58 protein-coding genes and 2 tRNA genes (2 of these 60 running past the window's edge) are annotated in these 55,336 nt (G+C 73.5%); 27 read left to right on the plus strand and 33 right to left on the minus strand.

Annotated features, from left to right (window positions below):
• From NMK34_RS25715 to NMK34_RS25730, 4 genes are all read left to right on the plus strand, one after another.
• Window positions 1-266, plus strand: the end of a protein-coding gene (locus NMK34_RS25715; RefSeq protein WP_318335548.1) for a multifunctional oxoglutarate decarboxylase/oxoglutarate dehydrogenase thiamine pyrophosphate-binding subunit/dihydrolipoyllysine-residue succinyltransferase subunit. Its footprint begins 3,478 nt before the window's first position; the window shows 266 of its 3,744 coding nt (coding positions 3,479-3,744); the start codon falls outside the window, past its left edge; the stop codon is at window positions 264-266.
• A gap of 64 nt (window positions 267-330) precedes the next feature.
• Complete coding sequence (locus NMK34_RS25720) at window positions 331-510, plus strand: DUF6104 family protein (protein ID WP_194800518.1); 180 nt, start codon at window positions 331-333, stop codon at window positions 508-510.
• A 162-nt stretch (window positions 511-672) separates the two neighbouring features.
• Window positions 673-2,739 carry a phosphate acetyltransferase gene (gene pta, locus NMK34_RS25725; RefSeq protein ID WP_318335549.1) on the plus strand — a complete coding sequence of 689 codons (2,067 nt, stop codon included), beginning with the start codon at window positions 673-675 and terminating at the stop codon, window positions 2,737-2,739.
• A complete protein-coding gene (locus NMK34_RS25730; RefSeq protein ID WP_318335550.1) occupies window positions 2,736-3,848 on the plus strand; it encodes an acetate kinase in 1,113 nt (370 codons plus the stop codon). Before pta ends, NMK34_RS25730 begins: the two co-directional genes overlap by 4 nt.
• A gap of 75 nt (window positions 3,849-3,923) precedes the next feature.
• Here NMK34_RS25730 and NMK34_RS25735 read toward each other — a convergent pair whose 3' ends face one another.
• Window positions 3,924-4,097, minus strand: a complete 174-nt coding sequence (locus tag NMK34_RS25735; protein ID WP_318335551.1) for a hypothetical protein — start codon at window positions 4,095-4,097, stop codon at window positions 3,924-3,926.
• A 181-nt stretch (window positions 4,098-4,278) separates the two neighbouring features.
• Here NMK34_RS25735 and NMK34_RS25740 point away from each other — a divergent pair, with 181 nt between their 5' ends.
• The 3 genes from NMK34_RS25740 to NMK34_RS25750 are packed head-to-tail and all read left to right on the plus strand — an operon-like array spanning window position 4,279 to window position 6,979.
• Window positions 4,279-5,268 (plus strand): chlorophyllase/cutinase-like alpha/beta fold protein, encoded by a 990-nt coding sequence (locus NMK34_RS25740; protein WP_318335552.1) that lies wholly within the window; start codon window positions 4,279-4,281, stop codon window positions 5,266-5,268.
• 39 nt (window positions 5,269-5,307) lie between these two features.
• Complete coding sequence (locus NMK34_RS25745) at window positions 5,308-5,973, plus strand: nucleotidyltransferase domain-containing protein (RefSeq protein ID WP_318335553.1); 666 nt, start codon at window positions 5,308-5,310, stop codon at window positions 5,971-5,973.
• 40 nt (window positions 5,974-6,013) lie between these two features.
• A complete protein-coding gene (locus NMK34_RS25750; protein ID WP_318335554.1) occupies window positions 6,014-6,979 on the plus strand; it encodes a chlorophyllase/cutinase-like alpha/beta fold protein in 966 nt (321 codons plus the stop codon).
• An 80-nt stretch (window positions 6,980-7,059) separates the two neighbouring features.
• Here NMK34_RS25750 and NMK34_RS25755 read toward each other — a convergent pair whose 3' ends face one another.
• From NMK34_RS25755 to NMK34_RS25765, 3 genes are all read right to left on the minus strand, one after another.
• Complete coding sequence (locus tag NMK34_RS25755; protein WP_318335555.1) at window positions 7,060-8,022, minus strand: zinc-binding dehydrogenase; 963 nt, start codon at window positions 8,020-8,022, stop codon at window positions 7,060-7,062.
• A gap of 76 nt (window positions 8,023-8,098) precedes the next feature.
• Complete coding sequence (locus NMK34_RS25760; protein ID WP_318335556.1) at window positions 8,099-9,274, minus strand: NADP-dependent malic enzyme; 1,176 nt, start codon at window positions 9,272-9,274, stop codon at window positions 8,099-8,101.
• A 157-nt stretch (window positions 9,275-9,431) separates the two neighbouring features.
• A complete protein-coding gene (locus NMK34_RS25765; RefSeq protein WP_318335557.1) occupies window positions 9,432-9,770 on the minus strand; it encodes a S26 family signal peptidase in 339 nt (112 codons plus the stop codon).
• A gap of 78 nt (window positions 9,771-9,848) precedes the next feature.
• Here NMK34_RS25765 and sodN point away from each other — a divergent pair, with 78 nt between their 5' ends.
• Genes sodN through NMK34_RS25780 form a run of 3 tightly spaced genes read left to right on the plus strand, consistent with a single transcriptional unit; the run spans window position 9,849 to window position 11,214 of the window.
• Window positions 9,849-10,253, plus strand: a complete 405-nt coding sequence (sodN, locus tag NMK34_RS25770; RefSeq protein WP_013288353.1) for a superoxide dismutase, Ni — start codon at window positions 9,849-9,851, stop codon at window positions 10,251-10,253.
• Window positions 10,250-10,774: a GNAT family N-acetyltransferase gene (locus NMK34_RS25775; RefSeq protein WP_318335558.1), complete on the plus strand. Its 525-nt coding sequence runs from the start codon at window positions 10,250-10,252 to the stop codon at window positions 10,772-10,774. Before sodN ends, NMK34_RS25775 begins: the two co-directional genes overlap by 4 nt.
• 32 nt (window positions 10,775-10,806) lie before the next feature.
• Window positions 10,807-11,214 (plus strand): ATP-binding protein, encoded by a 408-nt coding sequence (locus NMK34_RS25780; protein ID WP_013475278.1) that lies wholly within the window; start codon window positions 10,807-10,809, stop codon window positions 11,212-11,214.
• 29 nt (window positions 11,215-11,243) lie between these two features.
• Here NMK34_RS25780 and NMK34_RS25785 read toward each other — a convergent pair whose 3' ends face one another.
• Window positions 11,244-11,645 carry a hypothetical protein gene (locus NMK34_RS25785; protein WP_318335559.1) on the minus strand — a complete coding sequence of 134 codons (402 nt, stop codon included), beginning with the start codon at window positions 11,643-11,645 and terminating at the stop codon, window positions 11,244-11,246.
• Between the two features lie 43 nt (window positions 11,646-11,688).
• Between NMK34_RS25785 and NMK34_RS25790 the strand changes: the two genes are divergently transcribed.
• Together NMK34_RS25790 and NMK34_RS25795 are read left to right on the plus strand one after the other, a co-directional pair.
• Complete coding sequence (locus tag NMK34_RS25790) at window positions 11,689-12,639, plus strand: diacylglycerol/lipid kinase family protein (RefSeq protein WP_135241886.1); 951 nt, start codon at window positions 11,689-11,691, stop codon at window positions 12,637-12,639.
• A gap of 448 nt (window positions 12,640-13,087) precedes the next feature.
• Window positions 13,088-13,345, plus strand: coding sequence for a WhiB family transcriptional regulator (locus NMK34_RS25795; RefSeq protein WP_013288358.1), 258 nt, complete (start codon window positions 13,088-13,090; stop codon window positions 13,343-13,345).
• 63 nt (window positions 13,346-13,408) lie between these two features.
• Here the strand turns inward: NMK34_RS25795 and NMK34_RS25800 are convergent, their stop codons facing one another.
• The 4 genes from NMK34_RS25800 to NMK34_RS25815 form a co-directional block, all read right to left on the minus strand.
• Window positions 13,409-14,158 carry a sirohydrochlorin chelatase gene (locus tag NMK34_RS25800; protein ID WP_318335560.1) on the minus strand — a complete coding sequence of 250 codons (750 nt, stop codon included), beginning with the start codon at window positions 14,156-14,158 and terminating at the stop codon, window positions 13,409-13,411.
• Entirely contained in the window at window positions 14,140-14,889 is a 750-nt protein-coding gene (locus NMK34_RS25805) for a phosphoadenylyl-sulfate reductase (RefSeq protein WP_318335561.1), read from the minus strand. The genes NMK34_RS25800 and NMK34_RS25805 overlap by 19 nt, the downstream gene beginning before the upstream one ends.
• The gene (locus tag NMK34_RS25810; RefSeq protein ID WP_013288361.1) at window positions 14,886-15,044 is read right to left on the minus strand and encodes a hypothetical protein; all 159 of its coding nucleotides are present in this window, start codon (window positions 15,042-15,044) and stop codon (window positions 14,886-14,888) included. Before NMK34_RS25810 ends, NMK34_RS25805 begins: the two co-directional genes overlap by 4 nt.
• Before the next feature lie 76 nt (window positions 15,045-15,120).
• Entirely contained in the window at window positions 15,121-16,830 is a 1,710-nt protein-coding gene (locus NMK34_RS25815) for a nitrite/sulfite reductase (protein WP_318335562.1), read from the minus strand.
• Between the two features lie 563 nt (window positions 16,831-17,393).
• On the opposite strand from NMK34_RS25815, the gene NMK34_RS25820 reads away from it, so the two are divergent.
• Window positions 17,394-19,265: a glycosyltransferase family 39 protein gene (locus NMK34_RS25820; protein WP_318335563.1), complete on the plus strand. Its 1,872-nt coding sequence runs from the start codon at window positions 17,394-17,396 to the stop codon at window positions 19,263-19,265.
• Here NMK34_RS25820 and NMK34_RS25825 read toward each other — a convergent pair.
• A complete protein-coding gene (locus tag NMK34_RS25825; protein WP_318335564.1) occupies window positions 19,240-20,832 on the minus strand; it encodes a histidine kinase N-terminal domain-containing protein in 1,593 nt (530 codons plus the stop codon). The two genes, NMK34_RS25820 and NMK34_RS25825, sit on opposite strands and share 26 nt — an antisense overlap.
• A gap of 25 nt (window positions 20,833-20,857) precedes the next feature.
• Entirely contained in the window at window positions 20,858-21,886 is a 1,029-nt protein-coding gene (locus NMK34_RS25830; protein ID WP_318336425.1) for an SIS domain-containing protein, read from the minus strand.
• 186 nt (window positions 21,887-22,072) lie between these two features.
• Between NMK34_RS25830 and NMK34_RS25835 the strand changes: the two genes are divergently transcribed.
• Window positions 22,073-23,674, plus strand: a complete 1,602-nt coding sequence (locus tag NMK34_RS25835; protein ID WP_318335565.1) for a tetratricopeptide repeat protein — start codon at window positions 22,073-22,075, stop codon at window positions 23,672-23,674.
• A 62-nt stretch (window positions 23,675-23,736) separates the two neighbouring features.
• Here the strand turns inward: NMK34_RS25835 and NMK34_RS25840 are convergent, their stop codons facing one another.
• On the minus strand, window positions 23,737-25,326 hold the full coding sequence (locus tag NMK34_RS25840; RefSeq protein WP_318335566.1) for an MDR family MFS transporter: 1,590 nt from the start codon (window positions 25,324-25,326) through the stop codon (window positions 23,737-23,739).
• 119 nt (window positions 25,327-25,445) lie between these two features.
• On the opposite strand from NMK34_RS25840, the gene NMK34_RS25845 reads away from it, so the two are divergent.
• Window positions 25,446-26,030, plus strand: a complete 585-nt coding sequence (locus tag NMK34_RS25845) for a helix-turn-helix domain-containing protein (protein ID WP_318335567.1) — start codon at window positions 25,446-25,448, stop codon at window positions 26,028-26,030.
• Window positions 26,031-26,036: 6 nt separating this feature from the next.
• Here NMK34_RS25845 and NMK34_RS25850 read toward each other — a convergent pair whose 3' ends face one another.
• Both NMK34_RS25850 and NMK34_RS25855 read right to left on the minus strand, forming a co-directional pair.
• Window positions 26,037-26,549, minus strand: a complete 513-nt coding sequence (locus NMK34_RS25850; protein WP_318335568.1) for a GNAT family N-acetyltransferase — start codon at window positions 26,547-26,549, stop codon at window positions 26,037-26,039.
• Window positions 26,546-26,761, minus strand: a complete 216-nt coding sequence (locus NMK34_RS25855; protein ID WP_135241895.1) for a biotin/lipoyl-binding carrier protein — start codon at window positions 26,759-26,761, stop codon at window positions 26,546-26,548. Before NMK34_RS25855 ends, NMK34_RS25850 begins: the two co-directional genes overlap by 4 nt.
• A 238-nt stretch (window positions 26,762-26,999) precedes the next feature.
• Between NMK34_RS25855 and NMK34_RS30955 the strand changes: the two genes are divergently transcribed.
• Complete coding sequence (locus NMK34_RS30955; RefSeq protein WP_369752275.1) at window positions 27,000-27,074, plus strand: 50S ribosomal protein bL37; 75 nt, start codon at window positions 27,000-27,002, stop codon at window positions 27,072-27,074.
• 81 nt (window positions 27,075-27,155) lie between these two features.
• Here NMK34_RS30955 and rsrA read toward each other — a convergent pair whose 3' ends face one another.
• The 5 genes from rsrA to NMK34_RS25880 form a co-directional block, all read right to left on the minus strand.
• Window positions 27,156-27,443: a mycothiol system anti-sigma-R factor gene (gene rsrA / locus NMK34_RS25860; RefSeq protein ID WP_135241896.1), complete on the minus strand. Its 288-nt coding sequence runs from the start codon at window positions 27,441-27,443 to the stop codon at window positions 27,156-27,158.
• Window positions 27,444-27,445: 2 nt separating this feature from the next.
• Window positions 27,446-28,255: a sigma-70 family RNA polymerase sigma factor gene (locus tag NMK34_RS25865; protein WP_013288373.1), complete on the minus strand. Its 810-nt coding sequence runs from the start codon at window positions 28,253-28,255 to the stop codon at window positions 27,446-27,448.
• 229 nt (window positions 28,256-28,484) lie between these two features.
• A complete protein-coding gene (locus tag NMK34_RS25870) occupies window positions 28,485-29,096 on the minus strand; it encodes an alpha/beta family hydrolase (RefSeq protein WP_318335569.1) in 612 nt (203 codons plus the stop codon).
• A 100-nt stretch (window positions 29,097-29,196) separates the two neighbouring features.
• Window positions 29,197-29,589 (minus strand): WhiB family transcriptional regulator, encoded by a 393-nt coding sequence (locus tag NMK34_RS25875; RefSeq protein WP_318335570.1) that lies wholly within the window; start codon window positions 29,587-29,589, stop codon window positions 29,197-29,199.
• Window positions 29,590-29,802: 213 nt separating this feature from the next.
• Window positions 29,803-30,510 (minus strand): SOS response-associated peptidase, encoded by a 708-nt coding sequence (locus NMK34_RS25880; RefSeq protein WP_318335571.1) that lies wholly within the window; start codon window positions 30,508-30,510, stop codon window positions 29,803-29,805.
• 102 nt (window positions 30,511-30,612) lie between these two features.
• Here NMK34_RS25880 and aroA point away from each other — a divergent pair, with 102 nt between their 5' ends.
• The 4 genes from aroA (at window position 30,613) to NMK34_RS25900 (ending at window position 34,914) form a co-directional block, all read left to right on the plus strand.
• Window positions 30,613-31,914 (plus strand): 3-phosphoshikimate 1-carboxyvinyltransferase, encoded by a 1,302-nt coding sequence (gene aroA, locus NMK34_RS25885; RefSeq protein WP_318335572.1) that lies wholly within the window; start codon window positions 30,613-30,615, stop codon window positions 31,912-31,914.
• A gap of 162 nt (window positions 31,915-32,076) precedes the next feature.
• Window positions 32,077-33,012 carry a ribosome small subunit-dependent GTPase A gene (gene rsgA / locus NMK34_RS25890; RefSeq protein WP_318335573.1) on the plus strand — a complete coding sequence of 312 codons (936 nt, stop codon included), beginning with the start codon at window positions 32,077-32,079 and terminating at the stop codon, window positions 33,010-33,012.
• Window positions 33,013-33,072: 60 nt separating this feature from the next.
• A complete protein-coding gene (gene hisN / locus NMK34_RS25895) occupies window positions 33,073-33,891 on the plus strand; it encodes a histidinol-phosphatase (protein WP_318335574.1) in 819 nt (272 codons plus the stop codon).
• A 60-nt stretch (window positions 33,892-33,951) separates the two neighbouring features.
• On the plus strand, window positions 33,952-34,914 hold the full coding sequence (locus tag NMK34_RS25900) for a hypothetical protein (protein WP_318336426.1): 963 nt from the start codon (window positions 33,952-33,954) through the stop codon (window positions 34,912-34,914).
• Here the strand turns inward: NMK34_RS25900 and NMK34_RS25905 are convergent.
• Complete coding sequence (locus tag NMK34_RS25905; RefSeq protein WP_318335575.1) at window positions 34,800-36,065, minus strand: glycosyltransferase; 1,266 nt, start codon at window positions 36,063-36,065, stop codon at window positions 34,800-34,802. The genes NMK34_RS25900 and NMK34_RS25905 overlap by 115 nt on opposite strands.
• Window positions 36,066-36,257: 192 nt before the next feature.
• Between NMK34_RS25905 and NMK34_RS25910 the strand changes: the two genes are divergently transcribed.
• The 3 genes from NMK34_RS25910 (at window position 36,258) to NMK34_RS25920 (ending at window position 38,637) form a co-directional block, all read left to right on the plus strand.
• The gene (locus NMK34_RS25910) at window positions 36,258-37,256 is read left to right on the plus strand and encodes an SDR family oxidoreductase (protein ID WP_318335576.1); all 999 of its coding nucleotides are present in this window, start codon (window positions 36,258-36,260) and stop codon (window positions 37,254-37,256) included.
• A 56-nt stretch (window positions 37,257-37,312) separates the two neighbouring features.
• Window positions 37,313-37,984, plus strand: coding sequence for an ATP-binding protein (locus tag NMK34_RS25915; protein WP_318335577.1), 672 nt, complete (start codon window positions 37,313-37,315; stop codon window positions 37,982-37,984).
• A gap of 80 nt (window positions 37,985-38,064) precedes the next feature.
• A complete protein-coding gene (locus NMK34_RS25920) occupies window positions 38,065-38,637 on the plus strand; it encodes a DUF5709 domain-containing protein (RefSeq protein WP_174533914.1) in 573 nt (190 codons plus the stop codon).
• A gap of 4 nt (window positions 38,638-38,641) precedes the next feature.
• Here the strand turns inward: NMK34_RS25920 and NMK34_RS25925 are convergent, their stop codons facing one another.
• Together NMK34_RS25925 and macS are read right to left on the minus strand one after the other, a co-directional pair.
• Entirely contained in the window at window positions 38,642-39,274 is a 633-nt protein-coding gene (locus NMK34_RS25925) for a response regulator transcription factor (protein ID WP_318336427.1), read from the minus strand.
• Window positions 39,275-39,285: 11 nt separating this feature from the next.
• Window positions 39,286-40,407, minus strand: a complete 1,122-nt coding sequence (gene macS / locus NMK34_RS25930) for a MacS family sensor histidine kinase (protein ID WP_318335578.1) — start codon at window positions 40,405-40,407, stop codon at window positions 39,286-39,288.
• A gap of 115 nt (window positions 40,408-40,522) precedes the next feature.
• Between macS and NMK34_RS25935 the strand changes: the two genes are divergently transcribed.
• The gene (locus NMK34_RS25935) at window positions 40,523-40,990 is read left to right on the plus strand and encodes an ATP-binding protein (protein WP_318335579.1); all 468 of its coding nucleotides are present in this window, start codon (window positions 40,523-40,525) and stop codon (window positions 40,988-40,990) included.
• A gap of 10 nt (window positions 40,991-41,000) precedes the next feature.
• Here the strand turns inward: NMK34_RS25935 and NMK34_RS25940 are convergent, their stop codons facing one another.
• Window positions 41,001-41,939, minus strand: coding sequence for a ribose-phosphate diphosphokinase (locus NMK34_RS25940; RefSeq protein WP_194800484.1), 939 nt, complete (start codon window positions 41,937-41,939; stop codon window positions 41,001-41,003).
• Between the two features lie 64 nt (window positions 41,940-42,003).
• On the opposite strand from NMK34_RS25940, the gene glpK reads away from it, so the two are divergent.
• Window positions 42,004-43,488, plus strand: coding sequence for a glycerol kinase GlpK (glpK, locus tag NMK34_RS25945; RefSeq protein ID WP_318335580.1), 1,485 nt, complete (start codon window positions 42,004-42,006; stop codon window positions 43,486-43,488).
• Window positions 43,489-43,491: 3 nt separating this feature from the next.
• Here glpK and NMK34_RS25950 read toward each other — a convergent pair whose 3' ends face one another.
• The gene (locus NMK34_RS25950; RefSeq protein WP_318335581.1) at window positions 43,492-44,325 is read right to left on the minus strand and encodes a phosphoribosylaminoimidazolesuccinocarboxamide synthase; all 834 of its coding nucleotides are present in this window, start codon (window positions 44,323-44,325) and stop codon (window positions 43,492-43,494) included.
• A gap of 120 nt (window positions 44,326-44,445) precedes the next feature.
• Here NMK34_RS25950 and NMK34_RS25955 point away from each other — a divergent pair, with 120 nt between their 5' ends.
• A complete protein-coding gene (locus NMK34_RS25955) occupies window positions 44,446-45,771 on the plus strand; it encodes an ABC transporter substrate-binding protein (RefSeq protein WP_318335582.1) in 1,326 nt (441 codons plus the stop codon).
• Between the two features lie 44 nt (window positions 45,772-45,815).
• Here the strand turns inward: NMK34_RS25955 and NMK34_RS25960 are convergent, their stop codons facing one another.
• From NMK34_RS25960 to NMK34_RS25990, 7 genes are all read right to left on the minus strand, one after another.
• The gene (locus NMK34_RS25960) at window positions 45,816-46,064 is read right to left on the minus strand and encodes a hypothetical protein (protein ID WP_091422247.1); all 249 of its coding nucleotides are present in this window, start codon (window positions 46,062-46,064) and stop codon (window positions 45,816-45,818) included.
• Window positions 46,065-46,170: 106 nt separating this feature from the next.
• Window positions 46,171-46,244 (minus strand) — tRNA-Met (locus NMK34_RS25965).
• 302 nt (window positions 46,245-46,546) lie between these two features.
• Window positions 46,547-46,620, minus strand: a tRNA-Met gene (locus NMK34_RS25970).
• A gap of 50 nt (window positions 46,621-46,670) precedes the next feature.
• A complete protein-coding gene (locus NMK34_RS25975) occupies window positions 46,671-47,597 on the minus strand; it encodes a hypothetical protein (protein WP_318335583.1) in 927 nt (308 codons plus the stop codon).
• On the minus strand, window positions 47,587-48,096 hold the full coding sequence (locus NMK34_RS25980) for an RNA polymerase sigma factor (RefSeq protein ID WP_318335584.1): 510 nt from the start codon (window positions 48,094-48,096) through the stop codon (window positions 47,587-47,589). The genes NMK34_RS25975 and NMK34_RS25980 overlap by 11 nt, the downstream gene beginning before the upstream one ends.
• Window positions 48,097-48,244: 148 nt before the next feature.
• Window positions 48,245-51,235, minus strand: coding sequence for a UPF0182 family protein (locus NMK34_RS25985; protein WP_318335585.1), 2,991 nt, complete (start codon window positions 51,233-51,235; stop codon window positions 48,245-48,247).
• Window positions 51,236-51,362: 127 nt separating this feature from the next.
• Window positions 51,363-52,376: a PDZ domain-containing protein gene (locus NMK34_RS25990; RefSeq protein WP_318335586.1), complete on the minus strand. Its 1,014-nt coding sequence runs from the start codon at window positions 52,374-52,376 to the stop codon at window positions 51,363-51,365.
• A gap of 115 nt (window positions 52,377-52,491) precedes the next feature.
• On the opposite strand from NMK34_RS25990, the gene NMK34_RS25995 reads away from it, so the two are divergent.
• Window positions 52,492-53,763: a zinc-dependent metalloprotease gene (locus NMK34_RS25995; protein ID WP_082171395.1), complete on the plus strand. Its 1,272-nt coding sequence runs from the start codon at window positions 52,492-52,494 to the stop codon at window positions 53,761-53,763.
• Between the two features lie 311 nt (window positions 53,764-54,074).
• Here the strand turns inward: NMK34_RS25995 and NMK34_RS26000 are convergent, their stop codons facing one another.
• Complete coding sequence (locus tag NMK34_RS26000; protein ID WP_318335587.1) at window positions 54,075-54,710, minus strand: hypothetical protein; 636 nt, start codon at window positions 54,708-54,710, stop codon at window positions 54,075-54,077.
• A gap of 112 nt (window positions 54,711-54,822) precedes the next feature.
• On the minus strand, window positions 54,823-55,336 hold the 3' portion of the coding sequence (locus tag NMK34_RS26005; RefSeq protein ID WP_318335588.1) for a M48 family metallopeptidase. It continues 8 nt past the right edge of the window; only the last 514 of its 522 coding nucleotides appear in the window; its start codon lies off the right edge, out of view; the stop codon is at window positions 54,823-54,825.

Below are 55,336 nucleotides of genomic sequence, written 5' to 3' on the forward strand. Positions count from 1 at the left end.
TGGAGCAGCTCTACCCGCTGCCCGTCGAGGAGGTCCGGGCCGCGCTCGCCCAGTACCCGAACGCCGAGGACTTCGCCTGGGTCCAGGAGGAGCCGGCCAACCAGGGCGCCTGGTCGTTCGTCGCGCTCAACCTGCTGGAGCACCTGCCCGAGGTCCGGCTGCGCCGCATCTCCCGGCCGGCCGCCGCCGCGCCGGCGGTGGGCTCGGCGAAGATGCACGAGGTCGAGCAGAACGCGCTGATCGAGGCGGCTCTCCCCCGCCCGTGACACCACCGGCAGCGGCCCGTCCCCACCCCGGGGCGGGCCGCTGCCGTACGACGAGAGGAACACCGTGTACTTCACCGACCGTGGCATCGAGGAGCTGGTCGAGCGCCGGGGTGACGAGCAGGTCAGCCTGGAGTGGCTGGGCGAGCGGCTGCGTGACTTCGTCGACCTGAACCCGGAGTTCGAGACCCCGATCGAGCGGTTCGCCACCTGGCTGGCCCGCCTCGACGACCCGGACGAGGACTGACGCCCTCCTCCCCCTCCCCCGCGATCTTGCAGTTGCGGCCCGCCTCGTGTCCGGTTAGTGGCATATGCCAGGGCGGCAACTGCAAGATCGGCGGTGCCCGAGGGGGTGGGGACGGGTCGAAGGACCTGGGCGGCGGTTACAGCGATCTTGTAGCGTGAGGTCGTGGCGCGCAGCGTGTACCTGACCGGTGTCGGTTCGGGCGGCGGAAAATCAACTGTGGCGCTCGGGCTGGCCGAGCTGTTGTCCCGACAGGTGGAACGGATAGGCGCGTTCCGGCCGCTCGTCGCCGGTGACGGAGTCGACCCGATCCTGGCCCTCCTCACCGAGCGCTACCGGATGGATCTACCTGTCGACGAGCTGTACGGCGCCACGTACGCCGAGGCGAGCGCGCTCGTCGCGGACGGCCGCCGGGAGGAGCTGATCTCCCGGATCGTCACCCGCTACCGCGAGGTCGAACGGCGCTGCCCGGCGATAGTGGTGGTCGGCAGCGACTTCGCCTACGGCGACGGCACCGGCCCGCGTGAGCTGGCCTTCAACGCCCGGCTGGCGACCGAGTTCAGCAGCGTCGTGGTGCCCGTCGTGGACGGGTTCGGCCAGACGCCCGACACGATCGCCGCGGCGCTGCGTGGCGCGTACCACGATCTGGTCGACCTCGGCGCGACGGTGATCGCGGCGCTGGCCAACCGCGTGCCCGAGCCGATGGCGCTGCCCGAGCTGCCGGTGCCCGCGTACGCGATCCCGGAGGTGCCGACCGTGTCGGCACCGACGGTGGCCGAGGTGGCCGCGGCGCTGCGCGGCACGGTGCTCACCGGCGACGAGACCGCGCTCGACCGCGACGTGCTCGACTACGTGGTGGGCGCCGCGCACGTGCCGACGCTGCTGGACCACCTCACCGACGGGGCGCTGGTGATCACCCCGGGCGACCGGGCGGACCTGCTGGTCGCCGCCGGCGCCGCGCACGTGGCCGGGCAGGTGTCGCTGGCCGGGCTGGTGCTCACGCTCGGCGAGCAGCCCGACCCGCGGGCCATGCGCCTGGTCGAGCGGATGAACACCGGGCTCCCCGTGCTGTCGGTGCCGAGCGACAGCTACGACACGGTGTCCGCGTCCAGCCGGATCGAGGGACGCCCGAGCACCGCCAACCCGCGCAAGGTCGAGGCCGCGCTCGGCGCGTTCGAACGCTGCGTGGACACCGACGACCTGGCCCGCCGGCTGCGGGTCAGCCGGTCCGCGCGGGTCACCCCGCTGATGTTCGAGAACGACCTGATCGACAGGGCCCGCGCCCGCCGCCGCCGGCTGGTGCTGCCCGAGGGCGCCGACGAGCGGATCCTGCGCGCGACCGAGGTGCTGCTGCGCCGGGGCGTCGCGGAGATCACCCTGCTCGGCCGCCCGGACGAGATCGCCCGGCGGACCCGGGAACTCGGCGTGGACCTCGGCGACGCCCAGGTCGTCGACCCGGCGACCAGCCCGTGGCGGGACGAGTTCGCGCAGGCGTACGCGCAGTTGCGCGCCCACCGCGGCGTCACCGTGGAACTGGCGCACGACATCGTGGCGCAGCCCAACTACTTCGGCACGATGATGGTGCAGACCGGCCACGCCGACGGCATGGTCTCCGGCGCCACCCACACCACAGCCGCCACCATCCGCCCGGCCTTCGAGATCATCCGGACCGTACCCGGCGTCTCCGTCGCGTCCAGCGTCTTCTTCATGCTGCTCGCCGACCGGGTGCTGGTGTACGGCGACTGCGCCGTCAACCCCGACCCGGACGCCGACCAGCTCGCTGACATCGCCATCTCGTCGGCCGACACAGCGGCCCGGTTCGGCATCGAGCCGCGGGTGGCGATGCTGTCGTACTCCACCGGCAGCTCCGGCTCGGGCGCCGACGTGGAGAAGGTCGCGGCGGCCACCAAGCTGGTCCGGGAACGCCGGCCGGACCTGCTGGTCGAGGGCCCGATCCAGTACGACGCCGCGATCGACCCGCAGGTGGCGGCCACCAAGCTGCCGGACAGCCCGGTCGCGGGGCGGGCCACGGTGTTCATCTTCCCGGACCTGAACACGGGCAACAACACGTACAAGGCGGTGCAGCGGTCGGCCGGAGCGGTGGCGGTCGGGCCGGTCATGCAGGGCCTGCGGCGGCCGGTGAACGACCTGTCCCGCGGCGCAGGAGTGCCGGACATCGTCAACACGGTGGCGATCACCGCCATCCAGGCCGCCGCGGAGGCGTCGGAATGAGCCGCATCCTGGTCCTCAACAGCGGATCCTCGTCGGTCAAGTACCGGCTGTACGACGGCGACGACGTCCTGGACAAGGGCACCGTCGAGCGGGTCGGCGAACCCGGCGGCGGGCCGGCCGACCACGAGAGCGCGGTCCGGGAGATCATCGGCCGGCTCGACCTGACCGGGCTGTCCGGTGTCGGCCACCGGGTGGTGCACGGCGGGCGGAAGTTCAGCGCGCCGGTACGAATCGACGACGCGGTAGTCGCCGCGATCGAGGACCTGGTGCCGCTGGCGCCGCTGCACAACCCGGCCAACCTCGCCGGCATCCGGGTGGCCCGGGAGGCGCTGCCGGACGTCCCGCAGGTGGCCGTCTTCGACACCGCGTTCCACCACACGCTGCCCGAGGCCGCCGCCACGTACGCGATCGACAAGGCCACCGCCGAGCGGTACGGCATCCGCCGGTACGGCTTCCACGGCACCTCGCACGCGTACGTCTCGCGTCGCGTCGCCGACCTGCTCGACCGCCCGTACGACCGGCTCAACACGATCACGTTGCACCTGGGCAACGGGGCGAGCGCGTGCGCCGTCCAGGGTGGGCGCAGCGTGGCCACCTCGATGGGCATGTCCCCGCTGGAGGGCCTGGTGATGGGCACCCGCAGCGGCGACCTCGACCCGACGGTCATCTTCCACCTGCGCCGCGAGGGCGGCATGGTCGTGGACGACATCGACGACCTGCTCAACCACCGCAGCGGCCTGCTCGGGCTGACCGGCGTCAACGACATGCGCGAGGTACTGGCCCGCCGCGACGCCGGTGACCCGGATGCGGCGCTGGCGTTCGACGTCTACTGCCGGCGGATCACCGGCTACGTGGGCGCGTACTACGCGCTGCTCGGCCGGGTCGACGCGATCGCGTTCACCGCCGGGGTCGGCGAGCACGCCGCGCCGGTGCGGGCGGCGTCGCTGGCCGGGCTGGAGCGGCTCGGCGTCGCCGTCGACCCGGCGCGCAACGACGGCCACGGCGACCGGCTCGTCTCCCCCGACGGCGCGGAGGTGGCGGTGCTGGTGGTCGGCACCGACGAGGAGCGGGAGATCGCCCGCGAGACCCGTGAGGTGCTCGGCGTCTGAAGGCCCGGTCTTCCGCCCGGCCCTCCGTGCGCCGGGCGCGGTCGGGCCTGGCCCGGTCAGCGCCGGACCGCCCGGTCAGCCCAGGGCGATCCAGGCGACCAGGGCGACCACCACGACGGCGGCGACTGCCACACCGGCGATCAGCGGCAGGCGGGACGGCGCCGCCGCCGACGCGGCCGGCTCGGGAGAATCGACGAATGCGCGGAACTGCGCGGTGTTGCCACTCGGGTCGGTGTAGTTCTCAGCCATGCGGCTGACCCTAGCGAAGCCCACCGGACCGGTCCGCCCCGCCGGGCCGCCACCTGCGGATCCGGTCGGCGGGATCGGGCAAACCCGGCCACCCGGTGGAGGCGGGAGCCGCCCGGGTGGCGGCGCCGACCGGCCCGGACGGCGGGCGCGGACCGACCGCTCGGCTGCCTACCGTGCAGGTGTGAGGGGGCAGCGGCTGGTCGCCGCGCTGATGACGGCGCTGCTGGCCGGTTGCGGCCCGGCCGTGGCCACGTCCGGCCCGGTCCCGGCAGGCGTCGGACCGGCGCCGGAACGCTCGTACGCGGTGGGGATGCGGCAGTTCACGCTCGACCCGGACGGCAGGCGCCCACTGCCGGTCACCGTCTGGTACCCGGCGCAACCGTCTCCCCCACCGCCGCACACGGCCGGGTCTCTTTCGGATGGCCCCGCGACACCGGCGAGCCCCGGTCCGGCGCGCGGACCGCGCGTCCGGCCGGGAGCCCCGTTCGCCGCCGGACGGTTCCCGGTGGTCCTCTACAGCCACGGACTACGCAGCCTGCCCGCCCTGCACGCGGCGCTGACCAGCCGCTGGGCCGCCGCCGGGTTCGTGGTCGTCGCGCCCGCCTATCCGCGGACGAACCAGCGCGCCCGCCCGTTCACCCGCGAGGACGTCCGCAACCAGCCCGCCGACGCCTGGCGACTGATCCGCCACCTCGTCCGGCTGGGCGCCCGCCCCGGGGATCCGCTCGGGGCGCACCTGGCGGTGGACCGCTTCGCCGCCGCCGGGCACTCGGCCGGCGGGCACACCACGCTCGGCATGTTCGCCTCCGGGCAGTCGTCCCCGCTGCGCGCCGGGATCGTGATCGCCGGTGGCCGCATGGTCGCCGGCCCCTCCCGGCCGCTCGCGCCGATGCTGTTCGTGCACGGGAGCGCCGACCGGATCGTGCCGGAGTCGATCGGCCGGGCCGCGTACGCCCGCTGTCTCGGACCGGCCGCCTTCCTGAGCCTCACCGGCCAGGGCCACGGCGAATACCTGACGCCGGGACGACCCGGCTTCCCCCAGGTGCTCGACACCACCACCGACTTCCTGCGCTGGACGCTCTACGCCGACCGCGCCGCCCTGCACCGCCTCCCCTCCGACGCGACCGCGCCGGACACCACCACCTTCACCACCCGCGCCCTCCCCACCTGACGCGTCCTACCTCCCCCTCCCCCCTTTGTCCCGTCGATCATGAAGTTGACGGCGTCCGCTGTCCGGTTTGTCGCCGCCAACTTCATGATCGACGGGGTCTGGGCGGGCGGTGAGGGCCTCGGCGGGCGGCGTGGTCTGGGTGGGGTGGGTAGCGTGCGCGGGGTGGACGGGGTGGACGAGGTGGCGGGCCGGCAACTGGGGGCGATCCGGGAAGTGGTCGACGTGGCCGGCGCCTGCGGGATCGACGTGTGGCTGCGTGGCGGCTGGGCGATGGACTTCCACCTCGGCGAGGTGACCCGCCCGCACGTCGACGTCGACTGGTACTGCTGGCGGCGCGACGCCGCGACGCTGGCCGACCGGCTCGGCGCGCTCGGCTGGCGGCCCGACCCCCGGATGCCCGCCGCGACACAGCTCGACCTGCTGCGCGACGACGTCGAGCTGAGCTTCGCGTACCTCGACCGGGACGCGGACGGCCGGGTGGTCGTCGGTGCCGGACCGTGGGCGGGCACGGCCCTGCCGGAGGGCATGCTGGCCGGGCCGTCCGGCCGGATCGGCACGCTCGCGGCACCCGTGATCAGCGTCGCCGCGCAGATCGAGTTCAAGGAGATGTTCCCGGTCTGGATGCCGGAACGCCCGCGCCGGCCCAAGGACGCCGCCGACCTGGCCCGTCTCCGGGCGTCAGCGGGTGGTCACCCGGCGCGCTGACCGGGCCTGGCCGCCTCGATCGCGAGGCACAATCGAGTTCATGCGCCGTCGTCCCGTCGCCCTGCTCACCGCCGCCGTGCTCGGCGCCGCCCTCGCCGGCTGCTCGCAGCAGCCCACCGCCCCGGCCGGGCAGCCCGCTCCCGACGCTCCACCGACAAGTGCCGCGCCGACTCCGCGCGTACCCGCCGGCAAGGCACCCACGGAGAGCTTCGCGGTCGGCGTACGCCAGGTGAAGCTGAACCGCGACGGCGACCGGCCGTTGCCGGTGACGCTCTGGTACCCGGCGGCGGGCGCGGCCGGTGGCGCGGCCGAGCGGTCCGCCCCGGCGGCGGACGGGCGGTTCCCCGTGGTGCTGTTCAGCCACGGGCTCAGTGCCCGGCCGGAGGACTACCAGGCGCTGCTGACCCGCTGGGCGGCGGCCGGGTTCGTGGTCGCCGCGCCGCGTTTCCCGCACACCTCCCAGGGCACCGACGGCAACCCGCTGGACGTGCTCAACCAGCCGGCCGACGTGTCGTACGTGCTGACCCGGGTGCTCGCGCTCGGTGAGAAGGCGGGCGATCCGCTGCGCGGCCGGCTGGACCCGGAGCGGGTGGCCGCGACCGGGCACAGCGCCGGTGGCGTGACCACGATCGGGCTGTTCACCGCGGGCCGGGACGAGCGGCTGGACGCGGGCATCGTCTTCGCCGGCACCGCGCTGGGTGTGGGTACCGCGTTCGCCGGTGCCGCCGCGCCGCAGTTGTTCGTGCACGGCGAGGCCGACGAGGTGGTGTCGTACGCGGCGGGCAAGGCCGTGTACGACGCGGTGCCGTGGCCGAAGGCGATGCTCAGCCTGCCCAAGGGCGACCACGGGCGGGCGCTGCTCGGCGACGGCAAGGCGCTGGGCGTGGTCGCCGACACCACAGTCGAGTTCCTCCGCTGGACGCTCTACGGCGATCCGGCGGCGAAGAAGCGCCTCCCCGCCGACGCGGCCCGCGGCGGCCTGGCCACCCTCGACGACCACCTGTAAGGAAGGGCCCCTTCTTAACGTCTCCGGTAGAGAAGGGGCCCCTTCTTAACAAGCCATCGGCGCGGCGCGCGCCGCCCGCGTCAGGCGGTGTGGTCGACGACCACCTTGCCGAAGACGTCGCCGGAGTGCAGCCGGGCGAACGCCTCGGAGATCTCGCTGAACGGCACCACCCGGTCGACTACCGGGCGTACCTCGTGCTCGGCGCAGAACGCGAGCAGCTCGGTCAGCTCGTCCGGGGTGCCCATCGACGTGCCGAGAATCTCCAGCTGCATGGCGAAGACCCGGCGCAGGTTGATCTTCGGCTCGTGCCCGGAGGTCGCGCCGGAGACCACGATCCGGGCCGTCGGGGCGGCCGACTTCAGCGAGTGGTCGAAGGTGGCCGCGCCGACCGTCTCGATCACCACGTCGACCCGTTCCGGCAGCCGCGCGCCGGGTTCCAGCGCGGTCGCGCCCAGCTCGGCGATCCGCTCCCGCTTGCCGGCGTCGCGGCTGGTCGCGTACACCCGTTTGCCGAGCGCGACGCCGAGTGCGACGGCCGCGGTGGCCACGCCACCGCCGGCGCCCTGGACCAGCACCGACTCGCCGTCGGCGACCCGGCCCTTGGTGGTCAGCATCCGCCACGCGGTGAGCCAGGCCGTGGGCAGGCACGCCGCGTCGGTCGCCGACAGGCCGTCGGGCAGCGGCAGCAGGTTCATCCGGGGTACGGCGACACGCTCGGCGAACGTGCCCTGGTAGTGCTCGGAGAGGATGGAGACCCCGCGCGGGTCCCCGGGGGTGGGCACGACCGGGTAGATGACCACCTCGTTGCCGTCCGGGTCGGTGCCGACCGCGTCGCAGCCGAGGATCATCGGGAGCTGGCCGGCGGTCAGGCCCACGCCGCGCAGCGACCAGAGGTCGTGGTGGTTGAGCGAGCTGGCCCGGACCTGCACGGTGACCCAGTCGTCCTGCGGGTGGGTCGGCTCGGGACGGTCGCCGACGGCGAGCGCGGCGAGCGGGTTGTCGGCGTCGAAGGCCGAGGCATAGGCAGCACGCATGATCGGCACGGTAACAAGCTGAGCAGCAGTTAAGAAGGGGCCCTTCCTCTACCGGAGGCGTTAGGAAGGGCCCCTTCCTTACATCTCAGCGGCGGGCGACGCCGTCGCGGCGGGCGGCTTCGGCGACCGCCTCGGCCACCGCCGGCGCGACGCGCGGGTCCAGCGGAGAAGGCACGATCGCGTCGGCGGTGAGCGACTCGGCGACCACGCCGGCGATGGCGTCGGCGGCGGCCACCTTCATCGAGTCGGTGATCCGGGTGGCCCCGGCGTCCAGCGCGCCCCGGAACACACCGGGGAACGCGAGCACGTTGTTGATCTGGTTCGGGTAGTCGCTGCGCCCGGTGGCGACCACCGCCACGTGCCGGGCGGCCACCTCGGGGTGCACCTCCGGGGTGGGGTTGGCGAGCGCGAACACGATGCCGCCGGGGGCCATGCCGGCCACCGCCGCCTCCGGGATCTGGCCGCCGGAGACGCCCACGAGCACGTCCGCGTCGCGCAGCGCCTCGGTGATGTCGCCCTGCCGGCCCTCGGCGTTGGTGAGCTCGGCCAGCTCGGCCTTGGTGCCGGTCAGCTCGCGGTGCCGCCCGATGATGCCGCGCGAGTCGCACACCACCACGCGGTCCGGGTCGACGCCACCGGCGATCAGCATTTTGGTGACCGCCACCCCGGCCGCGCCCGCGCCGCTGACCGCCACCCGCAGGTCGCCGAGCTTGCGGTTGAGCAGCGCCGCGGCGTTGCGCAGCGCGGCGAGCACCACGATCGCGGTGCCGTGCTGGTCGTCGTGGAAGACCGGGATGTCCAGCGCCTCGTCGAGCCGGCGCTCCACCTCGAAGCAGCGCGGGGCGCTGATGTCCTCCAGGTTGATCCCGCCGAACGAGGGCGCGAGCGCCTTGACCGTAGCAACGATCTCGTCCACGTCCTGGGTGTCCAGGCAGACCGGCACCGCGTCCACGCCCGCGAACTGCTTGAACAGGACCGCCTTGCCCTCCATCACCGGGAGCGCGGCGCGCGGGCCGATGTTGCCCAGACCGAGTACGGCGGAACCGTCGGTGACCACGGCGACGGTGTGCGACACCCAGGTGTAGGTGTCGGCGAGCGCGGGGTCGGCGGCGATCGCCTCACACACCCGGGCAACCCCCGGGGTGTACGCGAGGGAGAGGTCCTCGCGGCTGGTCAGCGGCACGGTGGAGGCGACTGCCATCTTGCCGCCGACGTGCAGGCGGAAGACGGGATCGGCGGGGTCCGGGGTGGACGAAGACATGGTGACTCCAGGATCTGTCGAGCAGACGGACCGGCCGGCGTGGTCAGCGGTGGTCAGCGACCGGCGGCGCGGCGGTGCGGGGGTCACCCGGGCACTTTTCGAGCATAGTCACGCACCGGCGCCCAGTATGTGAGCGGGGTCATATCCGATACGGCTCCTACCGGCGCTTGACCCGTCCTGGACGGGGCCACCAGCGGGCCACCACCCGGCCGCGGACGTCGGCCACCCCGTACGCCCGGGAGTCGTCGGCGACGAACTCGTTGTCGCCGCGCAACCACCATCCACCGTCGCGCGGTTCCACGGCGCGCTTGACGACGAGCAGGTCGGGACGGCTGCGGAACACCGCGACGACGACGTCGCCGGGGCGTACCGGCCGGCCTTTCGTGCGGACCAGCACCGCGTCGCCGTGACGCAGCGTCGGGGCCATGGACGGGCCGGTCACCAGCACCGGCACCAGCGGGCCGCGCAGGGCCGGAGGTTCACCGGTGGGCGCCATGTCACCTCCCAGCCCCGGAGGGCGTCTCCAGGAGTAATGTCGTCTTGGATCATCGCAAACAACCCATGGAGGACCCTGATGCGCCTTCCCCGCATCCTCACGCCCCGGGTGACGGCCAGCGCTCACTGCGACCTGCCCTGCGGCGTATACGACCCGGCCCAGGCCCGGATCGAGGCCGAGTCGGTCAAAATGATCTGCGAGAAGTACCAGGCCAACACCGACCCGGAGTTCCGCACCCGCGCCATCCTGATCAAGGAGCAGCGGGCCGAGCTGGTCAAGCACCACCTGTGGGTGCTCTGGACCGACTACTTCAAGGCGCCGCACTTCGAGAAGTACCCGCACCTGCACCAGCTGTTCAACGAGGCCACCAAGCTGGCCGGTGCGGCCGGCGCCAAGGGCGGCACCGACCCGGCCAAGGCCGACGAGCTGCTGGCGAAGATCGACGAGATCTCGAAGATCTTCTGGGAGACCAAGCAGGCGTGACGTCGCCCGACGGCACTCCGACGATCCGGCCGGTACGTCCCGAGGACGTACCGGCCGTCGTCGCCATGGTGCACGAACTCGCCGAGTACGAGCGCGCGCCCGAGCAGTGCCACCTCACCACGGCACAGCTCGACGCGGCCCTGTTCGGCCCGTCCCCGGCGCTGTACGGCCACGTCGCCGTCGACGCGTCGGACCAACCGGTCGGCTTCGCGCTCTGGTTCCTCAACTTCTCCACCTGGGCCGGCGTGCACGGCATCTACCTGGAGGACCTCTACGTCCGCCCGGACGCCCGGGGCACCGGCGCCGGCCGGATGCTGCTCGCCACGCTGGCCGCGATCTGCGTCGAGCGCGGCTACCAGCGCCTGGAGTGGTGGATGATCCACTGGAACCCGGCGGCCCGCTTCTACGCCGCGATCGGCGCCACGCCGATGGACGAGTGGACGCCGTACCGCCTGGCCGGGCCGGCGTTGCGCGAGCTCGCCACGCACGCGGCGGCCGCGCCCACGCGCCCCGCCCGCTGACCGGGTAGAGTCCCGCACCGGGGGGAGGAGCCGTGACTCAACTGACCGGGCACCCGACGACCGATGACGACGTCGTCCACCTCACCGTGCCCGCCGACGGTGGTTACCTCGGCGTGCTCCGCACCGCCACGGCCGGCCTCGCGGCCCGGCTCCAGTTCGCCCTCGACGAGATCGAGGATCTGCGCATCGCCGTCGACGAGGCGTGCGCCATGCTGCTCGCCATCGCCACCCGCGACGCCGAACTGGAGTGCCGGTTCGCGGTCACCGACGACGCCCTCACCGTCGAGGTGACGGTGCCGACGGTCCGGGGCGCCACGCTGCCGTCCGAGTCGTCGTTCGCCTGGAAGGTGCTGACCGCGCTGACCACCGGGGCGAACGCCCACGCGTCCGGCGGCCGGGCCACCATCTCGCTGCTGACCCGTCGCGCCGGCGTCTACTGACCGACGCGCGGCCACGGGGCCGGCGGCGCTCAGCCGGCCGGCTCGCCGAAACCCAGCGCGCGGTTCGTCGGCCCGCTCACCAGCAGCCCGACCATGCCGATCCCGAGCACGATCAGCGGCACCCCGAGCCAGCCCATGCCGCCCTCGATCATGAACCAGCCGACCGGCAGCAGCATGAGCTGAAGCACGATGGCCGGCGCGCGGGCACCGGCCCGGCGGCGGGACAGCGCACCGCCGAGAGCCCAGAGCGCCACCGCGCCCCCGACCGCGAAGACGGTCACCAGCAGCGCCGAGGTCAGATCCGTCGTGTCGGCGGTGAGGTCGGACCAGATGAGCCACACCGCGATCAGCCCCAGCGCCACCGCCTGGGCACGTAGCAGGAGCACCGCGGCGCGCAGCGTGCCGGGGAGCGGGTCGGAGTCGATCGTCACGGGCGCCACGATACCGGTGGGTAGTCGCGGTACAGTGCCGCCCATGCGGGCCGTCCTGGTGGTCAATCCGAAGGCCACCACCACCAGCGAGCGCAGCCGGGACGTGCTGGTCCGGGCGTTGCGCAGTGAAGTCGACCTGTCGGTGCGGTACACCCGCCGGCGGGGCCACGCCATGGACCTGGCCCGGGAGGCCGCCCAGGAGGGCGTCGACCTGGTGGTCACGCTCGGCGGCGACGGCACCGTCAACGAGGTGGTGAACGGCCTGATGGCGGCGGAGCCGCCGACGTTCCGTACCGGACAGACCTCGGCCGAGCGGCTGCCCGCGCTGGCCACCGTGCCGGGTGGTTCCACGAACGTCTTCGCCCGCGCGCTCGGGCTGCCCCGGGAGTGGCCGGACGGCACCAGCATGATCCTGGAGGGGCTGCGGCTGGGCCGGTCCCGCACGATCGGGCTGGGCCGGGCCGACGACCGCTACTTCACGTTCTGCGCCGGCTTCGGGCTGGACGCGGCGGTCATCCGCCGGGTGGAGCAGGCCCGCAAGAAGGGGCGCGTCTCCACCCCGGCGCTCTACTTCCGCTCCACCGCGGGTCAGTACTTCGTCGGCTCGGACCGCCGTCACCCGTCGATCACGCTGGAGCGCCCGGGTGAGGCGCCCGCGACGGAACTGGCCACCGCGATCATCCAGAACACCGCGCCGTGGACGTATCTGGGCGACCGGGAGATCAACCCGAACCCGGAGGCGTCGTTCGACCTGGGGCTCGACGTGCTCGCGTTGCGGCGGCTGCGGGTCGCCAGTACGGCCCGCACAGCGGTGCAGTTCTTCTCCAAACGGCCGGATCCCCACGGCAAACAGGTGCTGCGGCTGCACGACGTGGCGGAGTTCACGCTGGTCTCGGAGCGCCCGCTGCCGTTCCAGCTGGACGGGGACTACCTCGGCGAGCGGGAGAAAGTCCGATTCACATCCGTACCGGCCGCACTGAGAGTAATCTGCTAGGTCTCGGGTATCCCAGTCGGTTGACGCGGACCCCCCGCCGCGCGGGCGCGGTGGGCCGCCACGCCGAGGAAGGGTGCCGGAAATGTCAGCAACGTCACGCAGACCGTACTACATTGATTATCGACTGTGGCACGCCGGGTAACCAGGGCTCTGGCAAACCCGGACAAATGGGTGGTGAGCCCGCTCACTGTTCGGAGTTTTTCCGAGCGTCACCCTTGACATCGCTGTAGTTCGTGAAAGTATTCACAAGCGAACTCGTGTTGCCGGGACATTGCCTGGATATGCTCGTTCGGTTGAGCTGTTCCAGCAGGTCCGGGCACCCCACAGCCTGCTCACGCTGCGCCGAATTGATGGATGCTGACCGTCACCATTCGGCAATGCGGACGCATATAGAAATAGCAACGAAGCGTTATCTGGCCACCCACTAAGAATGAGGAGTGTTGCCGCCATGGACTGGCGCCACGATTCGGTCTGCCGCGACGAGGACCCGGAGCTGTTCTTCCCGATCGGGACGTCCGGCCCGGCCCTCCTTCAGGTGGAGCAGGCGAAGGCCGTCTGCCGGCGCTGCCCCGTGACCGACCAGTGCCTGCAGTGGGCGCTGGAGTCCGGTCAGGACGCCGGCGTCTGGGGTGGGATGAGCGAAGAGGAGCGTCGCGCGGTGAAGCGCCGCGGCGGCCTCCGGGTGCTGCGCGCTCACTCCGCCTGACCCGTACACGCTGACCGCCCCGGCCGGGATTCCGGCCGGGGCGTTCTGCTGTCCCGGACCGGGTCAGCCCGCCACCGCCGCCACCCGCCGCCGGACCAGGTCGGCCAGTTCCGGCAGGTCGGTCAGGGGATCCGCCACGGCGACCGCGCCCGCCGACCGGGCCGACGCGCGTACCCCGTCGTGGAACCGGCCCGGGGCCAGGAAGTAGGCGGCCACCGCGACCCGGCGGGCGCCCGCCGCGCGCAGTCGCGTCACCGCGCCGCCGACCTCCGGGGGCGCCGCCGAGGCGTACGAGACACGGCAGGGCACTCCGAGCCCGGCGCCGAACGCCGCGGCGACCCGGCCCACCGAGGCCCGCGCCGCCGGATCCCGGGTACCGGCCGCCGCCAGCACCACCGCGTCCAGGCCGTCCGGCCCGTCACCGGTCGCCTCCGCCAGACGGCGGCGCAGCCCGTCCAGCAGCCCGCCGTCCACCCCGCCGCCGGTCGGCCCCAGCACGTCCGTCACCCGTACCTCGATGTCCGCGCCGGCCGCCGCGACCGCCGCCGGGATGTCCACCTTCCGGTGGTACGCGGCGGTCAGCAGCAGCGGCACCAGGACCGCCCGGGAGTGGCCGGCGTCGGCCAGCCCGCGCAGCACCTCGGCCGGCCCGGGATCGGTGTGGTCGAGCCAGCTCGACAGCACCGGACGACCGGGGCAGGTGTCCGCCACGGCCCGGGCCAGCGCCCGGGTCGCCTCCGCCGCACGTGGGTCACGGCTGCCGTGGGCCACCAGCACCACCGGTGGCCCGGCGCTCAGGTGTGCAGGCCGCACTCGGTCTTCTCGAACATCGCCCAGCGCCCGGCGCGCGGGTCCTCCCCCGCCTTCGTCCGCCGCGTGCACGGCCAGCAGCCGATCGAGCCGTAGCCGCGGGCGAACAGCTCGTTCACCGGGATGTCGTACCGGGCCACGTAGGCGTCCACCTCCCGCTGCGTCCACGCCGCGATCGGGTTCACCTTGACCTTGCCGCGCCGCGCGTCGAAGCCCACCACCGGCGTGTTCGCCCGGGTCGGCGACTCGTCCCGGCGCAGCCCGGTGGCCCAGGCGTCGTACCCGGACAGCGCCCGCTCCAGCGGCTCCACCTTGCGCAGCTGGCAGCAGTCGTCCGGGGACCTGTTGAACAGGCGCGGACCGTACTGGCCGTCCTGCTGCCCCACAGTCATCCGTGGCCGGATCGACCGCACCCGCACCGGCATCCGCCGGGCCACCTCGTCGCGGACGCGCAGCGTCTCCGGGAAGTGCAGCCCGGTGTCCAGGAACACCACGTCGACGCCGGGCGCGACCCGGGAGACCAGGTGCGCCACCACGCCGTCGGCCATCGAGCTGGTCACGCAGAAGCGCTCGCCGAACGTCTCCACCGCCCACCGGGCGATCTCGATCGCCGGCGCGTCGGCCAGCTCCCGGCCGGCCTGCTCGGCCAGCGCCCGCAGCTCCTCCGGGTCGCGGCGCGTCGGCTCGGCCGCGCCGATCAGGCCGAGGCCGGCGGCCGAGACGAGGCCGCTCACCGGGTCACCGCCCGGCTCAGCAGGCCGGTGAACTTCACCGCGAAGACCCGCGCGCAGGCGTGGCACTCCCAGGCGCCGTGCCCGGCCTCGTGCGGTCGCAGGTCCTCCTCCCCGCAGTACGGGCAGTAGAGAGGCGCAGATCGGGCGTCGCTCATCGCGCCACCTCGCTTCGCTCGCCGGCACGATGAGGCACGGCCGCACTGAACCGGATGGTTCGCTCGCTTCGCTCGCTCATCGGAGCTCCTCCTCGTCGGCTCTGATCACCCAGTTGGCGAACGTCTCACCCTCGGTCCGGCCGGCCAGGTAACGGCGGGCGAGCCGTTCCACGTACTCCGGAAGCTCCTCGGCGGTGGTCTTCAGACCGCGCAGCTTGCGGCCGAAGCCGGCGGTCTGCCCCTGCGCCATGCCGAGGCCGCCGCCGAGGTGCACCTGGAAGCCCTCGACCTGCCGGCCGTCCGGGCCGACCACGAGCTGGCCCTTGAGCCCGATGTCGGCGACCTGGGTGCGGGCGCAGGCGTTCGGGCAGCCGTTGAGGTGGATGGAGATGTCCGCGTCGAAGTCGCGCAGCCGCTCCTCCAGGCGCGCGACCAGCTCCTCGCCGCGCCGCTTGGTCTCGACGATGGCGAGCTTGCAGAACTCGATGCCGGTGCAGGCCATCGTGCCGCGCCGCCAGGCCGACGGCCGGGCCTCCAGGCCGATCCCGCGCAGCGCCGTGACAAGCGAGTCGGTCCGCTCCGGCGCCACGTCCAGCACGAGCAGCTTCTGGTACGGGGTGAGCCGCACCCGGTCGCTGCCGTGCGCCTCGACCACGTCGGCGAGCTGCGCCAGCTGGGTGCCGGACACCCGGCCCACCACCGGGGCCGCGCCCACGTAGTTCGCGCCGTCACTCTGCCGGTGCACGCCGATGTGGTCGACCGGCTTCGCCGGCAGGTTCGCGGCCGGACCGTCGAGCAGCGTGCGGCCCAGGTACTCCTTCTCCAGCACCTCCCGGAAGCGCTCCACGCCCCAGTCGGCGACCAGGAACTTCAGCCGGGCCCGGTTGCGCAGCCGGCGGTAGCCGTAGTCGCGGAAGATGCCGACCACACCGGCCCACACGTCCGGTACCTCGTTCAGCGGCACCCAGACGCCGAGCCGCTTGGCGAGCATCGGGTTGGTGGAGAGCCCGCCGCCGACCCACACGTCGAACCCGGGCCCGTGCTCCGGGTGCTCCACGCCGAGGAACGCGATGTCGTTCGCCTCGTACGGCGTGTCGACCAGCCAGGAGATCGAGGTCTTGAACTTGCGGGGCAGGTTGGAGAACGCCTTGTCGCCGACGTACCGGCGGACGATCTCGTCGATCGCCGGCGTCGGGTCGAGCACCTCGTCGCGGGCCACCCCGGCGACCGGACTGCCCAGCACGATCCGGGGGCAGTCGCCGCACGCCTCCGTGGTCTGCAGGCCGACCGCCTCCAGCCGGCGCCAGATCTCCGGCATGTCCTCGACCCGGATCCAGTGGTACTGGATGTTCTGCCGGTCGGTGATGTCGGCGGTGTCCCGGGCGAACTCGCGGGAGATGTCCGCGATCACGCGGAGCTGGGCCAGGTTGAGCTGGCCGCCGTCCACCCGGACGCGGAGCATGAAGAACTCGTCCTCCAGCTCGTGCGGCTCCAGCACGGCGGTACGCCCGCCGTCGATGCCGGCCTTGCGCTGGGTGTAGAGGCCCCACCAGCGGAACCGGCCACGCAGGTCCTGCGGGTCGATCGAGGCGAAACCGCGGTGGGCGTAGATGTTCTCGATCCGGTCCCGCACGTTCAGCGGGTCGTCGTCCTTCTTGATCCGCTCGTTGGGGTTGAGCGGCTCACGGTGTCCGAGCGCCCACTGCCCCTCGCCGCGTGGCCGGCGGGGCGCACGGGCGGCAGGCGCCGGGGTGTCGGGACGGGTCGGGGTGCTGCTGACCGCCATCGCGGCGTCCTCCATGGTCTGCTGCGGTGCCTGGAGCGCGGACGCGGCGGCCGGCCCTGGAGAGGGCCGTGGACGGCGATGTCGATGACGGCCGGCGCGAGTACGCGCCCGAGACGGAAGGGTCGGGCGTCGTCAGTGGGCCGGACAGATCGCGCTGCGCACGCGGCCGTAATCGACGTGGCGACGAGCCACGAAGCGGCGGACGACAGCGGCGGTCATGTGCCTCATGCTGCCACACCACGCCCCGCACGACCACAGCTCCACACTGTGATCCCACATCACGGGCCCACCCCCACATCGACCCCCATCCCCACCCCCGCCCCCCAACCCGCCACCCCAGGCCGCAATCTCCTTGGTCAACAAGCTCAACCCCACCCGCCCGCTCCGTTGATCATGAAGTTGGCGGGGACAAAAGGGACAGTGCGTGCGGCCAACTTCATGATCGACCGGGTCCGGGCGTGGGGCCGGGGCGAGGGCCGGGTCGGGGGCCGGTCGGGGGGCCGGGTGGGTGGGAATCGGTGGAGCGGGCGGGCGGGAAGGGCTGGGCGTGTGAGGCTGCGGGGGTGAGGAGGTTCGCGCCCGCGTCCGTCCGCAGCCGGCCGGGTCCGGTGGTGTGGGTGGTACCCGGACTGCTCACGCTCGCGGTGACACTGACCGGCATCGGGCACGCCCAGCCGTGGCGGGATGAGCTGGCGACCTGGAGCGCCGCCACTCGCCCGGTACCGGACCTGGTCCGGATGACCCGCACGATCGACGCCGCGACCGGGCCGTACTACCTGCTCATGCACGGCTGGACCGCGCTGGCCGGCACGTCGCCGACCGCGCTGCGACTGCCCTCCGCGCTCGCGATGGCAGTGGCTGCCGCGCTCACCGCCCGCCTCGGCGCGATGCTCGTCGGCAGTCGCGCCGGACTGCTGGCCGGACTGCTGTTCGCGGTACTGCCGGTCACCTCGCGGTACGGCCAGGAGGCCCGCCCGTACGCCCTCGCCACGCTGTTCGCCGTGCTGGCCACGCTGCTGCTGGTCGAGGCGCTGCGCCGGCCGACCTGGCGACGCTGGGCCGGGTACGCCCTCGCCGTCGCCGCGCTCGCCCTGCTCCACCTGATCGCGCTCACCCTGCTCGCCGCCCACGCCGTGGTGGTGCTGCTGACCGCCGCACGTGGCCCCGCTGCGGTCGTCGATCCGCCCGGCCGGTCCCGAGCCGAGATGCCCGACGCGAGCCGGCCATGCCGCAGACACCCGTGGCGTTCCACTCAGCCACGAGATCGAGCGCCGGTGGAACACCACGGGTGTCACGGCGCCCCGCAGACACCCACGGCGTTCCACCCGGCCACGAGATCGAGCGCCGGTGGAACGCCACGGGTGTCACCGCATCCCGGGAGCAGGGAGCACGGCACGGACGCGCCGGACGCGGAACGGCAGGACGTGACCGGCGAGGCTCGGGAGGCGTCGGCGCCCGGCCGACGGGTGCTGGCCGGGTGGCTGCTGGCGCTGGTGCCGGTCGCCGTGCTCGTCACCCCACTGGCGCTGGTGGCGCGGGGACAGCGTGGACGGCAACTCGACTGGGTGGACCCGGCGCGCCTGCCCGACCTGGCGGCGTTACCGGGCGCGCTGGCGCAGAGCGGTGTCGTCGGCGGGTTCGTGCTCGCGCTCGCGGCGCTCGGCGCGGCCCGGCTGGGTCGCCGGGCGCTGCTGCCGGTCGCCGCCGTGCTGCTGCCGGTGGTGCTGGTCTTCGCCGCCGGGACGACGGTGCCGCTGTGGGTGACCCGCTACCTCGTCTTCACCGTGCCGTTCGCCTGCGTACTTGCCGGCGCCGCGCTGGCTGCCGCGCGGGTCACTCCCGCGCCGGCCCGAACGCCGGGAACAGCGACGCCCGCCGAACCAGAGCGCACGGCGACACCCGCCGCAGCCGGCCGCACTGCCGCGTCCACGGAAGCAGAGCAAGGACCGACGTCGCCGCGCGGACGGGTCGCGGCGGGAATCGCGGTGGTGGTCCTGGCCGGGCTGCTCGGGCTGCCCGATCAGGCGGCCCTGCGCCGTACGCACGAGTGGCCGCGCAGCGCACCGGTCGACTACGCGGGCGCGGCCGGGATCATCCGCGCCGAGCAACAGCCGGGCGACGCGATCGTCTACTCGCCCCGGGACGGGTGGCTGTTCCCGGATCTCGGCATGGCGTACCACCTGCGGTCGAGGCTGCCGCGCGACGTGCTCGTGGTCCGCGACCAGCGTCAGGACGCGAGTCTCTGGGCCGTGGAGTGCGACGACCCGGCGCGGTGCCTGGCCGGGACGGACCGGGTGTGGCTGGTGGTCACCGGCCGCCGCGCCGACCCGCCGGCGGCGGTGCCTGGTGCGAAGGGCGACGCGCTGCGCGCGGGCTACACGGTGCGGCGGGTGTGGCCGCGGCCGGGGATCACGGTGGCCCTGCTCGTCCGGTGAGGCGGTCGGTGGTGCCGCGGGCCAGCGGTACGACGATGGCCGCCTCGGTGCCGCCGTCGGCGCCGTTGCGCAGCTCGATGGTGCCGCGCAGTTCGCCGGTGACCAGCGCCCGGACGATCTGGAGGCCCAGGTTGCCACCGCGTTCGGCATCGAACTGCTCGGGCAGTCCCCGGCCGTTGTCGGTGACGGTGACGTGCAACTGCTTGCGGGCCCGGTGCGCGGTGACCACCACCTCGGGCCGAGTCGCGGTGACCTCGGCCTCGGGCCGGGGCGCGTCCGCGGGCGAGAGGGCACCGTTCTCCTCGTCGGCCGGCGGGAAGCCGTGTTCCACGGCGTTGAGCAGCAGCTCGTTGAGCACCATCACCAGCGAGGTGGCGATCTCGGCGGGCAGGATGCCGAACGTGCCGCGGCGGCGCATGCCCACGCTCACCTCGGTGGCGGCGACCTCGGTGGCGGCGCTGGCGACCCGGTCGACGATGCCGTCGAACTCGACCGCCTCGTCGCTGGACAGGGAGAGCGTCTCGTGGACGAGCGCGATCGAGGCGACCCGGCGTACCGATTCCTCCAGCGCCACCCGCGCCTCGGGCATGGCGACCCGCCGGGCCTGGAGGCGCAGCAGCGCGGCGACGGTCTGGAGGTTGTTCTTCACCCGGTGGTGGATCTCCCGGATGGTGGCGTCCTTGGTGATCAGGGCGCGGTCGCGACGGCGTACCTCGGTGATGTCGCGGACCAGCACCAGCGCGCCGATCGGCACTCCGGCGGGCATCAGCGGCAGCGCCCGGGTGAGCATGGTGGCGCCGCGGGCGTCGATCTCCCGGCGGGGTGGTGCCTCGCCGCGCAGCGCGGCGAGTACGGCGTTGCCCGCGTCGGTGCCTTCGAGCGGGTCGCCGGCGAGCCGGCGGTGCAGTTTGGCCAGGTCCTCGCCGACGAGGTGGGAGGCGTAGCCGAGGCGGCGGTACGCGGACTGCGCGTTCGGGCTGGCGTAGGTGACCTTGCCGTTGGCGTCGAGCCGCACCAGGCCGTCGCCGACCCGGGGCGCCGAGGTGGTCTCGCCGGGGTGCCGGGGCGGCGGGAACGTGCCGTCGGCGATCATCTGGGCGAGGTCGTCGGCGGTGGTCAGGTAGTTCAGTTCGAGCTGGCTCGGGGTGCGCGCGGTGGACAGGTTGGTGTCCCGGCCCACCACGGCGATCACCTCGCCGGCCTCACCGTCGCCGGTGCGCAGCCGGACCGGGATCGCCTCGTGGCGGGCCGGGACGTCGCCGTACCAGACCGGGTCGCCCTCGCGCCAGATCCGTCCCTGCCGGTGGGCCACCTCCAGGTGGGCCACCTCGGCCCCGCCGACGATGCGCCCGACCTGGTCGTCCAGGTAGGCGGTCGGGGCGGTGGTGGGACGGACCTGGGCCACGCAGAGGAACGTGCCGTCACCGTCCACCGGCACCCAGAGCAGCAGGTCGGCGAAGGACAGGTCGGACAGCAGCTGCCAGTCGCCGGCGATCCGGTGCAGGTGGTCGATGTCGGCCGGGCGGAGCGCGGTGTGCTCCTCGGCGAGGTCACGGAGGGTGGACACGCCACACAGCGTGCCACGCCGGACCTCACATCGTCGCCGTGACCTTCTTCAAGCCGCGCGGCGCGTCCGGATCCTCGCCCCGGGCCAGCGCCAGGGACAGCGCGAGCCGTTGCAGCGGCAGGATGTCGAGCAGCGGCGCGTACCGCTCGTCGACCTCGGGCACCGCCATCCGGGTCTCGCCGACCTCGGCGGAGCCGACCACGACCACGTCGGCGCGGCGCTCGCCGAGGCGGGGCAGCACCTCACGCATGGACGTGCCGCCGGGGCCGGAGCCGACCACGGCGAGCACCGGGACGTCCGGGTCGGTCATGGCGAGCGGGCCGTGCAGCAGGTCGGCGCCGGAGAAGGCGAGCGCCGGGAGGTACGAGGTCTCCATCAGCTTCAGCGCCGCCTCCCGCGCGGTCGGGTACGCGTACCCCCGCCCGGTGGTGACGAGTTGGGCGGCGAACCGGTAGCGCGGGGCGAGCCGGGCCGGGGTGTCGTCGGCGAGCGTCTGCGCGGCCAGTTCGGGCAGGCGGCTCAGGGCGGCGTGCTCCTCGGCGGGCAGCACGCCGTCGCCGGCGCGTACCCCCTCGATCAGCATGAGCAGCGCGAGCAGCTCGGCGGTGTAGGTCTTGGTGGCGGCGACCGCGCGTTCGTGGCCGGCGGCGATGTCGACGCTCAGCTCGGCGGTCTCCACCAGCGGCGAGCCGGGGTTGTTGGTGACCGCGAGGGTGAGCGCGCCGGAGGCGCGGGCGACCCGCAGCACCTCGGCCAGGTCGGGTGAGCCGCCGCTCTGGCTGACGCCGACGACGAGCGCGTCGGAGAGGTCGGGCCGGGCGCCGAAGACGGTGATCGCGCTCGGGGAGGCCAGCCCGGCGGGCAGTCCGAGGCGGATCTCGGTCAGGTAGGCCGCGTAGAGCGCGGCGTGGTCGGAGGTGCCCCGGGCGGTGAAGACGACGTGCCGGGGGCGCCGTTGCGCGACGACGGCCGCCACCTCGGCGATGGCCGACGCGTGCTCGGTGGAGAGCAGACGCTCGTAACCGGCCGGCTGCTCGTCGATGTCGGCGGCCATTCCGGCCCCTGCTCGCGTCACTCCAGACCTCCTTCTGCGCGTTTCCCGCGCGTTCGATGCTCAGTCTTGCACGTTTGAGCAGCCTCAATCAACGCAACGAACAGGAGTGCGCAGTGGATCACTAATTGACGGAAGATCCCCTAGGCTTGCCCGGCTGACGACCGACCCGACCGGCGAGAGGACGACGTGCCCGAGGACGACGCCGCGCTCTCCGCGGAGGAGGAACTCGCACTGGCCCGGCTGGCGCTGGGCGAGGGGGACCTGCGGCACGCCGCCGACCACGTGGCCGCCGCGCTGGTCCGCTCCCCCACGCTGCCCGAGGCGCACGAGACGCTCGCCCGGCTGAACGCGGCCAGCGGCGGCGACCTGGACCTCTTCCCGCTCGGTCAGCAGGCGTTCGTCGGCGCCGTGGTGGCCCGCGCGCACCTGCTCGCCGCCGCCGGCCGTCCCGCCGAAGGGCTCGACCTGCTCGCCGCCGCCACCGGCTACGCGCCGACCGCGCCCTGGGCCGCGGTGCCCTGGGTGACCGCCGCCGACCTGCCGGAACGCCTCGACCCCGAGCGCACCGCCCGGATCCTCATGCAGGTCTGCGCGGCGGCGCCGGACCCGGCGCCGCGCCGGCTGCGCGAGCCGCTCGCGCCGTACCTCACGCTGGCCCGCAACGCGATCACCGTCCATCCGGCCCATCCGCTGCTGCTGGGCGCGGCGTCCGCACTGGCCCGGCGTCTCGGCGAGGTCACCCTCGCCGTCACCTGGGCCACCCGGGGGGTACGCGCACAGCCCACCAAACTCGGCGAGGTGTGGCTCGGGTACGCGTACCGCAGCGCCGGCCGGACCGCCGACGCGCTCGCCGCACTGGAACGCGCTGTCGCGCTCGACCCCGACGACCTCGCCGTCTACGCGGACATCGCCGGCACGCTGGCCGACAACGGCCGGCTCGACGCGGCGCTGGGCTGGATCGACAGGGCACTGGCGAAGGACCCCGCGTTCGACTGCGCGGTGCACACCGCGCACCGGCTGCGCTACCTGCGCGACGGCGACGTGGACCACCTGGTGGCGCTCGCCGACTTCGTCCGCGACCACCCGGACGACACACACGAGCACGGTGACCTCGCCGAGTGCTGCCGGGGCCGCCCCTGGCTCGGGCAGGTGACCCCGGCGGGTGACGACGTCCCGCCCCCCGACGGTCCCGCTCCCTCGGCGTCGGCGGTACGGCGGCTCCAGCAGCTCGCGCACCCGGCGTGGGCGCATCCGCCGGCCGCGTACGACGCCGCGGTCGGACTGGCCACACTGGACCTCGCCGATCTGCTCGCCCTGCTGGCACATCCGCCGCAGGCACCGGCGACGGCGCTGGGCCGGGTGCTCGGCGGGCAGGATCCGGCACTGTGGACGCGCTGCGCACAGGTCTGGGCCTGCCTGGGCCTGCTGCACCACCGCACCGACGAGCCGTGGGAGCGGTCGACCCGGCGTCGGGTGCTGGGGGAACTGGCCGCCGGTGATCTCGGACCGGCCGCCGAGGCGGCACTGTTCGCCCTGGTCACCGCCGCCTGGGTGCACCCGGACACGCGCGCCGACGTGGCCGCGCTGGTGTCCGGGCGGATCACCGAGGTCGCGGCCGGGCCGTTCCGGCGTACCCCGGTGGCGGTGTCGCTGGCGTACCTGGCGCGGGCCACCCCGGCCCTCGACCCGGCCGCACGTGCCACCGCCGGCCGGCTGCTCGCCGGCGCCGAGGGCGGTCCGCTGCGGCGTCTCTGGCGACGCCTCACCGCCCTGTTCCGCCGAGGCTGAGCGCGGACGCGACGCGGCCCCGCGTACCCCCGGGGTGGGGGCGCGGGGCCGCTACGGGTGAGTCAGGCGACGGGGGCCCTGCCGAGCGCGGCCTCGGCCTCGTCCTCCGGTGTGGTGCCGGCCGGCGGTACGTCGTTCGTCGCGCGCAGCGGCACCTCCTTGATGAACCAGGCGAGCACCGGTACGGCCACGGTGAAGACGACGGCCCAGAAGAAGACGTGCGAGATGGCGTCGGACAGGCCGCCGAGCACCGCCTCGCGCATCGGGCCGGTGAGCTTCTTGAGCGCCTCCAGGTCCATCGCGCCGCCCTCGCCGCCCGAGCCCGCGAACGCGGCACCGGCGGCCGAGCCGGCGAGGCGGTTGGCGAAGATCGCGCCGAAGAGGGAGACGCCGAACGAGCCGCCGATGGACCGGAAGAAGGTGGCCGCGCCGCTGGCCGCGCCGAGGTCCTTCTGTTCCACGCTGTTCTGCGCGATCAGCATCGAGGTCTGCATGAGGAAGCCCATGCCGACGCCGAGCACGATCATGTAGAGCGAGGACTGCGCCTTGCCGGTGTCCACGTCCAGCAGGCTGAGCAGGCCCATCCCGGCGACCATGACCACGCCGCCGACGATCGGGAAGACGCGGTAGCGGCCGGTCTTGGTGATGGTCCGGCCGACCACGAGCGACACCACGAGCATGCCGAACATCAGCGGGAGCAGCAGCAGGCCGCTGTTCGTGGCCGACGCCCCCTGGACGGTCTGCTGGTAGAGCGGCAGGAAGTTCATCGCGCCGAACATGGCGAAGCCGAGCAGGAACCCGATCACCGAGATCAGCGCGAAGTTGCGGTTGGCGAACAGGCTCAGCGGCAGGATCGGCTCCGGCACGCGCCGCTCCACCACCGCGAACGCGCCGAGCGCGAGCGCCGCCAGCACGGCGAGGCCGAGGATCTGCGGCGAGATCCAGTCGTACTCGTTGCCGCCCCAGGTGGTCACCAGCACGATCGCGGTGATGCCGACGGACAGCAGCGCCGCGCCCAGCCAGTCGATCTTGTGTTCGGTGCGGTACTTCGGCAGGTGCATGGTGGTGGCGAGGACCAGCAGCGCCGCGCCGCCCAGCGGCAGGTTGACGTAGAACGCCCAGCGCCAGGAGAGGTTGTCGGTGATGAAACCGCCGACCAGCGGGCCGGCGACCATCGCGATGGCCATGATGCCGGCGATCATGCCCTGGTAGCGGCCCCGCTCGCGGGGCGGGACCAGGTCACCGATGATCGCCATGACGCCGACCATCAGGCCGCCGGCGCCGAGGCCCTGGACGGCCCGGAACGCGATCAGCTCGGTCATGCCGGTGTCGGCGCCGCCGAAGACGCCGGAGCCGGACATGCCGCAGAGCGCGGAGCCGACCAGGAACACCACCACAGCGGTGAGGAAGACCGTCTTGCGGCCGTACAGGTCGCCGAGCTTGCCCCAGATCGGCGTCGAGACGGTGGTGCCCAGCACGTACGCGGTGACCACCCAGGTGAAGTGGTCGGCGCCGCCGAACTCGAAGACGATCCGCGGCAGCGCGGTGCTGACGATCATGTTGTCGAGCATCGCGAGCATCATCGCGATCATCAGACCGAACAGGACGACCCGGACATTGGGTCTCGTGGTCACCTGGGCTGGTTGACTCATCGGTAGGCTCCCCCGCAGATCGGATGATCGACTTACTTGCCGCCCGGCTAGTTTACTTACTAGCCGGACGGTAAGCTGATGGCGGGCGCACGTCAAGCGGATTGGAAGGATGTCGGCCGGTGAGGGAGACCACAGGTGGCACGCGGGAGCGGATCCAGGCCGTCGCCTTGGAACTCTTCACCGAACAGGGCTACGAGAAGACGTCGCTGCGGGAGATCGCCGAGCGGCTCGGCGTGACCAAGGCGGCGCTCTACTACCACTTCAAGAGCAAGGACGAGATCGTCACCAGCCTGGTCGACGACCGGCTGCGCCGGATGGACGAGCTGATCGCCTGGGCCGCCGACCAGCCGCCCACCCTGGCGACCCGGCGTGCCCTGATCGGCAGGTACGCCGACAGCATGTTCGCCGGCGACCTGCCCCAGGTGATGCGCTTCTTCGAGCAGAACCAGACGGTGCTCAAGAGCCTCGTCGCCGGCCAGCAGATGCGGGACCGGATGATGCGGCTGGCGCACGAGCTGTGCCGGGGCGACGACTCGCCCGCCGCCCAGCTCCGGGCCGCGCTCACGCTGTTCGCGGTGCACAGCAGCTGGTTCGCGGTACGCGCGCCGGGCATCACCGAGGACGAGCGCAAGCGGATCGCGCTCCAGGTGGCCGACGAGCTGCTCGCCAAGATCGGCGAGACCGGCGAGACCGGCCAGGACTGAGCCGGTTCAGCCCGCCGCGGTCAGGGCCAGGCGCAGGCCGCGCAGGTCGATGCCGGGCAGCGGCGTCCAGTCCTTCTCCGGGTACCTGACGAAACCGAGCCGCTCGTAGAGGCGGTGTGCGTTCGCCGCCATCCCGGCGCGGACGCAGATCACCACAGCCGTGCAGCCCAGCTCCGTGGCGCGCGCCACGCAGGCGGTCGCGAGCGCGGCGCCCGCGCCCCGGCCCTGTGCGGCCGGATCCACAGCGAGCATCCGGAACTCGGCCTCGCCCGGGCCGGCCAGTTCGGCGTACGGGGTGCCGGGCAGCACGAACGTCACCGCACCCAGCACCTGGCCGGTGGCGTCGTCGACGGCCACCAGCACCTCGCCGGTCTCGGCGCGGCCGGCCACGTCGGCGAGCACCGGCGCGTACCCGCTCTCGTCCTTGAGCTGGCCGTCCGCCTCGTACGCGGCGACGGTCAGCCGGGCCACGACGGGGAAGTCCGCCGGCTCGGCGCGGCGCACCCGCAGGCCGGTCAACCGATCTCCGCGATCAGGTCGCCGTCCTGCACCACGTCGCCCTCGTTGACGGCGAGCTTCTGCACCACGCCGTCGGACTCGGCGACCACCGGGATCTCCATCTTCATCGACTCCAGGATGACGAGGGTGTCGCCCTCGGACACCGTGTCGCCGGCCGCCACGACGACCTTCCAGACGTTCGCCACCATCTCGGCGCGGATCTCCTCGGCCATCTCGCGGCCCTCCCTCTCCCCGACAGCTCCCCGACAATCCTGCGAACGGTATCCAATCATGACGCCGGTCACGCCGGGCCGCGCACCACCGGGCCGCGATCCGCCCCGCCGCGCCCCGGCGGGCGGTGACGGCACTAGCATCGTGCGGGTCGGCCACCGGCGAGCCCGGTGTGCCGCACCGCGACCTCCGCCGCGCCCCGCCGCGGACGGAACCGTGACCAGCACAAGGAGGCAGAGCATGGCGAAGAAGGCCCGTAAGAAGAAGGCCCGCAAGAAGAGCAGCGCCAACCACGGCAAGCGCCCCAACTCCTGATCATCCGATCAGGCGGCGCAGTCGCCGGACAGCGCGACGGCCCGGGTCCGTGATCGGACCCGGGCCGTCTCGCGTCGTTCGTCAGTCGGCCAGTTCGCGGGACTCGGTGGTCTCGAAGACCACCAGCTCGGTCAGCCGCAGGCGCAGCCGCTCCCGCAGCTTCTCCGGGGCCGCCTCGTTGCCGCAGCACCGGGCGACGAGCGCCTTGACCTCCTGCTCGATGCCGTACTCGCGCAGGCACGGCCCGCACTCGTCCAGGTGGTGCCGGATCAGCACCCGGCGCTCCTCGGCGCACTCCAGGTCGAGGTAGAGGTAGACCTCGGCGAGGACCTCGTGGCAGTCCGTCTCGTGCGGTTGTCCACAGCTCACGGTCACACCTCCCGGCCGGCGGCGGCGGTCGAACCCTTCTTCGACGAGGCGGCGCTGAAACCCCGCTCCGCCGCGTACTGCTCCAGCAGCTTCCGCAGATTACGTCGGCCACGGTGCAGACGGGACATCACGGTGCCGATCGGCGTGCCCATGATGTCGGCGACCTCCTTGTACGAGAAGCCCTCGACGTCGGTCAGGTAGACGGCCAGGCGGAACTCCTCCGGCAACTGCTGGAGGGCCTCCTTGACGTCGCTGTCCGGCAGCCGGTCGAGCGCCTCCGTCTCGGCCGAGCGCAGGCCGCTGGACGTGTGCGACTCGGCCTCGGCGAGCTGCCAGTCGGTGATCTCCTCGGTCGGCGCCTGAATGGGCTGGCGCTGCCGCTTGCGGTAGGTGTTGATGTAGGTGTTGGTCAGGATCCGGTAGAGCCAGGCCTTCAGGTTCGTGCCCTGCTCGAACTGGTGGAAGGCGGCGTACGCCTTCAGGTACGTCTCCTGAACCAGGTCCTCCGCGTCCGCCGGGTTGCGGGTCATCCGCAGCCCGGCAGCGTAGAGCTGATCGACGAAGGGCATCGCGTCCCGCTCGAAGCGGGCCCTGCGCTCGTCCGTCTTCTCGGTGGTCAACCGCACATCCCCTCGCGTCGGATGCTTTCCCGCCGAGGATACGCGTACCCACCTACCGGCAGATTCACTTCCGGAGTGTGTGCCGGTGCTCACGACCGACGCCGCCGCGGGCCACTCCGGCGCGTCGAGCAGCCGCCGGAGCTGGCGCTCGTCCCGTTCGTCCCGTTCCCGGCTCCGTGTCTCGATCGGCACCGGTCACCCCCCTCGCGATGGCTCTGTCGTCGTCCACAGGAAGACAACGCGAGTTGTGGGGCGTGGCATTCCTCCGGCCCCACCCGATCCTGGTCCCGGCCTCGGCCGCGACCGACGCTGGGACCAGGAAGGGCCTGGGAGGGTGGCCCCGGCGCGCCCGAACCGGGCGGCCGGCACCAACCGGTGCAACGACCCGCCGCGCCGGACGGTCACGGCGCACGCCGCCCGGTCAGGACGACCACTCGTGTACGCGCAGCCAGTCCCGCACCACGGCGGCCGTACCGGCCGGATCGCGGCGCAGGTCGTGGCGCTCCCCCGGCCGGACCACCACCTCGATGCCGGGGCCCGGCTCGGGCACGCCGAACGGGTCCCGGTCGCCGTTGACGACGAGCGTGGGCAGCCCGGTGAGCAGTTCGCCGGCCCGGGAGCGTTCCGGTCGTCCCGGCGGGTGCAGCGGGAACGCCAGCGCGACGACTCCGGCCGCGCCGACGGCGGTGGCGGTACGGCAGGCCACCCGGGCGCCGCTGGACCGGCCGCCGACCACCCAGTGGCGCACCAGCGGGGCACGTCGGCGCAGGTCGGCCAGGACCGCCGTCCACGCCTCGTCGAGGTGCCCGGCGGGAGCGGGCGCGCGTCGCCCGGCGACCCGGTACGGCTGGGTCACCAGGGCCACCCCGGCCCCGGCGGCGAGCACCGCGTCCCGCACCGCGGTCAGGTCGGGCGCGTCCACGTCACCACCGGCGCCGTGCCCGAGCACCAGCACCGTGGTGGCGTCGGCGGGTGTGTCGAAGCGGAGCCGGGCGGGTCCGCGTGGGGTGTCGATCTCGTCGTCGTGCCGCACCGGCCCATTCTGCGCGGACCGGTGCGCCCGCCGGTGGTCCGGCGCGGAAACGCCGACGTCGCCCGCGGCCTGCCGGAGCGGGCCACGGGCGACGTCGGGATCAGCTCAGCGGGACCAGCGTGAGCAGGCGGTCGCGCACCGGCGGACCGGCGTCGTCGAACGCGTCCGGATCCGGCTGCACCTCGCTGCGCCAGGCCACCAGCATGGCGCGCCGCTCACGCGGCGTGGTGCCGCCCCAGACGCCGTGGCAGTCGCCCACCTCAAGCGCCCAGGCCAGGCAGGAGCCCTGGACGTCGCAGGTGCGGCAGAGCGCCACCGCCGCGTCGGCCGGTTCGTTCGGTGCCGGAAAGAACGTCTCCGGATCGACGTTCTGACAGGTGCCCCTGGTGCGCCACGCGTCGTCCTGGCGTCGTTCGCTCAGCGCCCGCAGCAGTCGCGGATCGCGCCGTGCGGCGGCTACCTCGTGCGGACGCGGCATACGTGCCCGTGTCAATACACCCACCTCCCCCGTGGGAACCGGCGTAGATCTCTCACAAGATCGATGGGTGTCATCCGCCCCGTGCGAACAGACGCCCATCACCGGCGCTGTGTTCTATCGCATTCGAATACGTAAGGACAAGGGTCTTCAATGAAACTGACTGAACGTCCGGGCGACTTTTCCGGCCCAACCCCGGCAAACGGGGCACGCGAATGTGGCGGAGCGTGATCAGAACAGCGTCGGTCCGGTTGCCGTCCCGGCACCCGCCGGAGCCACCGCGGCGACCAGCTCCGGGCCGTCGTTGCGGACGTCGCCGACAGCCCGGGACACGGGCCGGATCTCCAGCCCGGCGAGCAGGCCGGCGTCCGGCGGCGCGAGCAGTTCCGCCGGCTCCTCGGCCGGGCCGAGCCACTCCGCCCAGCGCTCCGGCGACAGCAGCAGCGGCATCCGGTCGTGCACCTCGGCCAGCTCGCTGGTCGCGGCGGTGGTGAGCACGCTGAACGTGAGCCGAGCCGCACCGGCCGACTCCCAGACCGACCAGATGCCGGCGAAGGCCAGGACCGAGCCGTCCCGCGGGGTCATGAAGTAGGGCTGGCGCCCGCCGTCGGCGAGGCGGACCCACTCGTACCACCCGTCGGCGGGGACCAGGCAGCGGCGGCGGGCGAAGGACGACGCGTACGCCCGGCTGGTGGCCACCGTCTCGGCCCGCGCGTTGATCATGCGGGCGGCCCCGGCGGCGCTGCGCGACCACTGCGGGAGCAGGCCCCAGCGGCCGAGGGAGAGCAGTCGATGACCGTCCGGGGCGAGCCGGACCAGCGGCACCGGGTCGGTCGGCGCGACGTTGTAGTCCGGCGTCACCCCACCGGTCTCGTCGGCCGACTCGAACAGCCCGCTCAGGTCGGCGGCGCTCCGGGTCGTGGCGTACCTCCCGCACATGGCGCCCACGCTAGCCGCATCCGGACGTTCCGGCTGTCCCGCCCAACGGGAGCAGGGGCGGCGGACGGTTCCACCGGCCCGCGAGCTTGGCAGAATGTAACGGTGAGCAATCCGACCGCGACGCGTCCGCCGCAGCAGTGGACCGCGCCGACCGCGAGCGACCCGGTCGCCGCGACGCTGCGCCTGCCCGGCTCCAAGTCGATGACCGCCCGGGCCCTGGTGCTCGCCGCGCTCGCCGGCGGGCCGTCGACACTCGCCCGGCCGCTGCGCGCCCGGGACACCGAACTGATGGCCGGTGGCCTGCGCGCGCTCGGCGCCCACATGTCGATCTCGGACGACGACCGCTGGCTGGTCCGCCCCTACCCGCTGGCCGGTCCGGCGCACGTCGACGTCGGCCTGGCCGGCACCGTGATGCGGTTCCTGCCCCCGGTGGCCGGGCTGGCCGCCGGGCGGGTCACGTTCGACGGCGACCCGCACGCCCGGACCCGCCCGCTCGGGCCGCTGATCGGCGCGCTGCGCGCGCTCGGCGTCCGGATCGACGCGCCACCGGCCGGCAGCCTGCCGCTCGTCGTGCTCGGCGCGGGCCGGGTGACCGGCGGCGACGTGGTGATCGACGCCTCCGCGTCCAGCCAGCTCGTCTCCGGGCTGCTGCTGGCCGCGCCGCGCTTCGACAGGGGCGTCGTGGTCCGGCATGTGGGACCACCGGTGCCGTCCGCGCCGCACGTGCGGATGACGGTGCAGATGCTGCGCGCCGCCGGCGCCGCCGTGGACGACACCACGCCCGACGTCTGGACGGTCGAGCCGGGCCCGCTGTCCGGGCGCGGCTGGGAGATCGAACCGGACCTGTCCGGCGCGGCGCCGTTCTTCGCCGCCGCGCTGGTCACCGGCGGCGAGGTGACGCTGCAGGGCTGGCCGCGCAGCAGCCTCCAGCCGGTCGAGCGGCTCCGGGAGCTGCTGCACCGGATGGGCGGTGAGGTGAGCCTCGGCACCGACGGCCTGACCGTGCGCGGCACCGGCACGGTGCGCGGGCTCGACGCCGACCTCTCCGACGTCGGCGAGCTGACCCCGGTGCTGACCGCGCTCACGCTGCTCGCCGACGGCCCGTCCCGGCTCACCGGCATCGGCCACATCCGCGGCCACGAGACCGACCGGGTCACCGCGCTCGCCAAGGAGTTCACCGCGCTCGGCGCGGACATCACCGAGACCCGCGACGGACTGGACATCCGGCCACGCCCGCTGCGCGGCGGGACGTTCCGCACGTACGCCGACCACCGGATGGCGCACGCGGCGGCGGTGGCCGGGCTCGCCGTCCCCGGCATCGAGGTCGACGACGTGGCGTGCACCTCCAAGACCATGCCGGAGTTCCCGGCACTATGGTCGGGGATGGTGACCGGCAAGAACTGACAGCGGGGGGACGTCCTGGCGACGAAGCGGCGCGAGTACGACGAGGACGACGTCCGGGTACGACCGGGCCGGTCGTCGCGCCCGCGTACGCGCACCCGGCCCCGGCACGCCGACGCCGTCGACGGGTTCGTCATCGCCGTCGACCGGGGCCGCTACACCTGCGTGCTCCCCGGCGCCGGGCCGGACGCACCGCTCGTGACCGCCATGCGCGCCCGTGAGCTGGGACGCAAGTCGGTGGTGGTGGGCGACCGGGTGGGGCTGGTCGGGGACACCTCCGGGGCGGCGGGCGCGCTGGCCCGCATCGTGCGCATCGCCGAGCGGACCTCGGTGCTGCGGCGTACCGCCGACGACGACGAGACCACCGCCGAGGGGCGGCTGGAACGGGTGGTGGTCGCCAACGCCGACCAGCTGGTGATCGTCAGCGCGCTCGCCGACCCGCCGCCGCGTACCGGATTCATCGACCGCTGCCTGGTGGCCGCGTACGACGCCGGCATCGAGCCACTGCTCTGCCTCACCAAGGCCGACCTGGCCGGCCCGGAGGCGGTGCTCGGCTACTACACCGAGCTGGAGCTGCCGTACGTGCTGATCCGCCCGGACTCCGACCTGGCCGCGCTGCGGGCGCTGCTCGCCGGCCGGATCTCGGTGATGGTGGGTCACTCCGGCGTGGGCAAGTCGACGCTCGTCAACCGCCTCGTCCCGGACGCCGAACGGGCGGTGGGCACGGTCAGCGCGATCGGCCGGGGCCGGCACACCTCGACCAGCGCCGTGGCGCTGCGGCTGCCGGCCGAGCCCGCCGCCGACGGCGACACCGGCTGGATCGTCGACACCCCGGGGGTACGCAGCTTCGGGCTGGCCCACGTGTCCGCCGAGAGCCTGCTGCACGGCTTCCCGGATCTGGTCGAGGCGACGGTGGACTGCCCGGCCAACTGCCCGCACACCGCCGACGAGGCGGACTGCGCGCTCGACGCCTGGGTGGCCGCCGGGAAGGCGGACGCGCGCCGGCTCGCCTCGTACCGCCGGTTGCTGGCCTCCCGCAGCGGCGAGGGCGACCCGCGCGAGCCGGAGCGCAACCCCGGCGATCCGCTCGCCGGATCCTGACCGGCGGACCGGCGGCGACCCGCCGTCGCCGGCCGGGCCGCCGCCACTAGCGTGTCCGTCATGACCGGGTACGCCGACGACCTCGCCCTCGCCCACCTGCTCGCCGACGCCGCGGACGCCGTCTCCTCGGCCCGGTTCCGCGCGCTCGACCTGCGCGTCGAGTCCAAGCCGGACCTGACCCCGGTCTCCGACGCGGACACCGCCGTGGAGCGGGAGATCCGCGCGCTGCTGGCCGCCCACCGTCCCGGCGACGGCCTGCTCGGCGAGGAGTACGGCGAGCAGCCGCCGGCCGGCCCGGACGGGCGACGCTGGGTGATCGACCCGATCGACGGCACGAAGAACTTCGTCCGGGGCGTACCCGTCTGGGCCACGCTGATCGCGTTGCTGGAGCACGACCGGCCGGTGCTCGGCCTGGTCTCCGCCCCGGCGCTGGGCCGCCGCTGGTGGGGCGCGCTCGGCGCGGGCGCGTTCGCCGGCACCGGCCCGGCGGACGGCACGCCGATCCGGGTCTCCGGCGTGACGGCGCTCGGCGACGCGAGCTTCTGCTACTCGTCGCTGACCGGGTGGGAGCAGGCCGGGCGGCTGGACGCGGTGCTCCAGCTCATGCGCGACACCTGGCGCAGCCGCGCGTACGGCGACTTCTACGGCTACATGCTGCTGGCCGAGGGTGCACTGGACGTGATGGTGGAGCCGGAGCTGTCGCTGTGGGACATCGCCGCGCTGGTCCCGATCGTCACCGAGGCGGGCGGAGTCGTCACGGACCTGGCCGGACGGCCCGCGCCGGCCGGCACCGACTCCGCCGACATCAGCGCCGTGGCCAGCAACGGGGCGCTGCACGACGACATCCTGGCCCGGCTCGGCCGTCCAGCCGAGCGCTGACCCCGGGGGAGCCTCTATCCTCGCCAGGTGGTTTCCTCCGGTTGGTGCTTCCTGGCGGCGATGATCATCGCGTACGGCTTCGCCAACCTCCTCCAGTCGGTCGCGGCCGCGCGGACCACGGTGCACCACACGTTCGACCCGGGGCTGCTGCTGCGCCTGGCCGGGCACCGGACGTACCTGATCGGCCTGACCTGCCAGGTCGTCGGCTTCGTGCTGGCCTTCCTGGCCCGCCGCGACCTGCCGTTGTTCCTGGTCCAGGCCAGCGTGGCGGCCGGGCTCGGGGTGACCGCCGTCCTCGGCGTGCTGGTGCTCAAGTGGCGGCTGCCCGCGGCCGAGGTGGTACTGCTGGTGCTGTTGTTCGCCGGCATCACCGCGCTCGTGCTCTCCGCCCAGCCGGCGCCGTCACGGCAGCTCGGCACCGCCGGGCTGGTCGGCCTGGCCGTGGCGGTGGTCGCGATCGCCGCCTCCGGCTTCTTCGCCGCCCGGCTGCACGGCGCGCTCGGGTCGGTGGTGCTCGGCTCGCTGGCCGGGATGGCGTTCTCCGCCGCGGCGGTGGCGGCCCGCCCGCTCGCCTCGGCCGGATCGGTCGAGGCGTTCCTCCGCGACCCGCTGCTCTACCTGCTGATCGTCCACTCGCTGATCGGCCAGCTTCTGCTCGGGCTGGCCATGCAGCGGGGGTCGACCACGGCGGCGGTGGCCGCGATGGACGCCGCCGGCGCCGTACCAGCCGCGATCGTCGGCCTGCTGCTGCTCAACGACAAGATCTGGCCCGGCCGGGAGTGGCTGGCCGGGCTCGGCTTCCTGGTGACGCTCGCGGCGGTGGTCGGCCTGACCCGGTACGCCGAACCGCAGCACCACCACAGCGGCGCCCGCCAGAAGGCGATGGCGGGCGCCGCGATGGTGCCGGTTCAGGCGGCCTCCGGTCCGCGTTCGGAGACGACCACCTCGACCGGCGGCGTCGCCTCGACCGGCGTCGGCTCGATCGGGGTGGCCGGGCGGCGCCGTCCGATCACCCGCTCGTAGAGGCGCTCCAGCGCGGCGGCGGTCCGTTCCCAGGTGTAGCTGCACCGGACCCGGTCCACGGCGGCGTGCCCGTACGCGAACCGCCCGGCGTTGTCGGACAGCAGCCGGCGCAGCGTGACCCCGAGCGTGCGGACGTCACCCGGCGGCACCAGCTTGCCGGTCACCTCGTCCACCACCGCGTCGGCGATGCCGCCCATGGCGTAGCCGACCACCGGTACGCCGCAGGCCATCGCCTCCAGCGACACCCGCCCGGCTGACGCGTAGTGCGGGGTGCAGGCCACCACGTCGGCGGAGCGGTACCAGGTGGCCATCTGGTCGTGCGGCACCGCGCCGACCAGCTTCACCTGCTCCGCCACCCCCGCCCGCTCGGCCAGCTCGCGCAGCCGGCGCGCCTCGGCGTGCCCGTCCAGCCGCTCGGGCGGCGGACCGCCGGCGATCACCAGCTCCGCGTCACCGACCAGCCGCATCGCCCGGATCAGGTCGTCCTGGCCGTGTCCGGGCGCGAGCCCGCCGACGGAGAGGATCCGGGCCCGCTGGTCCCGGGGAGCCGCCTCGCCGTCCGGGTGGAACTGGCCGGTGTCCACGCCGGTCGGCACCATCGCCACCGCCGTGCGTTGCAGGCCCATCCGGGTCAGCTCGTCGACCTCGTCGTTGCACTGGGCCACCGCCACGTCCACGGCCCGGGTCAGCGCCCGCTCCAGCGGAATGCGCTCCCCCGGCCCGGTGTACCCGCGGCCGAGATGCCGCAGCTGCTCCACGCCGAGCGAGTGGAACGTCTGCACCACCGGGATGTCCGTGGCGCGGACCGCGTGCGCGGCGGCCAGACCGCCGACCCAGTAGTGCCCGTGTACCACGTCGGGGGTCCAGTCCCCGGCCCACTGCCCGGCCAGCCAGCGGCCGTACTCGGCGACGAACGGGACCAGCTCGGCGGTGGAGAGCATGTCGGGCGGGCCGACCGGGACACGTTCCACCCGGTAGCCGTCGAGTTCGGTCAGGGCGGGCTGGGCGGACGCGGCACGGCGCTCGTAGACGCGGACGTCATGGCCCCGGGCGGCGAGTTCCGCCGCCACGCGCGCAATGTGCTCCTGCGTCCCGACGGTGGGACCGTCGGTGGACGAGCCGGCGTGCGCGCATACAAGGCCGACGCGCATGGTGCACCTCCATGCGTTTCTCGCGAACGGGGTCTCCGGTCAGAGCGTCCCATTAACCCAGGTCCGGTGCGCCCAAACCTGACAGATCGGGGTCACCCGGCCAGTGCGTCCCGTGGGCGGGACAGCCGACCGATGTCGATCACCGGCGAAAACGGTCGGCATGACCGCCCCGGCCGGGGGTACCGACGGGGAATGCCGCTGACCCGCAGCCTCTCCGACGCCACAGTCGTCATCACCGGCGCCTCCAGCGGGATCGGCGCGGCCACCGCGTACGCGCTGGCCCGCCGGGGTGCCGACGTGGTGCTGGCCGCCCGGACCGAGTCCGCGCTGCGCCGGGTCGCGTCGTTCTGCCGGGAACTGGGCGGGCGGGCCCTGGTGGTGCCGACCGACGTGACCGACCCGGAGGCGGTGGAGCGGCTGGCGGGGCGGGCGGTGGCCGAGTTCGGCCGGATCGACGCCTGGATCAACAACGCGGCGGTGGGCACCGTCGGGCTGTTCGACGAGATCCCGGTGGCCGAGTTCCGCCGGGTGGTGGACGTGAACCTGCTCGGCGCCGTGTACGGGACGCGCGCCGCGCTGCCCTGGCTCGACGCGGCCGGCGGCGGGGTGCTCGTGAACAACGCCTCGGTCCTAGCCGAGGTGGCGATGCCGTACCAGTCGGCGTACAACGCGACGAAGCACGCGATCCGCGGTCTGGCCGACACGGTCCGGCAGGAGCTGCGGGTGACCGGCCGGGGCACCATCTCGATCTGCACCGTGCTGCCCGCCACCATCGACACGCCGTTCTTCCGGCACGCCGCCAACCACTCCGGCCGGGAGCTGACCCCACCGCCGCCGGTGTACCCGCCGGAGATGGTCGCCGAGACGATCGTCAAGCTGCTGCGGCGGCCTCGGCGCGAGGCGTACGCGGGCGGCGCGGCCCGGCTGATCGGGCTCCAGTGGCGGCTCGCCCCGGCGCTGGCCGAGCGGGTGCTGGGCTGGTACACCGCGCGCACCCAGTTCGGCCCCGGTGTACGCGCCGACTCGACCGGCGCGGTCTTCACGCCGGACGCGGCGGCGGAGCGGACCGACGGGTGGTCCGGCCGGCGCGGTCAGGTGCTCCGGCTGACCGCGGCGGTCGGGCTGGCCGCCGGCACGGCTGTCGGCACGGTGGCGGCGCTCAGCCGCCGGTCGCGGGCCGGCCGGCCGTGAGTCCCGTCGACCGGACCGGTGCGCGGGTGCGGACCGAGGTGCACAATGGGGCGATCATGCCGACGGATGCGCGTTGCCTGGTGGAGACCGACGACTCCTCGCCGACGGTCCGGCTGACCGGGGTGCTCGACCGGTCCGAGGTGGAGGCCGTACGGGACGCGCTGCTCGCCCGGCTGTGGCGGCAGCCCGGGGTGCTGCTCGTGGACCTGTCCGCGGTGCGGATCCCCGATCCGGTGGCACGCGACGCGCTGGACGAGGTCTGCCGGGCGGTCGACGACTGGCCCGCCGCGCGGCTGCTGCTCGACCCGGACGGGCCGCCACCGGACGCGCCGCCCGACCCGCTCGACGCCGAGCTGCCCCCGGTGGCCGAGGCGGCCCGCGAGGCACGGGTGCTGGTGACCGGCGGCTGCGCCAGGTGGGGACTGCCGGAGCTGGCCGAGCCGGCCTGCATCGCGGTCACCGAGATGGTCAACAACGTGGTGGCACACGCGGTCACGCCGATGACGCTCCGGCTGGCCCCGCGCGGCGGCGCGCTGCATGTCGCGGTCCGGGACCACTCGACCGGGCGGCCCGCGTACGGCGGTCCGGCGCCGGTGGACTCGGTGGGCGGGCGAGGGCTGCTGCTCATCGACACGGTGGCCCGGCGCTGGGGCAGCACGGCGCTGCCCGACGGCAAGGTGGTGTGGTGCGTGCTGTACGCCGAGGACGAGGCGGCGTACCGCAACTGAGGTGCCGTTTCGCCCCGTTGCTCCCGATCCACCCGGCCGGACGCGGTTAGGGCGGGGAGCGCAGTGGGTAGTTCCCGGGCATGCGCGACGACGAGTACCCCACCCCCGTGTCCGATCCCGAGGCGGCGGGCCTGCCCGACACCGCCGACGACGACTCCACCGCGAACGACGACGTGCTGACCGGGCGCGAGGCGGACGGCCCCGAGCCGGCCCAGCTCCCCGGTGACCGCACGCCGGTCGCCGTGGACCAGTTCGGCACCACGGCGGAGGAGCAGCTCGACGGCGAGTCGCTGGACTACAAACTCCAGCGCGAGCAGTACGAGCGCCCCGCCGACGATCCGCTCGCCGGCCCGGTCGACCCGGACATCGCCGCCGAGGCGGACAGCGAGGAGGCCGCCGCGCAGGCCCAGCTCGACGCCGACGTGATCGACCCGGGCCCGGTCTCGGACCCGGACTCCCCGGTATCGGTGTACGACCACGGCCAGCTCGGCACCGTCGCCGACCACCAGGTGGGCCGGCTGGTCGAGCCGGACGAGGGCGCGCACACCGACCAGGAGACCGACAACGTCGCCTACGACGCCGGCGCGGCCGGTGGCGGGGCCAGCGCGGAGGAACTGGCGGTGCACGAGACCCGGCCGCCGGAGGCGCGCTGACCGCTCAGCCGTCCAGGCCCCGCTCGATGGCGTACCGGGTCAGCTCGACCCGGTTGTGCAACTGGAGCTTGCCCAGGGTGTTCTGCACGTGGTTCTGCACGGTCCGGTGCGACAGGCTCAGCCGGTCGGCGATCTGCTTGTAGGACAGCCCCTTGGCGACCAGACGCAGCACCTCGGTCTCCCGTTCGGTGAGCCGGGGTGCGTCGTCGTGCGGGGCGGGCGGTGCCGCAGCCAGCCGCCGGTACTCCCCCAGCACCAGCCCGGCCAGGCCGGGCGTGAACACCGGCTCACCGGCCGCCGTGCGGCGCACCGCGTCCAGGAACTCCGCCGGCGCGGCCGACTTGATCAGGTAGCCGGTGGCGCCGGCCTTGACCGCGTCCAGCACGCCCTGCGGCTCGCCGCTGGCCGAGAGCATGAGCACCCGCACGTCGGGCAGCGCGGCGCGCAGGCCCCGGATCACCTCGACGCCGGAGATGTCGGGCAGCTGGAGGTCGAGCACGACCAGGTCGGGACGGGCCGCCGCGGCCACCCGTACCGCCTGCCGGCCCTCGCCGCTGGTCGCCACCACCTGGTGACCGGCCTCGGTCAGGTCGCGGGCCACGCCCTCGCGCCACATCGGGTGGTCGTCGACCACCATCACCCGGATGCTCACCCGCGGCTCCTCGGCACGACCAGCTCGATCTCGGTGCCGGCGCCGGGCGCGGACGCGATCCGCACCTCGCCGCCCAGGTCCGCCACCCGGCCCCGGATGGACTGCGCCACCCCGAGCCGCCCCTGCGCGGCGGCCTCCGCCAGCCGCCCGTCCGGGATGCCCGGCCCCTCGTCGCGTACCGAGACGGTCACCGTCTCCTCCTCGTCCTCGATCAGCACCCAGGCCCGGCCACCGGCGTGCCGGGCCACGTTGTCCAGCGCCGCGCCGACCGCCGCGCCCAGCTCACCGGCGGTCCGCGCGGGCAACGGCACCGGTGTGGCGGGCGCGGACACCACCACCGTGGCCGAGGCGTACCTGTCGATCAGGTCGCGCAGGTCCTGCTCGTCCCCGCCCGGGTCCGGCGGCGCGCCCGCCCGGCCGATCAGCGCCCGCAGCGCCGCCTCCTGCTCGCCGGCCAGCCGGGCCAGCTCGGCCGCCTCGCCGTCCAGGTCCGCGCCGCGCCGCCGGACCAGCGCGAGCACCTGGAGCACCGAGTCGTGGATGTCGCGGGCCAGCCGTTCCCGCTCGCGGGTGGCCGCCTCCAGTTCCACCGCCCGCTGCAACCGCTCCTCCGCCTGCACCGCCAGCCGCGCCACGTGCCCGACCACCACGCCGGCGAGCAGCATGAGGATCGCCCCGGTCAGCGCGGACGGGCTGATCCGGTCCCGGGTGGCGAGGTCGGCGCCGCCGAGGACGATCGCTGCCACCGCGCCACGTCGCCGCCCGCCGGAGACCGCCCAGGCCAGGACCGGTCCGGCCAGCCAGGCGGCGGTCAGCATCGGCACCCCGGCGGCCAGCGCCGCGCCGCCCACCACCCACGGCGTGACCAGGATGATCGCCAGCACCACGCCGAGGTCGGCCAGGAGCAGCGGCCAGCGCCGCCCGGCCGGACGGCCGTAGCCGGCCGCCGTCACGCCGCTCCACGCGAGCATCGCGAGCAGGACACCGCCCGCGGCGACCGGGTGCGCGTAGCGGTCCGCGTCGCGCAGCACTACCAGTCCGACGTACGCGAGCGCGGCGAAGCGGAACACCGCTATCGATCGCCAGAAGGGGCCCTCGAGGCCGGAGGACGACGGCATGTGGGCCACCCTGTCACAGCCGGTCCAGGGCACCCCGGGCGGTGCGGCCCGAGAAACCCTGACGTACGGTGGAAATGCCGCGAAAGTCGTCGAGAACCATCGTCGGGACGGGGTCATGACAGACGCAGAACTCCCCGCACCGCGTACGGTTGTGCCCATCGAACCTTCCCTGCTTCTCGCCACCGCCTTCGACCAGGCGCAGGTGACCGGGCTGCGGCACTCGGTCACCTCCTGCGCGCACGGTTCCGGCCTGTCCGGCCAACGACTGGACGACTTCGTGCTGGCGGTCAACGAGCTGATCACCAACGCAGTCCGCCACGGCGGCGGGCAGGGCTGGCTGCGGCTCTGGGAGCGGGACGGCGAACTGGTCTGCGAGGTCGCCGACCACGGGCCCGGGATCAGTGAACGGCGACTGCGCGACCGCGAGCGGCCCGCGCCGGACACCGCCGGCGGCTGGGGCCTCTGGCTGGCCAGGGAGCTGAGCGACGCGATGGAGGTGGAGAGCGGCGACGCCGGCACCGTCGTCCGGATCACCGCCGCGCTCGCCACCCGCCAGCCCGTCACCGGCCCGCGGGACGGCTGACCCGCCGCCGTCAGGCGAACAGGGCGCTCACCGACTCCCCGTTGTGGATCCGCCGCATCGCCTCGGCCAGCGCCGGCGCCACCGACAGCACCTCCAGCTTCGGCACCCGCTTCTGGGCCGGGATCGGCACCGTGTTGGTGCAGACGATCTCCAGGACGCCCTCCTGCGCGCTCAGCCGCTCCAGCGCCCCGCTGGAGAACAGGCCGTGCGTACAGGCCAGCCGGATCGAGCGGACCCGCCGCTCGCGCAGGTGCGAGATCAGCTCGATCACCGTGCTGCCCTTGGCGATCTCGTCGTCCAGCACGATCACGTCCCGGTCCGCCACGTCACCGATGATCGTGCTGATCTGCACCCGGTCGTCGCTGAAACGCTGCTTCGCGCCGGCCGCCACCGGCGTGCCGAGCATCCGGGCGAACGCGGCGGCCTCCTTGGCGTTGCCCAGGTCCGGTGAGACCACCACCGCGTTGCTCAGGTCGTACCCCTTGAAGTGGGCGGCCAGCTCGCGCAGCGCGTGCAGGTGGTCCACCGGGACGCTGAAGAAGCCGTGCACCTGCGGCGAGTGCAGCGTCATGGCCAGCACCCGGTCCGCGCCCGCGGAGGTGAGCAGGTCGGCGACGAGGCGACCACCGATGGAGATGCGCGGCGCGTCCTTCTTGTCCGACCGGGCGTACGCGTAGTGCGGCAGCACCACGGTGATCCGCGCGGCCGACGCGCCCCGGGCCGCGTCGATCATGAGCAGCAGCTCGACCAGGTGCTCCTGCACCGGCGGCACCAGCGGCTGGATGAGGAAGACGTCGCGCTCCCGGCAGTTCGCCTGCAACTGCACCTCCAGGCAGTCGTTGGCGAACCGGGACACCCGCACCGGGTGCAACGGGACGTGGAGGTGGGCGCAGATCTCGGCGGCGAGGTCGGGATGGGCCGACCCGCTGAACACGGCAATGTCACGCACGTCTGATGATCGTACGGGCCGCCGGAGGGAGACGGTGGACGCTCGCGGCGGGTACGGTGCTGCCGTGACCGCAGAGTTCGTCGCCGCCATCGACCAGGGCACCACGTCCTCGCGCTGCATCGTCTTCGACCGGGCCGGTGAGATCGTCGCCGTGGCCCAGCGCGAGCACCGGCAGGTCTTCCCCCGGCCCGGCTGGGTGGAGCACGACGCCGAGGAGATCTGGACGAACGTCGAGCACGTGGTGCGCGAGGCGCTGGCCGGCGCCGACATCGGCACCGAGATGCTCGCCGCGGTGGGCATCACCAACCAGCGCGAGACCACTGTGGTGTGGGACCGGGAGACCGGCCGCCCGGTGGCGAACGCGATCGTCTGGCAGGACACCCGCACCGGCCCGCTGCTGCGGGAGCTGACCGAGGCGTACGACGAGGAGCGGCTGCGGGCCCGCACCGGCCTGACCCCGGCCACCTACTTCGCCGGCCCGAAGCTGCGCTGGCTGCTCGACCACGTCGACGGGCTGCGCGAGCGGGCCGAACGCGGCGAGGTGCTGTTCGGCACCATGGACAGCTGGCTGATCTGGAAGCTGACCGGCCGGCACGTCACCGACGTGACGAACGCCAGCCGCACCATGCTGATGGACCTGGAGACGCTCGACTGGGCCCCGGAACTGCTCGACGCGCTGCGCGTCCCGCCCGCCGTACTGCCCGAGATCCGCAGCTCGGCCGAGGTGTACGGCACCGCCCAGGGGGTGCTGGCCGGGGTGCCGGTGGCGAGCGCGCTCGGCGACCAGCAGGCGGCCCTGTTCGGGCAGACCTGCTTCCAGCCCGGCGAGGCCAAGTGCACCTACGGCACCGGCAGCTTCCTGCTGCTCAACACCGGCGCCAGCCCGGTGCCGTCGCGGCACGGCCTGCTCACCACCGTGGCGTACCGGATCGAGGGCCAGCCCGCCGTGTACGCGCTGGAGGGCGCCATCGCGGTCACCGGCTCGCTGGTGCAGTGGCTGCGCGACAACCTCGGCCTGATCTCCTCCGCCCCGCAGGTCGAGGAGCTGGCCCGCACCGTCGACGACAACGGCGGCTGCTACGTGGTGCCGGCCTTCTCCGGCCTGTTCGCCCCGCACTGGCGAAGCGACGCCCGGGGCGTGATCGCCGGGCTGACCGGCTACATCACCAAGGGGCACCTGGCCCGCGCGGTGCTGGAGGCGTCCGCCTTCCAGACCCGGGAGGTGGTGGACGCGATGAACGCCGACTCCGACGTCGCGCTGCGCAGGCTGCGGGTCGACGGCGGGATGACCGGCAACGAGCTGCTCATGCAGTTCCTCGCCGACGTGCTGGACGTACCGGTCGTCCGGTCCCGGATCACCGAGACGACGTGCCTCGGCGCCGCGTACGCCGCCGGCCTGGCCGTCGGGTTCTGGCCCGACCTGGCGACGCTGCGGGAGAAGTGGCGCTCGGACGCGCAGTGGGAGTCGACGATGGACCCGGCGCACCGGGAGCGCGAGCTGCGCCAGTGGCGCAAGGCGGTCCGGCGCACGCTCGACTGGGTCGACTGAGCGTCAGTCCCAGGTGTTGCCGGTGAGCTTCTCGTACACCTCGACGTAGCGGGCCCGGGTCGCCTCGATCACCTCGGCCGGCACCTCGGGCGCGGGCGGCTGCTTGTCCCAGCCGCTCGACGTGGCCCAGTCCCGCACGTACTGCTTGTCGTAGGAGAACTGCGCGCGGCCCGGCTGGTACGACTCGGCCGGCCAGAACCGGGACGAGTCGGAGGTCAGCACCTCGTCGCCGAGCACCAGCGTGCCGCCCGCCGCCCAGCCCAGCTCCAGCTTCGTGTCCGCGATCAGGATGCCCCGCTCGGCGGCGATCTCCGCGCCGCGCCGGTAGACGTCGATGGTGATCTGCCGCAGCCGCTCCGCGACCTCCGGCCCGACCTTGTCCACCACCTGCTCGTACGTGATCGGCTCGTCGTGCTCGCCCTTCGGCGCCTTGGTCGACGGCGTGAAGATCGGCTCGGGCAGGATCGACGCCTCGACCAGGCCGCGGGGCAGCGGCACGCCGGAGACCGAGCCGGTGCGCTGGTATTCGGCGAAGCCGCCGCCGGTCAGGTAGCCCCGGGCCACGCACTCGACCGGCACCATCTCCAGCCGCCGGCAGCGGATCGCCCGGCCGGCGAACTCCGCCGGTACGTCCGTCGCGGAGATCACATGGTTCGGCACCAGGTCGGACAGCTGCTCGAACCACCACAGCGACAGCGCGGTGAGCAGGCGGCCCTTGTCCGGGATCGGGGTCGGCAGCACCACGTCGTAGATGGAGACGCGGTCGGAGGCGACCAGGACCAGGTCCTCGCCGTCGGCGTAGACGTCCCGGACCTTGCCCGAGTGCAGAAGTTCCACGGCGCTAGTACACCATGACCGGCACGGACCGCCCGGCGCGCCCACCGCCGTCCCGCCCGGCGTTGACACCCGGCCGGGGGCCGGTGAAATGATCCGTCCACCCCACCTTCGGAGAGACCTTTGCGCGCTCCGCAGTCCGTACCCCGTCCCGGGATCGACCGGCGACGGTTCCTGGGCGCGCTCACCGGGCTGCCGCTCGCCGCCGGCGGGCTGCCGCTGCTGACCGGGTGCGGCCCGGAGGAGGTGGCCGCAGACGAGGGCCCGATCGAGCTGTCCGTGTTCTGGTGGGGCGGCGCCCGCCGGGCCGCGGCCACCGAACAGGCGCTGCGGCTGTACTCGCAGCAGCACCCGCGGGTCAGCTTCCGGGTCACTTGGCAGGGGCTGGGCGGCTACTACGACCGGCTCGCCACCCAGGCCACCGGCGGGAACGCGCCGGACCTGTTCCAGATCGACGACACCCTGCTCGCCGAGTACGCGGGCCGGGACATCCTGCTCGACCTCACCCGGTACGTCGCCGACGATCGGCTCGACCTGCGCGAGGTGCCGGAGCAGCTGGCCCGCTACGGCCGGGTGGACGAGCGCGCGGTGGGCGTGCCGGCCGCGCAGACGAGCGCGGCGCTGGTGTTCAACCGCCGGCTGCTGCGCCGGCTGGGCCAGCCCGAGCCGCGCACCGGGATGTCCTGGAAGGAGTACGTGAACTGGGCGGCCCGCGTCACCCGCGCCTCCGGCAACCGGGTGGCCGGCACCATGGACGCCTCCGGCGACTACCGGGCGTTCTGGCTCTGGCTGCGCGGCCAGGGCAGCGAGCTGTACCAGGGGCGGCAGCTCGGCTTCAGCTCCGCCGAGCTGCTCGCCTGGTTCGAGTTCTGGGAGGTGGCGCGCTTCGACCGGGCCACACCGAGCGCCGCCCTGGTCGAGCAGGCCGACAGCGGCGAGCTGGCCCGCCAGCTCGTGGTCACCGGGCACACCGCTGCCTCCTTCGCCTGGTCGCACCAGCTGCCCGAGTTGCAGGGCCTGACCGACGACGAGCTGGGCGCGGTGGCCTTCCCGGGTACGCCGGCCGCCCAGTGGCCCCGGGCGTCGATGTACTGGGCCGGTTTCCGGGGCACCCGCCACCCGGACACGGTGGTGGACGTGCTCGACTTCCTGACCACGAACGTGGCGGCCGGCCGGCTCCTCGGCGTCGAGCGCGGCCTGAACGCCAGCAAGCAGGTGCGCTCGTTCGTGGCGGCGGAGGTGACCGGCCGGGCCGAGAAGCGCATGGCCGCGCTCGGCGCCGAGCTGGACGACCTGGCCGGCCCGTCGCCCGCGCCGCCGCCGAAGGGGCACGCCGCGGTACGCGAGCTGCTGATCGACGCGGCCGAGAGCATCCGCGGCAAGCGGGCCGGCGCCCGTACCGCCACCTCCCGCTTCATGGCCCAGGCGAACGCCGCGCTCGCGAGCTGACCCACCCCTGTCCACCCCGCCCGCGTGGGCGGGGTGGGCGGGGATCAGCGCGGGGGGCGGTTGCGGCGGTTGCGGGTGAGCAGCACCACCAGCAGCACGATGCCACCGACCACCACGAGGCAGCAGAGCAGGCCGAGGAAGCCGAACCCGCCCCGGGAGCGCCGGCGCGCGGCCTCCACCACGATCTCGCCGGTGCCCGACGACGCCCAGGCCGCGACCGGTACGAAGACCGAGAGCACGACCGTACCGAGGACCGCGCCCAGGCGGCCCCACCACTTGTTCCATGCAGACATGACCCCATCCTCGCCGAGGCCCGCAACCGGGGCACGGCGGACAGGGCGGATGTCGCCGGACACGGCGAAGGGCCCCGGAGAGAACTCCGGGGCCCTTCGTCACGAGTAGCGGGGACAGGATTTGAACCTGCGACCTCTGGGTTATGAGCCCAGCGAGCTACCGAGCTGCTCCACCCCGCGTCGGCTCGTAAAGCTTATCGCACTCCGTTCCTGGAGATCAGCCGGGTACCCGGAATCCCCCTCGGGCGCCGCACGACGATCCGACGTCTCGCCCGGCGAGGTCGAGCCCGGGACTCTCTGGCCGGAAACGATATGACTGAGAGTCATAACCATGACTCTCAGTCATACGCGTCTCGGGACTTCTCTTCCGCCGGGCCGGTCGCGGACCGTGACCATGGCGTGCGACCCCCGCACAGGGGTGCGCAGGACACCGGCGAGAACGGCGAAGGCCCCGGAGAGAACTCCGGGGCCTTCGTCACGAGTAGCGGGGACAGGATTTGAACCTGCGACCTCTGGGTTATGAGCCCAGCGAGCTACCGAGCTGCTCCACCCCGCGTCGGCTCGACAACCGTAGCGCACCGACCCGGGGAGGCGCAAAACGGGTACTCAGTCCAGCCACCGCCGGATCGCCTCGACCGCCCGGCGGCTGTCCGCGTCGAACTGGGCGCGCTGGGTCGAGGTGCTCTCCCAGCCCTGTTCCCACAGCACCGTCACCACGTCGCCGGAGCGCACCGCGCGCACCAGGTGCACCTCGTCGCCGCCGCTCGGATCGCCGTTGGCGTCCCGGTACGGCGTCCGCGTCTCGAACAGCACCGACTCGTCGCCGTACCCGGTGTCGGGCAGCAGGCGCTGCCGCACCGTCGCCGGCGGCGTACCCCGGGCGGGCTGCTCGGGGCAGGCCCGCACCGCCGCGCGCAGCTGGGCCAGCGCGGTGCCGGCGCCCCCGGACCGGTAGATCGTGATGCTGTGCCGGTAGTTGCCGGACGGCACCTCGTCCGCCGGCGCGCCGGCCCGGCGGTACGGCAGCGACCGGGCCCGCTGCGCCACCACCCGCTCGTCGCCGGGCGTCGCGCCGCACAGCACCGGCAGCACCGGCCCCGGGCCGAAGTAGTTTCCGGTACCGGCGTCGTTCGCGGCGGGCAGCACGAAGAACGCCCGGTCCGGGATCGTGGTCGGGGTCACCGCGGCCGGCGGCGTGGTGGTCACGACCGGGCTGCGCGAGCCGGAGGTACGGCCGGCGGACGGCGACGGCGTGGCTGTCGACGGCGCGACCGAGGGCGCGGCGGACGACGGCAGCGGTGTGGGCGTACCCGCGGGGGGTGGAGCCGGGTCGGGGCCCGGCCCGGCGGCGAGCACCAGCTGACTGCCGGCCACCGTGCCCGCGACCAGCCCGGCGGCGGCCAGGACGGTGATCGCTGCGCGGCGCCTGGCCCAGCGGTCGGCGCTGCGGCGCAGCCGGTCCGGTGCCGGCAGCACCCGCTCGTCGGTGTCCGCGGCGAGGGACAGGTAGTAGCGGTGCAGTTCACGCGACATCGTTGACCTCCAGTTCCTCGGCGGCGACGCCGGGCAACAGCTCGGCCAGCCGGGCCCGCCCCCGGGACAGCCAGGACTTGACCGTGCCGGCGGGCACGCCGGCCTCCCGGGCGATCTCCTCCACCGGCAGGTCGAACAGGTAGTGCAGGGCGAGCGCCTGCCGGTACCGGGGCGGGAGCTGCCGCAGCGCCGCGACCAGCAGCACGGTGTCCTCGCCGGGTGGCCCGACGTCCGGTGGCGGGCCGGTACGGCTGGCCGCGAGGCGCCACCCGCGCAGCCGCCGGAACCGGTCCGTCGCCAGCCTGCTGATCACCAGTCGCAGCCACGCCTCCGGGGCGGGATGGCCGGCGAGCTTCGCCCACTGCCGCCAGGCCCGGGCGTACGCCTCCTGCACGAGATCCTGGGCCTCGGCCGGGTCGCCGGCCACCGCGTAGCCGTACCGGACGGCCCGCCCGGACGTGCTGCGGTAGAAGTCGTCGAAGCTGTCCGCGTCCCGCATGTGCCCTCCGCCCCCACACGTTCACCTGCACTGTTGACGGCGCGGCGGGGTCCGGGGTTGCGGCCGGGGAGTCCGTTTGACGACACGAGCCCGTGGTCCGGGTGACCGTTGCGGTCCCGGACCACGGGCTCGTGGTGTCAGTTCGGCGTCAGCCGCCCGGTGACGGCGCGGGCGACGTCGGCGCCGGTGGCGAGACGCTGCCCGACGGCGCCGGGTTGCCCGAGCCGTTCGCCGCGGCCTGGGCCTGCTGGAACGCGCTCATCGCCTCGTCCAGCGCCTTCAGCGCACGCCCGTACCGCTCGAAGTCGCCGGACGCCTGCGCGGCCTTGACCTCGCCGATCGCGGTCTGCACCCGGGCGGCCGCCTGGGCCAGCTCCCCGCTCATCGGCGGCGGCGTGTTGTTGTTGTCGCCCCCGGTCGGCGGCGGCGTGGGGTTGTCGTCGGTGCTGGGCGGCGGGTTGGTGTTCGGCGCCCGCTTGCCCTGCTCGACGAGCTGCTTGATGCCGTCGCTGAGGTTGTTGGCGAGCACCACGTACGAGCCGCCGTCACCGTAGGAGAGCAACACCTTCTGCAACAGCGGGTACGCGTCCTGGCTGCTGCTCTTCACGTACACCGGCTCGACGTAGAGCATGCCGTCGGCGAACGGCAGCGACAGCAGGTTGCCGTACTGCACCTGCGCCTGGTTGGACGACAGCAGGTTCAGCTGCTGCCGGATGTCGCCGTTGTTCGTCATCTGCTGGTGCACCTGCGTCGGACCGGAGATCCGGGTCTGGTCCGGCAGCTCCAGCACCTCCAGCTTCGGCTGTCCGTCGACGTACGACCCGGAGACCAGCGCGGCGAGGTTCTGCCGGCCGTTCGGGGTCACCGCCGAGGTCAGCTGGAAGCGTGGCCCGTCCTGCCCCGGGAACTGGGTGAACAGGTAGTACGGCGGCTGCTTCTGCCCGCTGTCCGGCGCGTCCGGCACGTTCGGCACCTGCCAGAAGTCCTGCCCGGAGTAGAAGTCGCCGGGGTCGGTGACGTGGAACTTGGTCAGCAGGTTGCGCTGCACCTTGAACAGGTCGGCCGGGTAGCGGAAGTGCTCGGCCAGCTCGGCCGGGATGTCGCCCTTGGGCAGCACCAGGTCACCGCCGAACGCCTTGTTCCACGCCTTGAGCACCGGGTCGGTGTCGTCGTACGAGTAGAGCTTGACCGTGCCGTCGTACGCGTCGACAGTCGCCTTCACCGAGTTGCGGATGTAGTTGACGTTCTCCCGGGCGAGCTGGAACGTGCCCCGGCCGGTCAGCTCGTCGGCCGTCTCGGCCTGGAGGTTGACCCGCTCGGCGTACGGGTAGGTCGCCGCCGTGGTGTAGCCGTCGATGATCCACAGGACGCGCCCGTTCACCACCGCCGGGTACGGGTCGCCGTCGAGCGTGAGGAACGGCGCGACCTTCTCCACCCGGTCGCGCGGGTTACGCACGTACAGCAGCTTCGAGTTCTCGTTCACCGCCTCGGAGAGCAGGAAGTTCGACTCCTGCTCCTTGATCGCGTAGAGCAGCCGGCGCGGGAACGAGCCGATCTTGACGCCGCCCTCGCCGGTGTAGGTGTAGTACTGCTCGCCACCGGTGGAGGTGGGCCGGTCGAACTCGACGTTGCGGTCACCGGCCTGCCCGACGATCGCGTAGTCGTTCGCCTCCATCCGCTCGCCGTAGTAGATCCGCGGCTGCTGGGCCGGGATCTCCTCGGTCGGCGCGGAACACGCCTCCTGCGCCTTCTCGCCGAGGAAGCCGGAGACGAAGTACGGCTGGCCGCCGCAGACCACCTGGTTCGCCGGGGCGGCCACCAGGCCGTACCCGTGGGTGTAGACGGTGTGGCGGTTGATCCAGTTGCTCTGCTGGTCGGTCAGCTCGCCGTAGTTGATCTCACGGACACCGACCACGTAGTCGGAGGTCTTGTCCTTGACCGAGTACCTGTCGATGTCCAGCTTCGAACCGAAGTCGTAGAAGCCGCGGACCTGCTGCAGCTGCGTGTACGTCTCGGAGACGAGCTGCGGGTCGAGCAGCCGGATGTTCGACACCACCGAGGTGTCGGTGGCCAGGCTGGCGGGTGGAACGAGGTTGCTGGCCGCGTACGGTGTGGTCTTCGCGCCTTCCAGGCCGAACGCGGACCTGGTGGCCTTGATGCTGCGTTCGATGTACGGCGCCTCCTTGTCCCGGGCGCTCGGCTTGACCTCGAACGTCTGCACGGCCCACGGGTAGATGCCGCCGATCGCCACCGCGGAGACGCCCAGCAGGGCCAGCGAGATGCCCGGCCAGACCAGGTTCCGCATCACCGCGTTGGAGAACACGATGATCGCCAGCGCCACCACGATCGAGATCCAGGCGAGGATCTCCTTCGCCGGGAGCAGCGCGTTCACGTCGGCGTAGCCGGCGCCGTAGAGCTTGGCGCCCTCGTTGTACTCCAGCAGCATGGCCCGCCGGTCCAGCACGTAGGCGACGGCCTTGAGCAGCACGAACACGGCGACCAGCGAGCTGAGGTGGGCGCGGGCGGCGTTCGTCATCCGGTCGCCGACGCCCTGGAGGCGCACGCCGCCGAAGATGTAGTGCACGGCGAGCGCGCCGAGCAGCGACAGCACCACCGCGGTGAAGCCGACGCCGAGCACGTAGCGCCAGAACGGCAACTGGAAGACGTAGAAGCCGACGTCGACGCCGAACTCCGGATCCTTCACACCGAAGTCACCGCCGTTGCGGAACAGCAGCCACTGGCCCCAGCGGCTCTGCGCGGAGAGGCCGGCGAACAGCCCGACGACGGCGGCGGCCAGCGCGATCCAGGTGCCGAGCCGGGGGCTCAGCAGCATCCGGTAGCGCTCCAGGGTCGCCTGCTCGGCCGAGTGCGGGCGCATCTTGGGCCGCAGCCGGTGGGCCAGCCAGAGGTTGCCGCCGACGAGCAGCGCCATACCGGCGCCGACCACCAGGAACAGCAGCAGCCGGGTGGCGAGCACGCCGGTGAAGACCTGGGTGTAGCGGACCTCGTCGAACCAGAGCCAGTCGGTCCAGGCGTTCACGCCCCACCCGAGGAGGGTGAACAAGATGAACACCCCGATCAGGACACCGATGGTGACGCGTCCGCGCCGGCTCATCCTCGGTAAGGGACTGCTACGCATGACCACTGTTGGCTCCGCACGCTCGATGTGATCGGCTCCGACCAGGCACCAAGAGTACGGGGTGTTCCTGAGCACGTCGGGTCAAGGTCACGTCACGATCCGCGCCGTGACCGCCGCCCGGCCCGCGTCAGCAGCGCGTCGGCTGTCCCCCGGCGCGCAGCGTCTCGAGTGCCGTCAATGCCTCACCCAGCGTGGCGACCTTCAGCAGCGGCAGGCCCGGTTGCGGGTTACGGGCCGCCTCGGCGCAGTTGTCGGCGGGCACCAGGAACGCCTTCGCGCCCGCGTCCTTGGCGCCGACCAGCTTCTGCGCGATGCCGCCGATCGGGCCGACGCGACCCTCGTCGTCGATGGTGCCGGTACCGGCGATGATCTTCCCACCGGTGAGGTCGGCCGGCTCCAGCTTGTCGATGATGCCGAGCGAGAACATCAGCCCGGCGCTCGGCCCGCCGATGTCACCCAGGTCGATCTTCAGGGTGAACGGGTGCGGCTGCTGCTGGTCGATCTCGACGCCGATGCGCGGCCGGCCGTCCTGCTCGCGGCTGGTCACCGTGGCCGTACCCGGGGTGCCGCCACGGGTGTAGCCGATCGTCAGCGCGGTGCCCGCCGGCTTCGCCCGGATCAGCTCGGTGAGCTTCGCCGCGCTCGTCACCGGCACCCCGTCGACCGATGTGACCACGTCGTCGGGGCGCAGCACGTCGACCGACGGGCCGCCCGGCGTGACCGCCTTGACCAGCACCTTGATCGGGTAGCCCAGCTCACGCAGCGCCGCCGTCTCGGCGCTGGTCTGCGAGTTCTGGAAGTCCTCCGCGTTGCGCTTCTCGACCTCCTCCTGCGACTCCCCCGGCGGGTAGACCAGCTCCCGCGGCACCACCGCCTCGTCCGAGGAGAACCATCCGGCAAGCGCCGACCGCAGCCGCACCGTCGGCTGCACACCGACTGTGGTGAGCCGGAGCTGACCGGCGGAGGTGGACGTCGCGCGGCCGGTCACCTGGATGACCTCCTTGCCGTCCTCGCTGCCCAGCGTGTTCACCGTCGGACCCGGGCCGAGCACCACGTACGGCAGCGGCACGCTCAGCACGCCGATGCTGAGCAGGGCGGTGAGCAGGGCACCGAGGAGGACGGTCACGCCGCGACGTCTCATGGGCCAGAGCGTACCGATCCGTCCCCTGCCATCCGGCGCGGTGACCGGCGGACTTCGCCCTCAGCGCAACGCCGAGTGGCACGACCTGCGGCGGGGCCCGCGTACCGTAGACGTCGTGCCTGATATTCCGTTCGGCTTCGCGCTCCCGGGTGGTCAACCACCGGACCCCAACGATCCCGCGGCGATGCAGCAGTTCATGTCGCAGTTGCAGCACCTGCTCTCGGCGCCGGGCAGCGGGCCGGTCAACTGGGACCTGGCCCGGCAGGTAGCCGCCAGCCAGCTCGCCGCCGCCGGCGATCCGGCGGTGTCGCCGTTCGAACGCAACGCGGTCGAGGAGGCGCTGCGCATCGCCGACCTGTGGCTGGAGCCGGCGACCTCGTGGCCCTCCGGCATCCGCACGTCGGTCGCCTGGAACCGCAACGAGTGGATCTTCAAGACGCTCGACGTGTGGCGCAAGCTCTGCGACCCGGTGGCCAGCCGGATGGTCGGCGCGATGGGCGACCTGGTGCCGCCGGAGGCCCGCGCCCAGCTCGGCCCGATGCAGTCGATGGTCGCCACGCTCGGCGGCGCCCTCTTCGGCGGCCAGCTCGGCCAGGCGCTCGGCTCGCTCGCCGCCGAGGTGCTCTCCGCCGGTGACATCGGCCTGCCGCTCGGCCCCGCCGGCACCGCCGCGCTCGTCCCCGCCAACATCAAGGTGTACGGCGAGGGCCTGGAGCTGCCCGAGGACGAGGTACGCCTCTACGTGGCCCTGCGCGAGGCCGCCCACCAGCGGCTGTTCCAGCACGTGCCGTGGCTGCGCGGGCACGTGCTGACCGCGGTGGAGAACTACGCCGCGGGCATCCGGGTCAACCGGGAGGCGATCGAGGAGGCGATGGGCCGGGTCGACCCGACCGACCCGGAGTCGATGCAGGCGATCGCGCTGGAGGGCATCTTCACGCCCGAGGACACGCCCGCCCAGAAGGCGTCGCTGGCCCGGCTGGAGACCGTGCTCGCCCTGGTCGAGGGCTGGGTCTGCCACGTCGTCGACAGCGCTGCCGGTGACCGCCTCCCCAACGTCGTACGCCTCGGCGAGGCGTTCCGCCGCCGCCGCGCCGCGGGTGGCCCGGCCGAGCAGACGTTCGCCGCGCTGGTCGGCCTCGAACTGCGGCCCCGCCGCCTGCGTGAGGCGACGGTGCTGTGGGCGGCGCTGACCGAGCACCGCGGCATCGCCGGGCGGGACGCGGTCTGGGGCCACCCGGACCTGCTGCCCTCCGACGACGACTTCGCCGCCCCGGAGGCGTTCGCCACGACGAGCACCGATCTCGACGACGAGCTGGCGAACTTCGACTTCTCCGCCCCCGGCGCACCGGAGGAGAAGTCCCCCGGCGAGGACGACGACAAGCACTGACGCGTACGCGGACGGGCCCGCACGGTTCACCGTGCGGGCCCGTCCGCGTCCCACCCCGTCCCCACCCCGCGAGTTCCTCTATCGGCTTGTTGCTGCGTCGAGCGCCGCCCATCGGGCGAGACTGGCGTTCCGAGAGGTGGGATCGGTGGAGATCTTGGCAGGAAGGGGCCCCCATGGCCGTTTCGTACCAAGATCTCTCGGAGCCGGGAGCCGGGAGCCGGGAGCCGGGGAGCAACTGAGAAGCCCACTCACAGATCGACGACGTCGGCGGGGTGGAGCGGTGTGGGCGCGGGCAGGGCGGCGGTGGGGTGTCAGACGGGGTGGCCGGACAGCAGGGCGCGGGTGGCCTCCCAGCCCTCGACGGCCGGATCGAGCGCGGCCAGGTCGGCGGGCCCGCGCAGGCGGTGCCAGCCGGCGGTGACCGCCACGTCGCCCGGGCTCGGTGCCGCCCGCCGCACCTCGGCCGGCGCGGTGGTGTCCAGGTCCAGCGTCGGCAGCCACGCCGGTACGGGCAGTCGCGCCGCCACTCCCAGCAGCCCGGTTCCGCTCCCCTCGACCGGAGCCACCGCCACCGGCCGGGTGGTGAGCGGCCGGAGCAGCTTGCCGAGCGTCAGCCCGGGCACGTCCGGCGCGTCCGCCGCCACCACCGCCACCTGGTCGTAGCCGCCCGCCCCGTCATCGCGGGCCGCCTGGTCGCCGGTGATCGCCGCGAACACCGCGTTCGGCGTGGGCTCGGGCACCTCGTACACCTGGGTGCCGGGCCAGACCAGGGCGTCGGCCAGCCATCGGTCCCGGCTGGTGACCGCGACGGCGGTCTCCACCTCGTTCAGCGTGGCGAGCAGGTCCACCACGTCCTCGGCGAGCGCGGTACGCCATCGCGCCGGATCGATTCCGGGCGGCGTCCAGGTCACCGGGCCGAGCAGCGCCACCACCACACGTCGCGACATTCGCCGACCTTAACCCCCGCCCCACCCGCGTCCGTTCACGATCATGAGGTTGGCGGTGACGAAGCGGACGAAACGCCAGGCCAACTTCATGATCGACCGCGATGGGCGGCGGTCAGGGGATGGCGGCGGTGGCGGCCACGCCCTCCAGGTAGCCGCGGGCGCGCTCCGACCTCGGGTAGCGGGCGACCAGCGCCCAGAAGTCGGCGTTGTGGCTGGGCACGATGAGATGCGCCAGCTCGTGCAGCAGCACGTAGTCGATCACCCAGTCGGGCATGTCCTGGACCCGGTGCGAGATCCGGATGGTGCGGTCGGCGGGCGTGCAGGAACCCCAGCGGCCGTTCTGGTTGGTCACCCAGCGGACGCTCGCCGGCGCGGCGGCCGACCCGTATTCGGTCAGGTAGAGGTCGATCAGGCGGGCGGCGCGGGCGAGCAGTTCGGCGTCCGAGCGGGCCAGCCGGCCCTCGCGGGCGGCGAGCCGGGCGAGCATCCGGTCGACCCACTCGCTCTCCTCGGCCCGGGAGAACTGGTCGGGGATCAGCACGACGACGCGCTCACCGTCCCGGTACGCGGACACCGTGCGCCGCCGACGCTGGCTGCGCCGCACCTCGACGACGGGCTTCCGCGTC

The sequence above is a fragment of the Micromonospora sp. BRA006-A genome, from assembly GCF_033433935.1.
Classification (GTDB): Bacteria; Actinomycetota; Actinomycetes; order Mycobacteriales; family Micromonosporaceae; genus Micromonospora; species Micromonospora aurantiaca.

What these genes read in the sequence shown, in the direction of transcription:
- NMK34_RS25790 (WP_135241886.1), top strand. Translation starts at nt 11,689, where the DNA reads ATGCGGGCCGTCCTGGTGGTCAATCCGAAGGCCACCACCACCAGCGAG.
- NMK34_RS25815 (WP_318335562.1), bottom strand. Translation starts at nt 16,830, where the DNA reads ATGGCGGTCAGCAGCACCCCGACCCGTCCCGACACCCCGGCGCCTGCC.
- sodN (WP_013288353.1), top strand. Translation starts at nt 9,849, where the DNA reads ATGCGCCTTCCCCGCATCCTCACGCCCCGGGTGACGGCCAGCGCTCAC.
- NMK34_RS25730 (WP_318335550.1), top strand. Translation starts at nt 2,736, where the DNA reads ATGAGCCGCATCCTGGTCCTCAACAGCGGATCCTCGTCGGTCAAGTAC.
- NMK34_RS25985 (WP_318335585.1), bottom strand. Translation starts at nt 51,235, where the DNA reads ATGCGTAGCAGTCCCTTACCGAGGATGAGCCGGCGCGGACGCGTCACC.
- NMK34_RS25910 (WP_318335576.1), top strand. Translation starts at nt 36,258, where the DNA reads ATGCCGCTGACCCGCAGCCTCTCCGACGCCACAGTCGTCATCACCGGC.
- NMK34_RS25760 (WP_318335556.1), bottom strand. Translation starts at nt 9,274, where the DNA reads ATGTCTTCGTCCACCCCGGACCCCGCCGATCCCGTCTTCCGCCTGCAC.
- NMK34_RS25925 (WP_318336427.1), bottom strand. Translation starts at nt 39,274, where the DNA reads ATGGTGGTCGACGACCACCCGATGTGGCGCGAGGGCGTGGCCCGCGAC.
- NMK34_RS25980 (WP_318335584.1), bottom strand. Translation starts at nt 48,096, where the DNA reads ATGCGGGACGCGGACAGCTTCGACGACTTCTACCGCAGCACGTCCGGG.
- NMK34_RS25855 (WP_135241895.1), bottom strand. Translation starts at nt 26,761, where the DNA reads ATGGCCGAGGAGATCCGCGCCGAGATGGTGGCGAACGTCTGGAAGGTC.
- NMK34_RS25745 (WP_318335553.1), top strand. Translation starts at nt 5,308, where the DNA reads ATGAAGTTGACGGCGTCCGCTGTCCGGTTTGTCGCCGCCAACTTCATG.
- NMK34_RS25990 (WP_318335586.1), bottom strand. Translation starts at nt 52,376, where the DNA reads ATGAGACGTCGCGGCGTGACCGTCCTCCTCGGTGCCCTGCTCACCGCC.
- NMK34_RS25795 (WP_013288358.1), top strand. Translation starts at nt 13,088, where the DNA reads ATGGACTGGCGCCACGATTCGGTCTGCCGCGACGAGGACCCGGAGCTG.
- hisN (WP_318335574.1), top strand. Translation starts at nt 33,073, where the DNA reads ATGACCGGGTACGCCGACGACCTCGCCCTCGCCCACCTGCTCGCCGAC.
- NMK34_RS25905 (WP_318335575.1), bottom strand. Translation starts at nt 36,065, where the DNA reads ATGCGCGTCGGCCTTGTATGCGCGCACGCCGGCTCGTCCACCGACGGT.
- NMK34_RS25830 (WP_318336425.1), bottom strand. Translation starts at nt 21,886, where the DNA reads ATGGCCGCCGACATCGACGAGCAGCCGGCCGGTTACGAGCGTCTGCTC.
- NMK34_RS26000 (WP_318335587.1), bottom strand. Translation starts at nt 54,710, where the DNA reads ATGTCGCGACGTGTGGTGGTGGCGCTGCTCGGCCCGGTGACCTGGACG.
- macS (WP_318335578.1), bottom strand. Translation starts at nt 40,407, where the DNA reads ATGCCGTCGTCCTCCGGCCTCGAGGGCCCCTTCTGGCGATCGATAGCG.
- NMK34_RS25750 (WP_318335554.1), top strand. Translation starts at nt 6,014, where the DNA reads ATGCGCCGTCGTCCCGTCGCCCTGCTCACCGCCGCCGTGCTCGGCGCC.
- NMK34_RS25915 (WP_318335577.1), top strand. Translation starts at nt 37,313, where the DNA reads ATGCCGACGGATGCGCGTTGCCTGGTGGAGACCGACGACTCCTCGCCG.
- NMK34_RS25935 (WP_318335579.1), top strand. Translation starts at nt 40,523, where the DNA reads ATGACAGACGCAGAACTCCCCGCACCGCGTACGGTTGTGCCCATCGAA.
- NMK34_RS25880 (WP_318335571.1), bottom strand. Translation starts at nt 30,510, where the DNA reads ATGTGCGGGAGGTACGCCACGACCCGGAGCGCCGCCGACCTGAGCGGG.
- NMK34_RS25735 (WP_318335551.1), bottom strand. Translation starts at nt 4,097, where the DNA reads ATGGCTGAGAACTACACCGACCCGAGTGGCAACACCGCGCAGTTCCGC.
- NMK34_RS25900 (WP_318336426.1), top strand. Translation starts at nt 33,952, where the DNA reads ATGATCATCGCGTACGGCTTCGCCAACCTCCTCCAGTCGGTCGCGGCC.
- NMK34_RS25765 (WP_318335557.1), bottom strand. Translation starts at nt 9,770, where the DNA reads ATGGCGCCCACCGGTGAACCTCCGGCCCTGCGCGGCCCGCTGGTGCCG.
- NMK34_RS25920 (WP_174533914.1), top strand. Translation starts at nt 38,065, where the DNA reads ATGCGCGACGACGAGTACCCCACCCCCGTGTCCGATCCCGAGGCGGCG.
- NMK34_RS25960 (WP_091422247.1), bottom strand. Translation starts at nt 46,064, where the DNA reads ATGTCTGCATGGAACAAGTGGTGGGGCCGCCTGGGCGCGGTCCTCGGT.
- NMK34_RS25975 (WP_318335583.1), bottom strand. Translation starts at nt 47,597, where the DNA reads ATGTCGCGTGAACTGCACCGCTACTACCTGTCCCTCGCCGCGGACACC.
- NMK34_RS25840 (WP_318335566.1), bottom strand. Translation starts at nt 25,326, where the DNA reads ATGAGTCAACCAGCCCAGGTGACCACGAGACCCAATGTCCGGGTCGTC.
- NMK34_RS25810 (WP_013288361.1), bottom strand. Translation starts at nt 15,044, where the DNA reads ATGAGCGACGCCCGATCTGCGCCTCTCTACTGCCCGTACTGCGGGGAG.